Source organism: Paludisphaera sp. (assembly GCF_037189885.1).
GTDB lineage: Bacteria > Planctomycetota > Planctomycetia > Isosphaerales > Isosphaeraceae > Paludisphaera.
Window position 1 is genome coordinate 1 of record NZ_JBBCIR010000008.1, and the last position, 46,954, is coordinate 46,954.

General features: G+C 71.7%; 47 protein-coding genes and 1 tRNA gene. 19 read left to right on the top strand and 29 right to left on the bottom strand.

Translation table 11 applies throughout. The annotated features are described in order from the left end of the window. Positions 1 to 516: 516 nt before the first annotated feature. Positions 517 to 603: transfer RNA gene (locus WG209_RS03430), tRNA-Ser, on the bottom strand. 493 nt (positions 604 to 1,096) lie between these two features. Further along, positions 1,097 to 1,831 (bottom strand): class I SAM-dependent methyltransferase, encoded by a 735-nt coding sequence (locus tag WG209_RS03435; RefSeq protein ID WP_337173602.1) that lies wholly within the window; start codon positions 1,829 to 1,831, stop codon positions 1,097 to 1,099. 163 nt (positions 1,832 to 1,994) lie between these two features. On the opposite strand from WG209_RS03435, the gene WG209_RS03440 reads away from it, so the two are divergent. Continuing rightward, complete coding sequence (locus WG209_RS03440; protein WP_337173603.1) at positions 1,995 to 3,338, top strand: DUF1501 domain-containing protein; 1,344 nt, start codon at positions 1,995 to 1,997, stop codon at positions 3,336 to 3,338. Between the two features lie 3 nt (positions 3,339 to 3,341). Here WG209_RS03440 and WG209_RS03445 read toward each other — a convergent pair whose 3' ends face one another. After that, positions 3,342 to 4,412 (bottom strand): hypothetical protein, encoded by a 1,071-nt coding sequence (locus tag WG209_RS03445; protein WP_337173604.1) that lies wholly within the window; start codon positions 4,410 to 4,412, stop codon positions 3,342 to 3,344. A gap of 311 nt (positions 4,413 to 4,723) precedes the next feature. On the opposite strand from WG209_RS03445, the gene WG209_RS03450 reads away from it, so the two are divergent. From WG209_RS03450 to WG209_RS03485, 8 genes are all read left to right on the top strand, one after another. Further along, complete coding sequence (locus WG209_RS03450; protein WP_337173605.1) at positions 4,724 to 5,500, top strand: 2-phosphosulfolactate phosphatase; 777 nt, start codon at positions 4,724 to 4,726, stop codon at positions 5,498 to 5,500. A 93-nt stretch (positions 5,501 to 5,593) separates the two neighbouring features. After that, complete coding sequence (locus WG209_RS03455; RefSeq protein WP_337173606.1) at positions 5,594 to 7,117, top strand: glycine--tRNA ligase; 1,524 nt, start codon at positions 5,594 to 5,596, stop codon at positions 7,115 to 7,117. Between the two features lie 5 nt (positions 7,118 to 7,122). Next, positions 7,123 to 7,986, top strand: a complete 864-nt coding sequence (locus WG209_RS03460) for a sugar phosphate isomerase/epimerase (RefSeq protein WP_337173607.1) — start codon at positions 7,123 to 7,125, stop codon at positions 7,984 to 7,986. Positions 7,987 to 7,988: 2 nt separating this feature from the next. Beyond that, positions 7,989 to 8,528, top strand: a complete 540-nt coding sequence (locus tag WG209_RS03465) for a hypothetical protein (RefSeq protein ID WP_337173608.1) — start codon at positions 7,989 to 7,991, stop codon at positions 8,526 to 8,528. Between the two features lie 114 nt (positions 8,529 to 8,642). Next, on the top strand, positions 8,643 to 9,410 hold the full coding sequence (locus WG209_RS03470) for a creatininase family protein (RefSeq protein WP_337173609.1): 768 nt from the start codon (positions 8,643 to 8,645) through the stop codon (positions 9,408 to 9,410). Next, positions 9,407 to 10,693 carry an MFS transporter gene (locus tag WG209_RS03475; protein ID WP_337173610.1) on the top strand — a complete coding sequence of 429 codons (1,287 nt, stop codon included), beginning with the start codon at positions 9,407 to 9,409 and terminating at the stop codon, positions 10,691 to 10,693. The genes WG209_RS03470 and WG209_RS03475 overlap by 4 nt, the downstream gene beginning before the upstream one ends. Before the next feature lie 245 nt (positions 10,694 to 10,938). Then, positions 10,939 to 11,109, top strand: coding sequence for a hypothetical protein (locus tag WG209_RS03480; RefSeq protein ID WP_337173611.1), 171 nt, complete (start codon positions 10,939 to 10,941; stop codon positions 11,107 to 11,109). Next, a complete protein-coding gene (locus WG209_RS03485) occupies positions 11,102 to 12,949 on the top strand; it encodes a sulfatase-like hydrolase/transferase (RefSeq protein WP_337173612.1) in 1,848 nt (615 codons plus the stop codon). Before WG209_RS03480 ends, WG209_RS03485 begins: the two co-directional genes overlap by 8 nt. 135 nt (positions 12,950 to 13,084) lie before the next feature. Here WG209_RS03485 and WG209_RS03490 read toward each other — a convergent pair whose 3' ends face one another. The 7 genes from WG209_RS03490 to WG209_RS03520 all read right to left on the bottom strand — a co-directional run bounded on the left by WG209_RS03490 (position 13,085) and on the right by WG209_RS03520 (position 18,866). Beyond that, on the bottom strand, positions 13,085 to 13,897 hold the full coding sequence (locus tag WG209_RS03490; protein WP_337173613.1) for an endonuclease/exonuclease/phosphatase family protein: 813 nt from the start codon (positions 13,895 to 13,897) through the stop codon (positions 13,085 to 13,087). Positions 13,898 to 13,928: 31 nt separating this feature from the next. Next, positions 13,929 to 14,624 carry a hypothetical protein gene (locus WG209_RS03495; RefSeq protein WP_337173614.1) on the bottom strand — a complete coding sequence of 232 codons (696 nt, stop codon included), beginning with the start codon at positions 14,622 to 14,624 and terminating at the stop codon, positions 13,929 to 13,931. A 117-nt stretch (positions 14,625 to 14,741) separates the two neighbouring features. Next, complete coding sequence (locus tag WG209_RS03500) at positions 14,742 to 16,565, bottom strand: hypothetical protein (RefSeq protein WP_337173615.1); 1,824 nt, start codon at positions 16,563 to 16,565, stop codon at positions 14,742 to 14,744. A gap of 4 nt (positions 16,566 to 16,569) precedes the next feature. Continuing rightward, positions 16,570 to 17,286, bottom strand: coding sequence for a hypothetical protein (locus WG209_RS03505; protein ID WP_337173616.1), 717 nt, complete (start codon positions 17,284 to 17,286; stop codon positions 16,570 to 16,572). Between the two features lie 30 nt (positions 17,287 to 17,316). Beyond that, entirely contained in the window at positions 17,317 to 17,856 is a 540-nt protein-coding gene (locus tag WG209_RS03510) for a sigma-70 family RNA polymerase sigma factor (protein ID WP_337173617.1), read from the bottom strand. Positions 17,857 to 18,088: 232 nt separating this feature from the next. Beyond that, positions 18,089 to 18,484 (bottom strand): hypothetical protein, encoded by a 396-nt coding sequence (locus WG209_RS03515; protein WP_337173618.1) that lies wholly within the window; start codon positions 18,482 to 18,484, stop codon positions 18,089 to 18,091. A 175-nt stretch (positions 18,485 to 18,659) separates the two neighbouring features. After that, positions 18,660 to 18,866, bottom strand: a complete 207-nt coding sequence (locus WG209_RS03520; protein ID WP_337173619.1) for a hypothetical protein — start codon at positions 18,864 to 18,866, stop codon at positions 18,660 to 18,662. Between the two features lie 428 nt (positions 18,867 to 19,294). Here WG209_RS03520 and WG209_RS03525 point away from each other — a divergent pair, with 428 nt between their 5' ends. Further along, entirely contained in the window at positions 19,295 to 20,515 is a 1,221-nt protein-coding gene (locus tag WG209_RS03525) for a DEAD/DEAH box helicase (protein WP_337173620.1), read from the top strand. On the opposite strand, the gene WG209_RS03530 is transcribed toward WG209_RS03525, so the two are convergent. Genes WG209_RS03530 through purE form a run of 5 tightly spaced genes read right to left on the bottom strand, consistent with a single transcriptional unit; the run spans position 20,493 to position 26,294 of the window. Further along, the gene (locus WG209_RS03530; protein WP_337173621.1) at positions 20,493 to 21,806 is read right to left on the bottom strand and encodes a hypothetical protein; all 1,314 of its coding nucleotides are present in this window, start codon (positions 21,804 to 21,806) and stop codon (positions 20,493 to 20,495) included. The two genes, WG209_RS03525 and WG209_RS03530, sit on opposite strands and share 23 nt — an antisense overlap. 4 nt (positions 21,807 to 21,810) lie before the next feature. Continuing rightward, positions 21,811 to 23,577, bottom strand: coding sequence for a VWA domain-containing protein (locus tag WG209_RS03535; protein ID WP_337173622.1), 1,767 nt, complete (start codon positions 23,575 to 23,577; stop codon positions 21,811 to 21,813). 10 nt (positions 23,578 to 23,587) lie between these two features. Beyond that, positions 23,588 to 24,586 carry a VWA domain-containing protein gene (locus tag WG209_RS03540; protein ID WP_337173623.1) on the bottom strand — a complete coding sequence of 333 codons (999 nt, stop codon included), beginning with the start codon at positions 24,584 to 24,586 and terminating at the stop codon, positions 23,588 to 23,590. A 38-nt stretch (positions 24,587 to 24,624) separates the two neighbouring features. Beyond that, a complete protein-coding gene (locus tag WG209_RS03545) occupies positions 24,625 to 25,782 on the bottom strand; it encodes a 5-(carboxyamino)imidazole ribonucleotide synthase (RefSeq protein WP_337173624.1) in 1,158 nt (385 codons plus the stop codon). Beyond that, positions 25,779 to 26,294, bottom strand: coding sequence for a 5-(carboxyamino)imidazole ribonucleotide mutase (purE, locus tag WG209_RS03550; protein ID WP_337173625.1), 516 nt, complete (start codon positions 26,292 to 26,294; stop codon positions 25,779 to 25,781). The genes WG209_RS03545 and purE overlap by 4 nt, the downstream gene beginning before the upstream one ends. A gap of 659 nt (positions 26,295 to 26,953) precedes the next feature. On the opposite strand from purE, the gene WG209_RS03555 reads away from it, so the two are divergent. After that, complete coding sequence (locus tag WG209_RS03555) at positions 26,954 to 28,081, top strand: Gfo/Idh/MocA family oxidoreductase (protein ID WP_337173626.1); 1,128 nt, start codon at positions 26,954 to 26,956, stop codon at positions 28,079 to 28,081. A 290-nt stretch (positions 28,082 to 28,371) separates the two neighbouring features. Here the strand turns inward: WG209_RS03555 and WG209_RS03560 are convergent, their stop codons facing one another. Then, positions 28,372 to 28,632, bottom strand: a complete 261-nt coding sequence (locus tag WG209_RS03560; RefSeq protein WP_337173627.1) for a DUF2171 domain-containing protein — start codon at positions 28,630 to 28,632, stop codon at positions 28,372 to 28,374. A 183-nt stretch (positions 28,633 to 28,815) separates the two neighbouring features. Here WG209_RS03560 and WG209_RS03565 point away from each other — a divergent pair, with 183 nt between their 5' ends. The 3 genes from WG209_RS03565 (at position 28,816) to WG209_RS03575 (ending at position 30,890) form a co-directional block, all read left to right on the top strand. Beyond that, positions 28,816 to 29,880 carry a glycoside hydrolase family 130 protein gene (locus tag WG209_RS03565; RefSeq protein WP_337173628.1) on the top strand — a complete coding sequence of 355 codons (1,065 nt, stop codon included), beginning with the start codon at positions 28,816 to 28,818 and terminating at the stop codon, positions 29,878 to 29,880. A gap of 163 nt (positions 29,881 to 30,043) precedes the next feature. Continuing rightward, positions 30,044 to 30,361, top strand: coding sequence for a hypothetical protein (locus WG209_RS03570; protein WP_337173629.1), 318 nt, complete (start codon positions 30,044 to 30,046; stop codon positions 30,359 to 30,361). Between the two features lie 49 nt (positions 30,362 to 30,410). Further along, positions 30,411 to 30,890 (top strand): hypothetical protein, encoded by a 480-nt coding sequence (locus tag WG209_RS03575; RefSeq protein WP_337173630.1) that lies wholly within the window; start codon positions 30,411 to 30,413, stop codon positions 30,888 to 30,890. Positions 30,891 to 30,897: 7 nt separating this feature from the next. On the opposite strand, the gene WG209_RS03580 is transcribed toward WG209_RS03575, so the two are convergent. From WG209_RS03580 to WG209_RS03615, 8 genes are all read right to left on the bottom strand, one after another. Then, complete coding sequence (locus tag WG209_RS03580; RefSeq protein WP_337173631.1) at positions 30,898 to 31,443, bottom strand: GNAT family N-acetyltransferase; 546 nt, start codon at positions 31,441 to 31,443, stop codon at positions 30,898 to 30,900. Further along, on the bottom strand, positions 31,440 to 31,649 hold the full coding sequence (locus WG209_RS03585; RefSeq protein ID WP_337173632.1) for a hypothetical protein: 210 nt from the start codon (positions 31,647 to 31,649) through the stop codon (positions 31,440 to 31,442). The genes WG209_RS03580 and WG209_RS03585 overlap by 4 nt, the downstream gene beginning before the upstream one ends. A 66-nt stretch (positions 31,650 to 31,715) precedes the next feature. Then, positions 31,716 to 32,270 (bottom strand): hypothetical protein, encoded by a 555-nt coding sequence (locus WG209_RS03590; protein WP_337173633.1) that lies wholly within the window; start codon positions 32,268 to 32,270, stop codon positions 31,716 to 31,718. Positions 32,271 to 32,298: 28 nt separating this feature from the next. After that, positions 32,299 to 33,861, bottom strand: coding sequence for a glycoside hydrolase family 130 protein (locus WG209_RS03595; protein WP_337173634.1), 1,563 nt, complete (start codon positions 33,859 to 33,861; stop codon positions 32,299 to 32,301). Between the two features lie 75 nt (positions 33,862 to 33,936). Continuing rightward, positions 33,937 to 36,243, bottom strand: coding sequence for a glycosyltransferase family 4 protein (locus WG209_RS03600; RefSeq protein ID WP_337173635.1), 2,307 nt, complete (start codon positions 36,241 to 36,243; stop codon positions 33,937 to 33,939). Further along, positions 36,240 to 36,641: a hypothetical protein gene (locus WG209_RS03605; RefSeq protein WP_337173636.1), complete on the bottom strand. Its 402-nt coding sequence runs from the start codon at positions 36,639 to 36,641 to the stop codon at positions 36,240 to 36,242. The genes WG209_RS03600 and WG209_RS03605 overlap by 4 nt, the downstream gene beginning before the upstream one ends. 141 nt (positions 36,642 to 36,782) lie before the next feature. Next, entirely contained in the window at positions 36,783 to 37,586 is an 804-nt protein-coding gene (locus WG209_RS03610; RefSeq protein WP_337173637.1) for a Uma2 family endonuclease, read from the bottom strand. Between the two features lie 96 nt (positions 37,587 to 37,682). Beyond that, positions 37,683 to 38,687 carry an SGNH/GDSL hydrolase family protein gene (locus WG209_RS03615; protein WP_337173638.1) on the bottom strand — a complete coding sequence of 335 codons (1,005 nt, stop codon included), beginning with the start codon at positions 38,685 to 38,687 and terminating at the stop codon, positions 37,683 to 37,685. A gap of 221 nt (positions 38,688 to 38,908) precedes the next feature. Between WG209_RS03615 and WG209_RS03620 the strand changes: the two genes are divergently transcribed. After that, the gene (locus WG209_RS03620; protein ID WP_337173639.1) at positions 38,909 to 39,670 is read left to right on the top strand and encodes a radical SAM protein; all 762 of its coding nucleotides are present in this window, start codon (positions 38,909 to 38,911) and stop codon (positions 39,668 to 39,670) included. Between the two features lie 13 nt (positions 39,671 to 39,683). Here WG209_RS03620 and WG209_RS03625 read toward each other — a convergent pair whose 3' ends face one another. The 3 genes from WG209_RS03625 to WG209_RS03635 all read right to left on the bottom strand — a co-directional run bounded on the left by WG209_RS03625 (position 39,684) and on the right by WG209_RS03635 (position 42,640). Beyond that, a complete protein-coding gene (locus WG209_RS03625; RefSeq protein ID WP_337173640.1) occupies positions 39,684 to 39,923 on the bottom strand; it encodes a hypothetical protein in 240 nt (79 codons plus the stop codon). Positions 39,924 to 40,100: 177 nt separating this feature from the next. Next, entirely contained in the window at positions 40,101 to 41,138 is a 1,038-nt protein-coding gene (locus WG209_RS03630) for a tellurite resistance/C4-dicarboxylate transporter family protein (RefSeq protein ID WP_337173641.1), read from the bottom strand. Beyond that, positions 41,135 to 42,640, bottom strand: a complete 1,506-nt coding sequence (locus tag WG209_RS03635; protein ID WP_337173642.1) for an MFS transporter — start codon at positions 42,638 to 42,640, stop codon at positions 41,135 to 41,137. Before WG209_RS03635 ends, WG209_RS03630 begins: the two co-directional genes overlap by 4 nt. A 262-nt stretch (positions 42,641 to 42,902) precedes the next feature. On the opposite strand from WG209_RS03635, the gene WG209_RS03640 reads away from it, so the two are divergent. From WG209_RS03640 to WG209_RS03650, 3 genes are all read left to right on the top strand, one after another. Then, a complete protein-coding gene (locus tag WG209_RS03640; RefSeq protein ID WP_337173643.1) occupies positions 42,903 to 43,403 on the top strand; it encodes a fasciclin domain-containing protein in 501 nt (166 codons plus the stop codon). Positions 43,404 to 43,527: 124 nt separating this feature from the next. Further along, positions 43,528 to 44,085, top strand: coding sequence for a sigma-70 family RNA polymerase sigma factor (locus tag WG209_RS03645; protein ID WP_337173644.1), 558 nt, complete (start codon positions 43,528 to 43,530; stop codon positions 44,083 to 44,085). After that, a complete protein-coding gene (locus WG209_RS03650; RefSeq protein WP_337173645.1) occupies positions 44,082 to 44,894 on the top strand; it encodes an anti-sigma factor in 813 nt (270 codons plus the stop codon). The genes WG209_RS03645 and WG209_RS03650 overlap by 4 nt, the downstream gene beginning before the upstream one ends. A 7-nt stretch (positions 44,895 to 44,901) precedes the next feature. On the opposite strand, the gene WG209_RS03655 is transcribed toward WG209_RS03650, so the two are convergent. Both WG209_RS03655 and WG209_RS03660 read right to left on the bottom strand, forming a co-directional pair. Beyond that, positions 44,902 to 45,723: a TatD family hydrolase gene (locus WG209_RS03655; RefSeq protein ID WP_337173646.1), complete on the bottom strand. Its 822-nt coding sequence runs from the start codon at positions 45,721 to 45,723 to the stop codon at positions 44,902 to 44,904. Then, entirely contained in the window at positions 45,720 to 46,193 is a 474-nt protein-coding gene (locus WG209_RS03660) for a transcriptional repressor (protein ID WP_337173647.1), read from the bottom strand. Before WG209_RS03660 ends, WG209_RS03655 begins: the two co-directional genes overlap by 4 nt. 400 nt (positions 46,194 to 46,593) lie before the next feature. On the opposite strand from WG209_RS03660, the gene WG209_RS03665 reads away from it, so the two are divergent. Further along, positions 46,594 to 46,954: NusA N-terminal domain-containing protein (locus WG209_RS03665; protein ID WP_337173648.1), on the top strand; the 361-nt coding region annotated here is incomplete at its 3' end.

Below are 46,954 nucleotides of genomic sequence, written 5' to 3' on the forward strand. Positions count from 1 at the left end.
GCGGTGTCGGCCCAGGTCGAGCCGTGGGAGGAGGAGCGGAACCGGTCGAGGGTGCAGGTCAAGTGGAGCTTCCGGGTGGCCGACGCCCGCCGGAGGCTGGCTCACCTCTACCCACAACCTTCAAAGCGGTAGACCACTAGGCACCCGAGAGCCAGACAAACGCCTAGCCTAGTTTGATGTGCCGGAGTACAGGAATCGGACGCAGGCGGCGGAAGCCGTTTCGCGCGGCTCCGCCGGATCAGGAGCGGCGGGCATGCCGACCGGAGCCAATCCGCCTGGGATTGCGATACCCGTTAGAACTCTGGTGGCCGCTGTCGACCGATTTCGAGCCCTACCGGGGATGGGCACTGGAGTGGGATAAGGTAGAGGATTGAGCGAGCGGTGCCGCGTGCTCCCCGCTTATTCACCGCACTGGATTGAGCCAGCCGGTATAACCAGCCCGTCTAAGCCAATAAGTAAGCCCGGATCGCACAGCCGCGAGGCCGACGCAACTCCGGGCTGTGTTTGGCTCGCAAGCGGAGAGGGAGGGATTCGAACCCTCGGTACCGGTGAAGGTACACGGCATTTCCAGTGCCGCACAATCGACCACTCTGTCACCTCTCCCAAGGCGGTGGAGGAGATAGTGTAACGGCGGGGGCGAGGGGAGGCAATCCGGGTTTTTCGGGGGGCGTGGCTTTCGATTCTGGCGTCGGCCGGCGACCCCTGTCCGCGACGATTGGCCCCCCGCCTCGGGCCGGCGGGCGGGATCGCGAAAAATCATCGGAAACATGGAATCTCCCGCCCGTCGCCGCGGATCATGCGGGAGATCGATGATCGCGCTCCTTGGCATCCTGGAATTGGTACGGCGAGCGACGGGAGGCTTGCGCGGCGGGGAAGGCTCGCGAAGACGCGGCCGACCGAGGCTCGCCCGACGGCGCGGGGACGATGGCGGGAGCCGATCGAGAGGGCCGAAAAGCATTTCGAAAATGACGAACCAAGCCAAGTCGTTTCGGCGGCAATGTATTGCCGTGAATTGACTTGCGTGAAACCAGAGCGAAGCCTCGGCGCGCGAACGAAGCCAACTTCGCGGGCCTCCCGTGAGGTCGCGACCGGGGGGTTAACCGGCCTGGGGCTTGTGGCCGTGGACGCCGGTCGCACAGCCGAAGAACAGGCGGGAGGGCTCGACCTGGAGGCCGGCGCGGGAGAGGGAGTCGCCGAAGCGGCGGCAATCGCCGAAGGCCTCGGTGTAGACGCCCAGCATCCGGTAATGGATCGGGTCGCCGAGGAAAAGCCGGCCCAGGGGCGGGATGACCCGTTTCAGATAGAACATGTAGACCGGCCGCAGCAGGCGACCGGGCGGGACGGAGATTTCCACGAACGAGAACGCGCCGCCCGGTCGCAGCCAGCTCGCGACTCGCCGGGCGAGGAGTTCCTGCTGGTCGGGGTCGAAGGTCTTCAGGCCGAACGACGAGACGATCGCGTCGAACGAGCCGGGGGCCAGGTCGATCTCCAGGACGTCCTCCACCCGCAGCGTGACGGCGAACGGCCCGGAATCGCCGGCGCGGCGGGCCATCTCCGGCGACAGGTCGACGGCCACCACTTCGGCCGGGGGCGGGTCGAGCCCCGCCAGCGACCTCCAGAGTTCCCCCATGCCGGACATCAGATCCGCCACCCTCGCGGGCCGCTCCGACCGCGGCAGGGCCTCCACCGCCTGCCGACGCCAGCGCGCCGCGAAGCCGAACGACGTGACCAGGTTCATCGCCCCGTAGGTCTCGGCCATGCCGTCGAACAGCTTCCGGATCGACGCCGGGTCGTAGCGGGGGCGTTCCGATCGGCGCGGGACGGGGCTCATGGGCTTCCTCCGCGATCATCGTAGCATGAGGCGGCCTCGATCGGCCGAGATCGAAAGCCACGCGCCGTGGACGCCGAACTGTTGTTGAACAATTGGCGCGCGGCTAGGATGGTCGGCGTCCTCTTCACGATCGACGCCCTGCCGCGATTCGGGGGAAAGAGCCATGGCCGAGAATCCTTGCGTCGGGTCGATGCCGAGGCGGGCGTTCCTGCGGGCGGGATTGACGGGGTTCTCGGCGCTGGGGGTCTCGGACCTGTTCCGGCTCCAGGCCCAGGGGGCGGCCGCCGGAGGGGCGCGGGGGACGTCGATGATCGTCGTGTGGCTCTGGGGCGGCCCCAGCCACATGGAGACGTTCGACATGAAGCCCGACGCGCCGGAGGCGTATCGCGGCCTCTTCCGCCCCATCGCGACCAGCGTCCCCGGCCTGGAGATCTGCGAGAAGCTGCCGAGGCTCGCGGCCATCGCCGACAAGCTCGCGCTCGTCCGCTCGATCAGCCACGACAGCCCGGGGCACGTCAACAGCACCCACACGGTGCTGACCGGATACACCGGCGACCTGGTCGAGACCCCGCCGTTCGCCCCCAAGCACCCTTACGCCTTCCACGCGGCCAACCGCTTCCTGCCCGAGACCTCCGGGCTGCCGAAGTGGGTCGCCATGCCCAGCTTCCCCTATGAAGGGGGCGGCGGGCTGGGGAACTCCCACGGCCCGTACAGGGTGGGGGCCGACCCGAACTCGCCCGACTTCAAGGTCCCGGAGCTGGTGCTCGACGAGGCCAGGCGCGCCCGGTTGGGGGGCCGTAGCCGGCTGCTCGCGGGGTTCGACGCCATGCGGAGGTCGATCGACGAGGGGGCGACCCGCTCGTTCGACGACTTCCAGCGGCGGGCGCTCGACGTGCTGGCCGGCTCCGCCGCGCGCGACGCCTTCGACCTCTCCCGCGAGCCCGACGCCATCCGCGACCGCTACGGCCGCGACGTGGTCGGCCAGCGCTGCCTGCTGGCGAGGCGGCTGGTGGAGGCGGGCGTGCGGGTGGTGACGATCGACTTCCCCTGCGTCCCGGGCCAGAAGGCGTTCTCCTGGGACGACCACGCGAGCGTCTGGAACATCTTCGAACAGATGGAGATCCGCCTGCCGGTCCTCGACCGCGCCGTCTCCGCGCTGATCGAGGACGTATACGCCCGGGGCCTCGACCGGGAGACCCTCATCGTGGTGATGGGCGAGATGGGCCGGACGCCGAAGCTCTCCAACCACGAGGGCCAGCCCGGCCGCGAGCATTGGGGCAAGGCGATGTCCGTCCTCCTCTCCGGCGGCGGCATATCGATGGGCCAGGCGATCGGCTCGACCACCCCCCGCGGCGAGGAGCCCCGCGACCGCCCCCTCACCCCCAACGACCTCGTCGCCACCTGGTATCGCCACCTGGGGATCGACCACTCCCTGACCTACCTCGACACCTCCGGCCGCCCCATCGCCCTCCTCCCCCACGGCGAGCCGATCGCCGAGCTGATCTAACGGTCATTCCTCGGTCGCTTCCTCGTCATCCGCCCAGACGTCGTCAGCGTCGAGCAGATATTCGAGACGTCCGTCGTCCATGAGAAGGTCGTGAGGATCCACGGCGATGAGCGTCAACGGGCCTTCCAGCGAGAAGTTCCGCCGGCCGTTGATGGCGCAGTCGGCGGTGAACGACAGGAGGGGATGACCGATCAGGGCCGTGTATGTGTAGCGTGCGTACTCGGCCGTGAGCGGCGGGCGGTAATGGCCGCTGAAGTTGAGGTTGATCGTCGTGACGACGCCCTCCTCGTCCACGTAAATTTGGCCTGCCGCGCCAACTGGGCGACCCCCCGACAGCAGGTGGTGGCCGTGGCCGACGATGAGCCGGCCGTTCGGATCGACCACGAACGCCTTGCGGCCCGATGACAGGCGGCCGTCGGCGGGGCCATAGGCAGCCTTGAAGTCGCCGACCTCGAAGGTTTCGCGGTCGTCGAGGTCCAGCGCCTCCGCCAGTTGATCCTGCTTCATGGCATAGAGGCGAGGGGGGAGAGTCGGGACGTATCGGGCGAAGGCGACGGTGCGATCGTCGGGGAATGGGCCACCGCCATCGGTCCCCTGCCCCTCGGCCTCTAACCGTTTGTTGAACTCGGCGGCGTCCAAGACGGGCACGCCGTCCGGCCCGACGTCGAATCGCTCCAGCTTGGTCCGGCTGAACTCGAAGATGGCGTGGGGGCTTACATCGAACGCCTGGTGTTTCTGGAAGGCGTCGATGACGAAACGGACCAATGGATGCGTCGGGCCGTCTGCCCACAGGGGGTAATCGACGCTCCGGCACTGGATATTGCCAACCTTGCCGACACGCGTGATCCAGAAGAAGCCCGCGGCGGCGACCGGCTCTTGCAGTACCATCGCCGCGTGCGAACTGACCAAGCCGCGCACCACGCGGAATCGTCCCCGGTTATCGAGGACGAAGGCGTAGCCGCCGGCTTCCAGGGGGAGTTGCTCGGGATAGGGCTGGAAAACCGAGGTCGCCCCGTCCCGCGCCTTCTTGACGCGCCGATTCCACTGGTACAACCGGCGCGGGGGCGACGACAAAGCGAAGACCTTCCCGAAGTCGGCGGGGCCTTGAAGGCTTATGCTCATGGGACTCGCCGTGTCCTGCGGAGTATTAGGATCGATCTTCGCGGGCGACCGGCGCGGCAGTGTTACAAACATACCCCCCCGGCCAGGCGCGTCCAGGGGCCATGGAGTCAAATTCCGCGGCCTTGCTTCATCGGTAGTGTGCCGATCGATCGGCGCGGCCATCGGCGGGGGCTCCCCAGGGAGGGCGGGGTGTGCCATAATCGCGGGTGGAATCCGGGGGCCGGTCGAAACGGCCGCGTGCCGGGGCGGGAAGGAGTGTCGGGATGGTGTCGGTGCATTTGCTGCCGTCGTTGATGCCCGCGGGGGCGCTGCGGGGGGGCGTGGCGGTCGTGATCGACGTCCTGCGCGCCACCACGACGATCGTCCACGCGCTGGCCCACGGCTGCTCCGCCGTGATGCCGTGCGGGGAGATCGACGAGGCCCGCCAGATCGCCGGCCGACTGCCGCGCGGCTCCGCGATCCTCGGCGGCGAGCGCCAGGGGGAGCCGATCCCGGGGTTCGACCTGGGGAACTCGCCGGGCGACTACACGGCCGACGCCTGCCGCGGCAAGACGCTGGTGATGACCACCACCAACGGCACCCGCGCCCTGCTCGCCAGCCTTGAGGCGGAGGTCGTCCTGGTGGGGGCGTTCGTCAACCTCGCGGCGACCGTCCAGCGGCTCATCCACGAGGAGCGGCCGATCCACCTCGTCTGCGCCGGGACCGACGGCCGGATCAGCTACGAGGATTCGCTGCTGGCCGGGGCGTTCGCCAGCCGGTTCGTCGACCTGGAGCACCGGCTGGCCAACGACGAGGCCGAGATCGTCCGCAACATGTGGGAGCGGATCCAGGAGATCGTCTGGTCGCGCGAGGACTACGGCACCCCCCCCGGCGAGGAGCCCCCGCTGATCCGCTACCTGAAACGGGGCCGGGGCGGGCGTCGGGTGACGGAGTTGGGCCTGCACGCCGACATCGCCGCCGCCGCGACCATCAACCGGCCCGACTGCCACGTGGTCGTCGAACTGGCCCGCGACCCGTTGAGGCTGCTGGTTTCGAAGTGAACGGTCCGGACGGCATCGCGCCCCCTGATACGGCCGGGCGTCGAGATCCCGGGGCCTGGGCCCCATCGAATCGATAGGGAAGAGAGAGCGACGATGGAACTGGAAATGGACAAGCTGGTCTCCCTCTGCAAGCGACGAGGGTTCGTCTTCCCTTCGAGCGAGGTCTACGGCGGCATCAACGGCTTCTGGGACTACGGCCCGCTGGGCGTGGAGCTGAAGCGGAACATCAAGGACGCCTGGTGGCGCGACAACGTCCAGATGCGCGACGACATGGTCGGCCTGGACTGCTCCATCATCATGAACCCGCGGATCTGGGAGGCGTCGGGCCACCTCGGCGGCTTCAGCGACCCGATGGTCGACTGCCGCGCGACCAAGGAGCGCTACCGGGCCGACCAGATGTTCGTCTTCGCCTACCTGTTCCCCGCCACCAACTCCAAGGGCGAGCCGACGGAGGCCTGGCTCGCCGGCCTCGGGGGGGCGCCCGAGGAGGCGGCCGAGGCCGTGGAGAAGCGGGCCGCCAAGCTCGCCAGGAAGTTCGGCAAACCGGTCGACCCGCCGGTGGTGACCCCCTACCTCGACATCGCTCCCGACGACCGCGTCAAGGTGATCGGCCCCAGCACCGACGAGGCCGGAACGCTCACCGAGCCTCGCTCGTTCAACCTGATGTTCAAGACCTACGTCGGGGCGCTGGAGTCGGAGTCGAACGTGGCGTACCTGCGGCCGGAGACGGCGCAGGGGATCTTCGCCAACTTCAAGAACGTGGTCGACACGGCGCGGGTGAAGCTGCCCTTCGGCATCGCGCAGATCGGCAAGAGCTTCCGCAACGAGATCAACCCGCGGAACTTCACGTTCCGCTCGCGCGAGTTCGAGCAGATGGAGATCGAGTTCTTCTGCCGCCCCGAGGAGGCGAAGGACTGGTACAAGTACTGGCGCGACTCCCGCTTCGCCTGGTACACCGCGCTGGGGCTTCGGTCGGACCGGCTGCGGCTGCGCGACCACGGCGCGGACGAGTTGTCGTTCTACTCGCAGGCCACGGCCGACATCGAGTATGCCTTCCCCTTCGGCGTCAGCGAGCTGGAGGGGATCGCCCACCGCGGCGACTACGACCTGAGCCAGCACATGAAGTTCAGCGGCAAGGACCTGACCTACTTCGACGAGGAGAAGAAGGAGCGGTTCACGCCCCACGTGGTGGAGCCCTCCGCCGGCGCCGACCGCGCCACGCTGGCGTTCCTGTGCGAGGCGTACACCGAGGACGAGGTCGGCGGCGACGTCCGCACGGTCCTGAAGTTCCACCCCCGGCTCGCCCCGGTCAAGGCGGCCGTCTTCCCGCTGGTGAAGCGCGACGGCATGCCCGAGAAGGCCGAGGCGATCTATCGGGATCTGAAGAAGAGCCACAACGTCGCCTACGACGAGAAGGGGGCCGTCGGCCGCCGGTATCGCCGCCAGGACGAGGCCGGGACGCCCTTCTGCATCACGGTCGACAGCCAGACCATGACCGACGACACCGTGACGTTCCGCGACCGCGACAGCTGCCGCCAGTGGCGCGTGCCGGCCGCCGGCGCGGTCCAGGCGCTTCGGGATCTGCTCGAAGGCAAGCCCGTCCCCTCGGCCGAGTGAAGCCCATGAAGCCCTGCATCAGCCAGGCCACGACCATGAACGCCGCGCTGCGGGCCGACCTGCGGGCCTACGGCCGCGGCGGCTGGTCGCTGGTGGAGTTGTGGTTGACGAAGGTGGAGGAGTACCTCCGTGAGAACACCGTCGCCGACCTCCGCGGCGTGCTCGAGAAGCACGGCCTGACCGCCGCCGCCGCCGCCGGCCAGGGGGGCCTGCTCCTCTCCCGCGGCGCCGAGCGCCAGGCCCACTGGGACCTCTTCCGCCGCCGGCTGGCCCTGCTGAAGGAGTTGGGGACGCCGGTGATGGTCGTCGCGGTCGACTTCCACCGCGCCCCGACGGCCGAGGACTACCCGCTGGCCGCCGCCTCGCTCGCCGAGGCCGGCGCGCTGGCCGGCGAGCACGGCGTGAAAATCGCCCTGGAATTCCAGGGCGGCGCGAGCTTCTGCGCCAGCCTGGACACCACGCTCGCCCTGATCGCCCAGTGCGGCTCGCCGCACGTCGGCGTCTGCCTGGACCTGTTCCACTACTACACCGGGCCCAGCAAGTTCGAGGACCTCGGGTACCTGAACAAGGACAACCTGGCCTGGGTGCAGATCTGCGACCTGGCCGGGACCCCCCGCGAGCTGGCCGGCGACTCCGACCGGATCCTGCCCGGCGAGGGGGACTTCCAGATCGCGCCGATCATCGATCACCTGGGCTCGATCGGCTATGACGGGCCGGTCTCGCTCGAGGTGCTCAACCCGTCGCTCTGGGCCGCGCCGGTGGAGCGCGTCGCGGATTTCGGGCACCAGGCGACCGTGCGCGCCCTGGGCCGCTGGCGCGAGCCCGAGGCCGAGGACGTCGGGGGGCCTCCGGGCCCCGGGGGGCGTTGAGCGTGTCGAGCGTGGCGACGATCCGGCCCGCCGCGGCCGTCTTCCGGGAGGAGCAATACTTCGACTGGAGGGTGTACGCGCTGATCGCCGCGCTGGAATGCCTCTGCGGCCTTGCCATGCTCTGCTGGACCCACCGCGCCGACTTGCCCGACCTGGCCTCGCACGCGACGTCGCCCCGGTTCGCCGCCGGGGTGGGCCTCGGCCTGGGGGTGCCGTTCCTCCTGATCGTCTCCGTGCTGCACATGACCACCGAGGCCGCCGGCGACGTGGCGACGGTCTGGTACGGCTGGATCCCGATCTACCGCCGGACGATCGCCCTGGCCGACGTGAAGCGTTGCGAGGTCGTCCGCTACCGCCCCATCGTCGACCACGGCGGCTGGGGCGTCCGCCGCCTCGCCGACGGCGAGCGCGCCTTCACCGCGCGCGGCGACCGCGGGGTCCGCGTCATCCTCGCCGACGGCACCCGCCTCCTCATCGGCTCCCAGCGCCCCGAGGACCTCGCCGCCGTCCTCTCCCGCTCCGACCGCCCGGACGTCGGCTGATACGCCCGCCGGCGCTCGACGCTTTGCTCGCGCCGGCCGCTCGACTACACTGGTCGCCGTGCCGCCGCGCGCGGGCGGGGGACGAGGCGAGTCATCGGGCGAGGGGGCCCCGCGATGCGGTTGCAGGACCTGAAGTGGACCGAGGTCGAGGCGCTGTCGAAGGACACGCCGATCGTCGCGCCGATCGCGGCGGTGGAGCAGCACGGGCACCACCTCCCCGTCTTCACCGACAGCATGCTGCTGGGCGAGGTCGCCCGCCGCGCCGAGGAGGCGATGGGGGGTCGCGTGGCCTGGGCCCCCCTGCTCTGGCTCGGCAATTCGCACCACCACATGGACTTCCCCGGGACCATCTCGGCCGAGCCCCGCGCGTATCTCGACGTCCTCAACGGCCTGATCGACAACTTCATCGCCCACGGGTTCCGGCGGATCGTCTTCCTCAACGGCCACGGCGGGAACATCGTGCCCTCCAGCCAGGCCGTCTTCGAGGCCCGCCAGCGGTACCGCGACCGCAAGGATCTGCTCCTCCTCTCGGCGACCTACTGGGCGACCGGACCCCAGCCGCCCGACCTGGGGCCGGACTTCGTCCAGGACCACATGGAACACGCCTGCGAGTGGGAGACGTCCATGATCCTCCGCCTCGCGCCCCATCTCGTCGGGCCGATCGAGTCGCTGGAGGCCGTCCCCGGGGGGAGCGCCTTCGCCCCCGCGTCGCACGGCTGGACGACCAAGGACCGGAGCGAGCCGGGGCACATCGGCGACCCCGGCCGCGCGACCGCGGAGAAGGGGGAGCGGCTGTTCCGGCACTTCACCGGCGAGGTCGTCGCGTTCCTGGAGAAGGTCGTGGCCTGGGACGGCCGCTCGTGGAACGGGGGCCTGGCATGAGCGCCACGGCACCGGACCAACTCGCGATCGCCGAGGCCCCCGGGCGCGTTTCCTGGCGCATCTGGGCGGCCTGCGTGCTCATGCTCCTGGCGACGGCCCTGAACTACATGGACCGCCAGGCGCTCGCGCAGCAGGCCAGCGACGTCCAGGCCGAGCTGAAGCTCACCAACGAGCACTACGGCAACCTCGAATTCTGGTTCGGGATCGCGTTCGCCGTCGGCGGCGTCGGCACCGGGTTCCTCGTCGACTGGTTCAGCCTGCGGTGGCTGTACCCGGCGATCCTCCTGGGCTGGTCGACGGTCGGGTTCCTGACCGGCGGCGCGAATTCTTATAATGAATTGCTGATATACCGCATCTTGCTCGGCTTCTTCGAGGCGGGCCAGTGGCCCTGCGCGCTGGCGGCGTCGCAGCGGCTGCTGTCGCGCGGGAACCGGGCGCTGGGGAACAGCATCCTGCAGAGCGGCGCGTCGCTGGGGGCGATCATCACGCCGCTGGTGGTGCTGGCGCTGAACAGCGGCGGGATCGGCGGCTGGCGGACGCCGTTCCGCGTGATCGGGGCGCTGGGGGCGGTGTGGGTGGTCGCCTGGCTGATCATGATCCGCCCCCGCGACCTGGACGCGCCCGAGTCGCCCGCCGAGCCCGGCAAGGCCGGCGACGTGGAGACGGTCGACCGGGCGACGACGATCCGGCGGATCGCGGCGCTGATCGTGGTCGTGATCGCGATCAACCTGTGCTGGCAGTACTTCCGGGCGTGGATGCCGAAGATGCTGGAGAAGGAGCACGGCTACGGCAAGGCGGCCGTGCAGTGGTTCTCCTCGGCGTACTACGTCGCCGCGGGAGTGGGTTGCCTGGCCGCGGGCGTGCTGTCGCGCCGGCTGGCGGATCGGGGCTGGACCGTCCACGGGGCGCGGATGGCGACCTTCGCCGCGTGCGTCGGGCTGACGTCGTTGAGCCTGGCCGCGGCGTACCTGCCCGCCTCCCCCCTGCTGCTGGTGCTGCTCCTGGCGATCGGCTTCGGCTCGCTGGGACAGTTCCCGACCTACTACGCCTTCACCCAGGAGATCTCCACGCGCTGGATGGGCCGCGTCACCGGCCTGTTCAGCTTCGCCGCCTGGGTCGTCACGGGGGCGGCGCATCCCCTGATCGGACGATGGATCGACCGCACCGGCTCGTACGCGCTGCCCAACGCGCTGGCCGGGCTGGCCCCGGCCGTCGCGCTCGTCGCGCTGCTCGTGCTCTGGAACGCCGGGGACCGCCGCCGGGGCCCGGCGCGGGCGTCGTGAACCGACGCCCGCGGCAATCCCGGCTCCCCGAGATAATGCGGGGACCGCGCGCGCCGGGATGACGCTCTATATCGACGAAGGCTCCGCGTGGCCGCCCGTCATAGGCCCAGCTTGCCGCCCCCGCCCGACGCTCGCGCGGGGCTCGGTCCGATCTTCGCGCTCCATCATGAAGCGGGCTTCATGCCGGGCGGTCGCGCGTGCGCATGGACCACCGTATGTTCATATCATGACAAGGGGTGTCATGCATGAATCCGCCGTTCGCCTACTTCGGCCCCGAAGTCCAGATGCCGCTGGCGTCTCTGTTGGCCTCCATGGTGGGGCTGTTGATGATCGTAGGCACCGCGCCGGCGAGGGTGGCCCGGAGGCTGTGGGATCGCGTGGCGGCGATCGCCCCGCGACTAGGCTCGCGTGATTGAGGCCGATCGCGGCGGCGAGCCGCGCTGGCGGGCGTTCCGCGTCGCGCTGGGGATCGGCCTGGCCGCCGGGCTCGTGGAGATGCTCCTGCTGGTTGCCCGGGTCTGGCTGCGGGAGGGGGGCTTCTTCCTGCGCAGCCGGCATTTCGTCTGGATGACGCCGGCGTCGGTGACGGCGATCCTGGCGGCGCTCGGGGTCGTCGGCGGTTTGGTCGCGCGGGCCGGCGGTCGCGCGCGGCGGCTGGTGCTGGGGGGCTACGTCTTCACGGCGGTCCTGGGCTGGTTCCTGCTGGCGCGCGGGCTGGAGGCGGTCGCCTGCGGGTTGATCGCGCTCGGGTTCGCGTGGCGGGCCGGCCCCTGGCTGGATGCTCGTCGCGCCGAGCTGGGGGGATGGGTCGATCGGGGCCTGCCGGCCCTCGGCGTCGTCATGGCGTGCCTCGTCGCGGCGTGCTTCCTCCGCGACGCCCGCGAGGCCGCCTGGCGGCGCGGGAGCCCCTCGCCCCCGGCCGACGCGCGCAACGTCATGCTGATCGTGCTGGACACCGTGCGGGCGGACCGCCTGAGCCTATACGGCCACGATCGCGACACCACGCCGTACCTGAGGGGGCTCGCGGCGGAGTCCACGGTCTTCGACCAGGCGCGCGCGCCTTCGACATGGACGCTCCCGTCGCATGCGACGATGTTCACGGGGCGATGGGCGGGCGAGCTGGGCGTGGAGCGCCGGGGGTGGCTGGACGACGCCGCCCCGACGCTCGCCGAGCGGCTCCGCGACGACGGGTTCGACACCGCCGGGTTCGTCGCCAATCCCTTCTTCTGCGGCCGCGAGTCGGGCCTGGGGCGCGGGTTCCAGGTATACGCCGATTATCCGATTACGCCCGGCGAGGTCTTCCGGTCTTCGGCGCTGGGGTGGCTCCTGTCCCGGACGTGGCTGAAGCTGGCCGCGGCGGTCACGGCCCGGAAGGTGACGGGCGGTATGCGTGACGTCGACCTGGACTTCTCGCGCAAGGACGCCGCGAGCGTCGGTCGCGAGATGCTGGCCTGGCTCGACCGCCGTGGCGATCGGCCGTTCTTCGCCTTCCTCAACCTCTTCGACGCCCACGATCCGTACATCCCGCCCCCGGGCTTCCCGACCCGCTTCACCGACGAATCGCCCTCGGACACGCCCCGCCTGCTGCGCGACTGGCAGCGCGTGGACAAGACGAAGCTCACCCCGCGGGACGCCCGCCGCGCCCGCGACGCCTACGACGACTGCCTCGTCGCGCTGGACGCCCAGGTCGGGGAGATCATCCAGGCGCTGCGATCGCGCGGCGTCCTGGACCGGACGATCCTGATCATCACGTCCGACCACGGCGAGCAATTCGGCGAGCGCGGCGAGTTCGGTCACGGCCTGAGCCTGTTCGACGAGGAGGCGCGCGTCCCGCTCCTGATCCGCGCCCCCGGCCTGGCGCCCGCCGGCCGCGTCGTCACGATGGCGGCGAGCCCGCGCGACCTCGCCGCGACGGCCCTCGAACTCTCCGGCGCGACGGCCCCGCCGCTCCCCGGCCGGTCGCTGGCGCGCCTGTGGGCCGACCACCCCGAGCCGTCCTCGCCCGTCTTCTCCGAGCTGCGCGGGCGCGTCGACGAGCGTTACGCCCGGCGCGACCTCGACGGAGACCTCCCCGGCTCGTGGAAGTCGATCGTCGTGGACGGCTGGTCGTACATCAGGCGCGGCGACGGCCGCGAAACGCTGTACGAGCTGGCCTCCGACCCGCGCCAGGAAGTCGACCGTCGCGACGACCCCGACGCCGCCGCGGCGCTCGACTCATGCCGCCGTGGGATGGAAAGCGTCCTCGACGGCCGCTGAGGCGGGGCCCCGTTCGCTCGATGGACGAGACGTTCAACACGGCGAACCATGCTGGTCGCGGGCTGGGTTCCCCTGGAGTGGGTCGAGCCCCCGCTCACGCGAGCCGAGGCTGAGGCCGGAGCTGGGTCTCGACCCTCAACCCAGGGCGTGGCGACGATCCCCGTCGGAATCCGGCGCGGGCTCCAGGTGGAAGTCGACGACCAGGGGGAGGTGGTCGGAGGCGTCGCGGGCGAGGCGGGAGCGGGCGATGCGGGCCTGGCGGATGGCGATCGGGCCGCGGGCGTAGGCCTTGTCGAGCGCGGTCATGGGGAGGTAGGCGGGGAACGAGCGGAATCGCGAGAGCGGGGCCGTGACCTGGCGGAACCCCTCGACGCCCAGGGCTCCCTTGCGGCCCAAAGTATTGCGCCAGTCGTTGAAGTCGCCGACGATCAGCGTGGGGAGGTCGCGGCCCTCGCGGAACAGGGCGTGCCGCAGCAGGTGCTCGGCCTGCCAGTGCCGCTCCCTCTCGTTCAGGCCCAGGTGCCAGTGGATCAGGTGCAGCGGCCCTTCCGGAGTCTGGACGACGCACAACTGCGCCCCGCGCGGCTTGCGACGCTCCTGACGGATCGAAATCTGGTGTTGCGAGATCAGCGGCCAGCGCGAGAGCAGGAGGTTGCCGTACCCGCCCGTCTCCGTCCCCGTGACGATCTCCGTCCCCACCCCCGCCCGGGCCCTTGCCCTGGCCTTGGCCTTGACGTTGAGCTGATACAGATGGGCGGCGGGTCGGAAGACCTCGATGAACCGGGTGGGCTGGTCGTCGTGGCGGGTCCGCTTGACTCCGCTGTCCACCTCCTGGAGGCAGATCAGGTCCGGGTTCTCGCGCTCGACGACCTCGATGGCCCGTTCGAGCCGGTAGCGGCGGTCACGCCCGCCGATCCCCTTGTGGATATTGTAGCTGAGGAGGCGCATGAGGCTTCCTGGTGGGCTCCTTCGGGGCCGGTTACGTCCGGCCGGAGGGCTGGGGGTCCGAGTCGGCGTCCTCGTGCTCGGGCTCGCCGGGGTCGTCCGAGGGGGAGCGGCGCTCGATGTAGCCGCGCAGGCTGCCCGGATCGGCGACGGCCTCGTGCGCCCAGCCGTCGTCGCCTTCGCGGCGGACGGGTCGGTCGAGCGATTCGTCGGCCTCGAACGTGGTGGGCGGCGGCGACCATCGCGCCCGGCGGACGGCCTGGAAGATGGTGTAGTGGGTGTACGCCCGATATACGAACCAGAAGGCGATGACGTTCGGTCCCGGCAGGATCCAGAGGACCAGGCCGGTGATTGGGGCGAGGAAGCCGTCGACCGCCAGCCAGAACCCGTGCGAGCCGGCCCGCGCCCGCAGGTAGCGCCGCCACGCGGCGCGGGCCCCGCGCTCGGGGACCGAGGCGGGGTGGCGGATGACGATCGCGTCGGCCGTCGCGAGCTTGACGAGCAGCGGTTCGTCGGGCCTGCACATGGTGTGCAGGCGGTCCCAGACGCTCCGGCTCCAGCGGGCGGCCCACCCCTCGGCGTCCTTCCAGCGGGCCTCGATCTCGTCCCACTTGCGGGAGAGCCGCCCGAGCGTGCCGGAGGGTCGTTCGGCCTCCGTCACGCGGACCTCGGCCGGGTCGGCGTAGAAGAATGGCCGGCCGCGCTCCGGCTTGAGGTAGAGGATCTTCACGGCGAGACGGGCCCTTCTGCGAGGCGTCGGGGTCCCATCCCGTGATCCTTGCTCATGGGACCCCCGAAGCCTCCAGGATATCCCGGACGCGCCCCCGGCGCGAAGACGCGCGCGGGATCAGGGGGCCGGGGCGGCCGCCTCCGGCTCGGGCTGGGGTCGGGCGGTCAGGCCGATCCTGTGCTCGAGGACGCTGGTCGCGTCGTCGAAACGGGCGGCGAGGTACGCGGCGTCGAACAGTCGGGCGGCGGCCAGCAGCCGGTCCAGGTCGCGGGCCGCGTCCTCCGGCTTCCGCCCGTCGCGCCGCGCGACGGCGGCGGCCAGGCGGTCCTTGTGACGCTCGGCCAGCGCCCCGAGGGCCGGCAGGTCGGCGGCGAAGAAGGAGTCGCAGTCCGGATAGGCGGCGGCCTGGATCGCCCGGAACCGCTCGCCCGCGTTGGGCTTCGCGCCGGCGTGGAGATACTCGGCGACGGAATCGGCCGAGGACCCCACGGCCAGCCGGCGGCCCTGGCGGTCGATCGCGAAGGCGAACGGATAGGGGACGTCCAGCGCGGTGACGCCGTCCCTCGTCGCGACCTGGGCCGTCGCCGGCACCCGCTTCTGGTCCAGCGCGAGGGCCGCGAGCGTCGCGCGCAGGGCGTTCTCGATCGCCTCGGCCGCGACGCCGGCGGGGCCGTCCTGGTTGATCTCGACCGCCGCCACGACGGGCAGGGGGAAGTTCCCCGGGCTCGGGGCGGAGGCGGCCGGCGCGTCGAGGTAGATCACGGCCCGCGGGCCCAGGGCCGGGAGGATTTCCCCCCGCAGGCTACGGCCCAGCAGCAGGGCGTCGGCGATCGTCTCCAGCTTGGCGGCCCGGGGGCGGTCCTCCTTCGGGATCAGCGCGACGAACGAGCGATACACGGCCGGGGCGTCGATCCGGAACGAGGCCGCGGCGACGGCCGTCTCGGGCAGCGCCATCATCCGAGGGCCGGGGCCGCCGGATCGCCCGCCGGTGGGATGGACCGGCGTGAAGGCCACCCCCCCCGGCCGCTTCAGGGCGTCGGGCTTGAACGCCTGGAGGAGACGGACCTGGAGCTTCACGCCGTCGAAGTCGAGCGCCGCGCCGATCTGGTTCAGGTCGCCGAGCCGGTCCCGGATCGCCTTGGCGGCCACACGCCCCCCCGCGTCCGTCGGGGGGGGAAGGTCCTCGACCGCGCGGCGGAGGACCTCGGCCGAGATGAACGCGCGCGCCAGCGGCCGGCCCGAGAGGGCGGCGGCGACCTCCGAGAAGCCGTCGGCCTCGACGAACGACGGCCCGCGGCCCGCGCCCGACTTGCGGTCGATCAGCTCCAGGACGGCCTCCTCCGAGTTCGACAGGGCGAAGACGCCGTCGGGGAACAGGGCGTAGACCTCGGAGGGGCGCCCGGAGCCCTCGGGGTATCGCCGGGTGGAGTAGCCGACGTCGCCCCGCTTCGCCTCGACGATCTCCGCGACCTCGCCGTTCTGCTTCTGCGCGGCGTTGACCTGGTCCATCAGCCGTCGGAGCAGCTCGGGCTTGCGGGCCTTCAGGGCCAGCAGCCCGCGCGGCTGCGACGCGACGCCGGCCGGCCCCCGCGACGGGAGGACGGCCAGGACGACCGCGTCGCCGAGGATCTCGTCGCGGATCTCGCCGTGCGAGGTCTGGAGGAGGCCCAGGACGTGGTCCCGCGCCCGGACGAAGTCGCGGACGCCGGGCGACTCGAGCCAGCCCCGGAACGCCGGCATGGCCTGGATCCGCCCCGCCAGGTCGGAGCCGACGACGTCCGCCCACCGGCCGCGAAGGTCGTCGGCGGCCAGCACCGCGCCGGCGTCCGCCGGCAGGAGCTTCAGCAGGGCGTCCGTCGGGGCCTCCTCGGCCCGCGAGGCGGGCGCGAGGCCCAGGCACGCGCAGGCGACGGCCAGCATGGCGAGAGGTCTTGCGGGCATTTCGTCAGATCCCCCGGGAGGAAGCGTTGGTGGCGTTCTTGTCGAGCGAAGGCGAGCGGAGGAAGCCGAAGGCCTGGCGGGCGGCGTCGGAGAGCGGCCTGGCCCCGGCGGCGGCGTAGCCCCCCACGCGGGCCGCCAGGCCGGGGGCGTCTGGCTCGGCGTCCTCGGCGGGGGCGGCGTCGCCGAAGGGGGCTTCCTCCGCGTCCGTGGCGATCAGCATCGCCAGGCCGAGCCGCGCGGCCGGCTCCGACGCGGACAATGCCAGCCGGAGCGACGCCTCGCGGGCGTCGGCCATGGCCGTGTTCAGCGAGACGAGCCGGGGCGGCTCGGGCCGGGGCTCCTCGCGGGCCGGCGGCCGGAGGACGACCGCCGCCATCGCCGCCGTCGCGGCCAGGGCCGAGGCCCACGCCAGCGGCCGGGCCCGCCGTCGTCTCGGGGACGCGGGCTCGGGCCGGGGCGCGGCCCGGACGATCCGGTCGACGACCGTCGACGAGGCCCTGGGCGCGGGCCTGGGTCGGGCGGACCAGGCCCGCATCGCGTCGCGCAGCGTTTCGAACTGGCGGTGGCGGGCGAGGCACGGCGGGCAGGCCGCGGCGTGCTCCATGAGCAGGGCCTCGCGGGCCATCCGCGTCGCCGTCGCCTCCGGGCCGTCGTCGCGACGCGGCCCCGACTCGGCGTCCAGCAGCCGGTTCCAGATCTGGTCGAAGTCGCGGCAGTTCATGGTTCGGGTCCCGATCGACTCCGCCCCGTGTCAGCGGTGGATCCCTCGGGCGGCGAGGGAGGCGGCCATCTCGCCGCGGGCGCGGTGGAGCCACGTCTTGATCGTCCCCACGGGGCGGCCCAGCGCGGCGGCGATCTCCTCGTGGGAGAGCCCTTGCTCGTGGAAGAGGGCGAACACCGCGCGGTACTCCGGCCGGAGCCGGGCCAGCGCCAGCTCCAGCTCGCCGGCCAGGTCGTCGGGGTCGCGCGGGCCGGCGCGGTCGTCGGCCCGCTCGGCGGCCAGCGACGGGTCGGCCGCGGGCGGGCGTCGTGCCCGGAGGGCCAGGGCGGTGCGGCAGCGGTTGGCGGCGATCTCCAGGAGCCAGGGGCGGATCGGCCGGCTCGCGTCGAAGCCGAGGATCCCCCGCAGCGCCCGGATGAACGTCTCCTGCGCGGCGTCCTCGGCGTCGTGCCGGTGGCCGAGCATCCGGAAGCAGAGGCCGAAGACCACGCCCTGGAACCGCGAAATCAGCTCGCGGGGGGCCTGGGGGTCGCCGGCCCGGATCGCCTCGACCAGCAGACGGTCGTCCATCGTCGCCATGCCCGCCCGGTGCGCGCCGCCCGTCCTCTTCGTGCTCGCCGACCACGCGCCGGTCGAGGGGTGTTACCCGGGGACGGGCCGCCTCGTTTCAGCGATTCGCCCGAATCGGGCCGATCTTGGCCCCGGCGCGGGGACGCCGACGGCGGCGACCCGACCCTCGCGGGGCCTCGTCGCCGCCGTCGGCGTCCTCGGTCGGGCGGCCTGGGAGCCGGCGGGGGATCGATCAGGAGCCGACGACCGCCTCGGCCCCGTCGAGGTCCAGCAGCGCCGCCAGCTCCTCGGCCGAGAGATCCCGGAAGGCGCGGCCCTGCCGCTCCAGGCCGTCTTCCAGCCGAACGGCGATGTGGTGCAGCTCCGGGAGGTCCACCCGGAAGGCCAGCTCGGCGAGGGCCGCCGGGTCGAGGTCGCCGAGCTCGCTCTGCATCTCCTCCAGCTCCAGCTCCATCCGGGCGACGGCCTCGCGCATCTCCGCGTGGGTCTCCGGCGAGCCGCCGACGACCAGGCACTGGGCGCTTCGCGTCACACGCTTTTGGTCGTCGTCGCCGCCGTCGAACCCGAAGCCGATGATGGCGGCGCGGAGGCGGCGGGCGGGCGGCGTCGAGGTCGGGGTCGTGATCATCGCGGAGGGGGCCTTTCACGAGGGGCTGCCGGCGCCGGGCGGGTGTCGAACGGGGGGCGTATCCCTGGACCGACGTCGGCCGGATTGGTCAGGGTTCTTATCGGCTCCCCCGCGCCGCGCGTACAGGGGCGCGGCGTGGAATCCGGCCCCCCCCCGGATGCGACCGGCAACCGTCTCACGACCCGCCCAGGCATTCCTTCGCGACGTTGCGGGCCACGCGGTAGGCGATTTTGATGGTCAGGCCCCGCCCCTCGATCTGGTCCTCGGTGAACGGCCGCCCCTCGCTCCGGTGGAGCCCGGCCAGGGCGATCGTCAGCGGGAGCAGATCCAGGAACTGGCGGTACTTCTGCTGGAGATCGGAAGACTGGGCGTCGTCGGCCACGTCGGGCCTCCTTTCGCTTCGCGGGGGTGGGGGTCGTCGGGCCGCGACGGGGGCGGACCGGCTCCGGCGGGGGCGCCGACGGTCGCGCCCCCGGGCGTCGATTGTCCATCGCCGGCGACGCCCGAGGCAAGCGCCCGCCGGCGATTCGCGGCCCGGATCGAACAGTTCGGCCCCCGGGCTCGTCTCCCCTTTGACGGCCGCGTCGGCATCTGGTACGTTCGACCATGAAGAATTGAAGGAAAGTGGAACGCGGGCCGGACATCTCGGCGCGCCGACCGTCCCGCCCTCATCTCCCCCGCCCAGCGCCTCGTCTCGCCTCCGAATTTCGGACCGCCCCCGGGGCCGGGTCGCACCCGCCCCGCGGCGGGAGCCCAAAGCCCGGAGGGCGACGGCGCGCCAAGGCCGCGCATCATTTTTCGGAGGACCGTTTGATTCGCCCAGTTAAGGAAGAACCCGCCGGGGGCTTCCGCACGATGGGCCTGAGCCGAAGCATGCTCAGGGCCCTGGACGCCGCCCGGTACCACACCCCCTCCCCGATCCAGGCCGCGTTCATCCCCGCGGCGCTCGACGGGCTCGACGTGCTGGGCCAGGCCAAGACCGGCACCGGCAAGACCGCCGCCTTCGGCATCCCGCTCATCGAGATGCTGGAGGCCCGCGGCAAGGGGCCCCAGGCGATCATCCTGGCCCCCACCCGCGAGCTGACGCAGCAGATCGTCGTCGAGCTGAAGAAGCTGTGCGCCAACCGCGCCGACGTCGACGTCTGCGGGCTGTACGGCGGCGAGCCGATCGACCGCCAGATCCGGGCCCTGGCCCGCGGCGTCGACATCGTCGTCGGCACCCCCGGCCGCGTGCTCGACCACATCGAGCGCCACACGCTGTACCTCGGGGACATCTTCCACCTCGTGCTCGACGAGGCCGACCGGATGCTCGACATCGGGTTCCGGCCCGACATCGAGCGCGTCATGAAGAAGCTCCCCGTCCCCCGCCAGACGCTGCTCCTCTCCGCGACCATCAGCCCGGAGATCCGCACGCTCTCGCACCGCTACATGCACGAGCCCGTCGAGATGAACCTCTCGACCGACGAGCCCTCGGTGGAGACGATCAAGCAGTACTACATCTCGGTCAACCACGACCGCAAGATGGAGCTGCTCGTCCACCTGCTGAGGCGCGACAAGCCCCGCCAGTGCATCGTCTTCACCCGCACCAAGCGCGGCGCCGACCGGCTGGCCGAGCGGCTGCGGCGGACGATCCCCGGCGTCGCGGCGATCCACGGCGACCTCGCCCAGACGGCCCGCGACCGCGTCATGGCCGGCTTCCGCGCCGGCACCATCCCCATCCTCGTCGCCACCGACGTCGTCGGCCGCGGCATCGACGTCGCCGGCATCAGCCACGTCGTCAACTACGACATCCCCGACGACCCGGAGAACTACGTCCACCGCATCGGCCGCACCGGCCGCATGGGCAAGGACGGCGTCGCCTACCTCTTCGTCGGCCCGGACCAGGGCGACCCCCTGACCGAGATCGAGACCCTCATCAACAAGGTCATCCCGGCCCACGGGGTCGAGGGATTCGAGGTGGTCCGCCCGTCGGCCGCCGCCCCGAAGGCCCGAGAGCTGTTCAACACCGTCACCAACCGCTCCTTCCGCTGACCCACCACCATCGGCCGCCGGATCGCCCGAGGGCTCCAAGCAGCTCTTGGGCGTCGAGCTTGAGGCGGTCCCCTTCGCTCGGTCCGCCGCCCGTCCCTCGGGCGGCGAACAGGACCTGATCGCACCGCGCGGCCATCCTCGCCGCGCGATCGCCCAGGCCGTCCGACCCGCTCGCGGTCGCGACCGACTCACGCGCCTCCTCCGGCGTCAGCGCCCCCGGAGGCCGCCCCGCCCCCAGCCGCGCGTACTCCACCAGCGAGTCGAGGACCGCCCGCGCCGTCGCCTCGTGGGATTCGTCGAGGCCGTCCAGTCGGCGCGCCGCGTCCCGCGCGAAGCGCCTCGCCGCGTGGCGGCGTCCGGGGAACCGCCGGCGGAGCCACCGGGCGATCCGCCGCCGGGCCAGCAGCGGCCCGCCGATCGCCAGGGCGGCCGCCGCCATGATGATCCCGACGATGAGCCTCGCGCGCCACGGGCCGGGGGTCGGCGGTCGGTAGTCCAACTCGCCCGCGTCGTAGGCCGGGGCGTCGACGACCTCGAACGGGACGCCGTTCGCCGCGCGGGTGAAGTAGCGGCCCGAGCGCGGGTCGTGGGAGGCGATCGCGACGGGGGGGAGGACGACCGCGCCGGCCTTCATCGGCCGGATCGTGTAGACGAACGCCCGCGACGGCGGCTCGTCGACCACTTCGTCGGGCCGCTCCGCGACGCGCGCGTCGATGGGGAGGCCGCGGAGCCGGTCGAGGGCCGGCCGGGTCGTCATCCCCCACGCGCCGGGGCCCTCGACGCGGATTCGATAGGTCGCCTCCTGACCGACGCGGACCCGAGCCGGCTCGACCTCGGCCGTCGCGGTGAACGGGCCAACCCCGCCGAGGAAGCCGGGGGGCCGGCCCGCGAGCGGGGGAATCTCGACGGTCAGCCGCAACGGCGCGCTCCCGCCCGAGCGGCCGTCGATCTCGGCGACGATCGGCGGGACGACGATCGTGCCGGGGGATTCGGCGACCAGACGGAGCCGAAAGGTGAAGACGTTCTCGCTGGCCGTCGCGCCGCCGATCGCGCTCATGCCGGTCGGCCGGAAGGTCTCCTCCGCGACCCACATCCGGGCCCCCCGGAGCTTCGGCAGGTCCAACTTCGGCCTCCTGTCGCGCGCCGGGACGTCCACGAATATGTCGATGCCCTGCCCCGCCAGGATCCTGCCCGACGGTCCCCTTGCGCGGACCGTCAGGTCTCGCGCATGGGTCAGCGAGGGGACGAGGAGCAGCAAGAAGGCGGCGAGGACGAAGCGCGCGCCCCGCATGGGCTCACCAGTCCTTTCCGTCACCGCGTGGGGATTCCGGCGGCGGCTGGTCGGGGAGGCGTCGGCGGCGGGCGTCGCGGATCTGGTCGAGGGCGGCGTCGAGGCGATCGTCGGGGGAGGCGCCGGGGGGGGCCGGCGCGTCGCCGCCGGCTCCGCCGGACTGCCGGGGACTGGGCCGATCGGTCGGCTCCCCCTCGCCGGGCGAGTCGGGCGGGCGGCCGTCGGGGCCGTCGCCGGGGGCGTCCTCGGGGGTGGCGTCGCCCCGGCTTTTGGTGCCGTCGGGTCGATCCTCGTCGCCGCCCGAGTCGTCCGGCTCGTCCCGCTCGGCCGTCGCGGCCTGGAGCCGTTCCAGGACGAACCGGCGGTTCTCGGCGGCGTCGGCGCGGACGGCGTCCGGGCCCTCGCCGCGCGCGGTGGAGGCCAGGCAAGCGTCGTAAGAGCGGACGGCGCCCGGGAGGTCGCCGAGGCCGACGGCCGCGTTCCCGATCGCGAAGTCGATCTTCGCCCGCAGCGCCGGGCCGGCGTGTTCGCGCGCCTCCTGGTATCTCGCGACGGCCTCGGCGTGGCGGCCGAGCTGGTAGAGCGCCGCGCCGGCGTCGTAGGCCGGGACGGCCCGGTCGGGGGCGAGCGCGGCGGCCGTCTCGAAGGCCCGGAGCGCCTCCTCGAAGCGGCCGTCGGCATACGCGGCGCAGCCGCGCGCGACGGCTTGCGCGGCGGTCTCGGGGGCGTCGTCGGCGGCGACCTGCGCGAGCGCCAGCGCCAGGCACGCGGCCCCCGCGACGGCGCGCGGGAGGCGCCGGGGCCGACGGGCCCTGTCGCCGGGGCGGCTCGCGAGGATCAGGACGCCGATCGCGCCGGCCAGGAACGCCGGGAACCGCTCCGGCCGACCCGAGCCGCGCGCCTCGCGACGCTTCGCGCGGGCCACCGGCTCGATGCGCTCGCGGTAGAGCAGCCCCAGGTCGGTCGTCGCCAGGCCGAGCCTGAGCATCGCCCCCCCGCTCCGCTCCGCGATCGTCGCCAAAGCCTCGTCGCTCCGCCTCGACACCACGGGCTCGCCGCGATAGGTCAGCGGCTCGTCGGGGTCGGGCGATGGGACGCGGGCCCCCTCGTTCACGTCCCCCAGCGCGATCGCGTGGACGATCACGCCCCGGGCGACGGCCTTCTCCAGCGCCCGTTCCCAGCGGCCCTCATGGTCCTCGCCGTCGGAGAAGACGACGACGGTCCGGCCCGCGTTGGGCTCGCGCGGGTCGAAGGCGTCGACGGCCGCGTCGAGCGCCGCGCCCAGGTCGGTGCCGCCGGGGCGAATCTCGCCGGGGCGGAGCCGTTCCATCGCGTCGACCGCCGCGCCGAGGTTCTCCGTCAGGGGGCATCGCAACGCGCCTCGCCCGGCGAACGCCACGACGGCCGCGCGGTTCGCCGGCTCCCTCGCCAGCTCGTCGACGAGGGTCCTGGCGGTCTCGACGGCCAGCCCCAGGCGGCTGGGCGCGGCGTCTTCCGCGGCCATGCTCCGGCTGACGTCGAACGCCAGCACCACGTCCTGCCCCGGCCCGATCGCGTCGGCGGGCTCCCGGCCGATCCTCGGCCGCGACAACGCCAGCACGATGAGCGTCCAGGCGATCAGCACGGCGACCGAGCGGTCTCCCGGCGGCCGCCCCCACTGGCCGAGCGCCCGCCAGCCGCGCCCGCGCAGCCCCGCCGAGCGCCACGCCCAGAGGGCCAGCGGCGGCAGCGCCAGGAGCAGCCAGAGGGTCCGGGGGTTCTCCAGGTCCATCGGGGCCTCGTCAGGGGATTCGTCGAAGCCGCCCGCAGGTCAGCAGGCGGTCGAGGGCGATCAGGCCCACGGCCGCGGCGGCCCAGGGGGCGAAGCGCTCGTCGTATCGGGTGCGGATCTCCTCGCGGATCTCCGTCTTCTCCAGGGCGTCGATCGCGCGGAAGACGCCGTCCAGGGCGTCGACGTCGGTGGCCCGGAACGACCGGCCGCCGGTCGCGTCGGCCATGCCTCGCAGCAACTCCACGTCCGGGCCCTGGCGCTCGGCGACCGCCGGGCGGCCGGACTCGTCGACGCCGTGGACGACGCCCCCCTCGCGGCCGATGGCGATCGTGTGCAGCGTCACGCCGAGGTCCCTCGCCAGCTCCGCGGCGCGGGCGGGGTCGAGCGGGTTGGGCACGGCAGGAGAGTTGTTGCCGTCGGTCAAGAGGATGATCACCTTCCGGGACGACGTGGACCGACGGAGGGCCTCCAGAGACCAGGCGACGGCGTCGCCGATGTTGGTCCCGTCGTCCCCCGGCCGGGCGGGACGGACGGCGTCGGCGGCCTCGATCAGCGAGCGATGGTCGAGCGTCGGCGGCCAGGCGAGGTCGGGGTAATTCGCGAATGTCACCAGGCCGACCTGGTCGTCGGGGCGGCCGGCGACGAACCGGGCGAAGGTCTCCCGCGCCGCCTCCAGCCGGCTCGCGCGCCGGAGGCCTCCGTCGGCCGGGAAGTCGGCCGTGTTCATGCTGGAGCTTTGATCCATCGCCACGACGATCGCGACCCCTCGCGTCGCGATCCGGACCGTCCCGCCGACCGTCTGGGGCCGGGCCAGGGCCACCGCCAGCGCCACGATCGCCGCCGCTTGCAGAGCCGCCGGCAGCCACGTCGCCCATGCCCACGGCGACCACCCACCGCCCTGGAAGCCGTCGAGCCCCGGCCACGCCACCCGCCCTCGCAGGCGATGCCGGATCAGCGGCAGCGCCGCGAACGCGGCCAGGACGAGCCAGATGGGTTGGGCCAGACGCATGACGAGGGCTCGATGGGGAAGTGGGGGGACGGTCTCGTCTAATCCCTTTCGGTCAGCCTCCGCTTCGCCGCCAGCACCCGGGCCAACGCCCCCTCGGGGGTCTCGTCGAGGGCCGTCAGGTGGCCCATCTTGCGGCCGACCTTCGGGGTGTGCTTGCCGTAGAGGTGGAGCTTCACGGCGGGGTCTTCGAGCGCCCGCTCCCAGCGGGGCTCGCCGCCCGACCAGACGTCGCCCAGCAGGTTGACCATGGCGGCGGGGCGGACCAGGTCGCACGAGCCGAGCGGCAGGCCGCAGAGGGCGCGGACCTGCTGGTCGAACTGGCTGGCGTGGGCCGACTCGATCGTGAGGTGGCCGGAGTTGTGCGGGCGGGGGGCGATCTCGTTGACGAGCAGCCGTCCGTCGGCGGTGAGGAAGAACTCGACGCAGAGGACGCCGACGGAGTCCAGCGCCTGCGCCACGGCCAGCGCCGCCTCGCGCGCCTCCAGCGCCACGATCGGCCCGACGGGCGCCGGCGCGGTCGAGGTCGCCAGGATGTGGCGCTCGTGGTGGTTCAGGGCGATCGGGAACGCGCCGGCGCGGCCGTCGGCGCCCCGCGCGACCACGACCGACGCCTCGGCGGCGAACTCCACCCAGCCCTCGGCCACGCACGCGACCCGCCCCAGGCTCGCCCAGGCGTCGGCGGCCTCGGCTTCGTCCTTGACGAGCACCTGGCCCTTGCCGTCGTAGCCGGAGCTGGCCGTCTTGAGGATCAGGGGCGAGCCCAGGTCGCGGACGGCCGTCGCCAGCTCGTCGGCCGTGCGGACGGGGCACCAGGGGGCGTGGGGGATGCCGTGGCGGGCGAGGAACCGCTTCTCCCGCAGCCGGTTCTGGCTCGTCCAGAGCGTCCGCCAGCCGGGCCGGACGATCCGACGCTTCGCCAGCCACCGCAGCGCCGGGGCCGAGACGTTCTCGAACTCCACCGTCACCGCGTCGGCCTTCTCGGCCAGCTGGCGGAGGGCCGAGAGGTCGTCGTGCCGGCCGACGACCGTCCAGTCGGCGACCTGCGCCGCGGGGGTCTCGGTCGTGGCGCTGAGCACCCCGGCGCGATAGCCCATCGCCTGCGCCGCCTGGATGAACATCCGGCCGAGCTGGCCGCTGCCGACGACCGCCACCGAGGCCGGGGGGTACAACACTCCGTCGCGCGATCCCGCGGTCATCGGGGCGATTCTCCCACGGCGTCGGTCTGGGCGGCCCGGAACGCGGCGAGCGCCTCGCGGATCGCCAGGTGCTTGCGGCCTAGGATCGCCGCCGCCAGCAGCGCCGCGTTCGCCGCGCCGGCCGCGCCGATGGCCAGCGTGCCGACGGGGATCCCCCGGGGCATCTGGACGATCGACAGCAGCGAGTCCACCCCCTTGAGCGTCCGGCTCTCCACCGGCACGCCCAGCACGGGGAGGATGGTGATGGCCGCCAACATCCCCGGCAGGTGGGCCGCGCCCCCCGCCCCGGCGATGATCAACTCCAGGCCCCTGCCCTCGGCCTCGCGGCCGTAGGCGAACAGCCGATCCGGCGTCCGGTGCGCCGAGACCACCCGGGTCTCGTGCGGGATCCCCAGCTCGTCCAGGAGTTCGGAAGCGTGTCGCATCGTCTCCCAGTCGGACTTGCTCCCCATCACCACGCCGACGAGGGGGGGGGCCGTTTCGGTTGCGTCTGCGTCTGGAGGGTTGTTCATCGGTTCACGGCAAGATTCGAGGATGGGGGAGCCGGCGCGACGTCGCGCACCCTGGATCATCGGCCGGGAGGCCGACGCGGCTCCAGGACGGCGACGCCTGGGCCTTTCATTATCCGACGCCACGGCCCCCCTGCCCAGCCTTTCGGCGGCCCTGGGGGGGATTCGACTCGGCGAAGTCGAGGGCGTGGGTTCCCCCGCGGTTGGCTTCGTTCGCGCGCCGCGTCTTGGGGTCGGTTTCACGCAACGCATTGCTGCGTTGTCGATTGCGGCGAAATTGACTTGGCTTCGTTCGTCGATTTCGAACACGTTTTCTCGTCCCACGCGAGTCGTCCGCCTGGGATCGTGGTACGACGGCGATGGATGATGCCGTCCCCTCTCCTGGCGGGAGTGGAGGTGGCATGGCGACTCCACCTCGCCTGGCATCGAGGAGCCTCTCGCCGCTTAAACCGCGTCCGGAATGTCAAGGAGCGCAATCATCGATCTCCCCCATGATCCGCGGAGGACGATCGGGGATTTCATGTTTTCGACATTTCTCTCGGATCCTCGCCGGGGTCGAGGGTCATGGCCATCCCCATCCCGGTCGGGCGAATTGACCGGCCCGCGAGATGCGGGGATGATCGGGCCTGGTCGGGACTTCGTCGGGACAGGGGGCATCGTCAATGTCGGGACAAGCGGAAGTGCGGGTCGGGATCGTGGGCCTGGGCGGGTTCGGGCTGTACGCGCTCCAGCAGTACTCGCAGGTGCCGGGCGTCCGGCCCGTGGCGCTGGCGGGGACGGCGCGGCAGGCCTCGATCGCGGCGGCGAAGCGGTTCGGGATCCCGGACGTGGAGGCGGTCGACTCGCTCCTCGGGCGCGACGACGTGGACCTGGTCTACATCGCCACGCCGCCGTTCCTGCACCACGAGCAGGCGCTCAAGGCGCTCCGCTCCGGCAAGCACGTCCTCTGCGAGAAGCCGCTGGCGATGACCGTCGAGCAGGCCGACGAGATGATCGCCGAGGCCAAATCGCGCGACCTGCTGATGGTCGCCAACCTCATGCAGCGGTACAACCCGGTCTTCGACGCCGTCTCGAAGCTGGTCGCCGACCGCGTGCTCGGCGAGCCGATCCACGCCTTCTTCGAGAACTACGCCTCCGACGAGAACCTCGGCCCCGACCACTGGTTCTGGGACCGCGACAAGAGCGGCGGCATCTTCATCGAGCACGGCGTCCACTTCTTCGACATGTTCGCCGGCTGGCTCGGCCGGGGCGAGGTCGTCGCCGCCCAGCGCGGGATCCGACCAGGAAGCTCGCCTCCCATCGAGGAGCAGGTCCAGTGCGCGGTCCGCTACAAGGACGACGTGCTGGTGAACTTCTACCACGGCTTCCACCAGGCGGGGCGGATGGACCGGCAGGAGCTGCGCATCGTCTTCGAACGCGGCGACGTCACCCTGTTCGGCTGGATCCCGACCGTCGTGAAGGTCAACGCGATCGCCGACGAGGCCCAGACCAAGGCGCTATGCGACCTGTTCCCCGGCGCTCGGCTCGACTGCACCATGTCCTACGCGCCGAAGGACCGGAAGTGCGCCGCGCGGCACAAGGATCTGGACGTCTACCAGAGCCTGGAACTGACCTGGGGCGAGGGCGTGGTGAAGTCGCACCGCTACGGCGAGTTGCTCCGCCTGATGATGGCCGATCAGGTCGCCTGGATCCGAGACCGCGCCCACCCCCGCAAGGTCACCGAGGCGAACGGCCGCGACTCCCTGGTGCTGGCGTGCGCCGCCGACCGGCTGGCGCAAGCGTCTGCGTAGGCTTCAGGCCATCGGCCCCGGGGGCTGCGAAGGAGGTCCCGAGGGCCCTGGCGTGCCCGGGGCCGGCTCGGGATGCGCCGGGAACGGCGACCGCGGCGGCGAGGGCTCGGGGGTCTGGGGGAACTCCGGGGGCGGGGGCGGAGGCGGCTTGGGCTGATCGGGGGTTGGGATGGCGTCGGGGGTCGGTTGATCGGGCATCGTGGTTCTCCGGAGGTCGGCGTCCTGGCGTGGAAATGGAGCGGGCCTCCCTCGCGATGGGGAGGCCCGCTCGTGTGTTGCGCGGGACCGGGTCAGGCCGGCTGCCACTGTTCCTGAGCCTGCTTATGGTTCAGGTTCAGGTGGACGTGCTCGTCGACCCTGTCGACCCAGGAGATGGGGATGCGGTGGTGCTGGCCGTCGGGGCTCTCGCGCTTGGTGAGCCGGATGGTGTCGCCCTCGACGTGGTCGACGATGCCGACCTTGTTGCCGCAGGACCCAAGGACGTCCATGTGCTCGCGGATATTGGCGGCGGCATTCCCGGTCGAGGAGGTCGCGCTCTGGTCGGGCGTCATCTTGCTCTCCGATGTTTGAGATCGGGCTCCATCTATCGATCATCCCGCCGTCTCGCGGGTGGGCTTTACTCGGGATGAATCGCAACGCGCGTGCCGATAACGCGGCGTTTCGCGGCTGTTCCGGGGCCCGGCCGTCGGGGTAGACTGGGCGGATCGCGGACCCCTCGACCGACGGAGCGACCCATGATCCTGCCCAGGCTGTTCGAAAAGCTGCTGCTGACCCCCGCCGACGTGAAGCCCTCGCGCGACGATTTCGAGGTCGTCGGCGCGTTCAACCCGGGGGTGATCCGCGCGGGCGACGAGGTGGTCATGCTGGTTCGCGTGGCCGAGCGCCCGCGCGAGGTCCGGCCCGGGTTCACCCCCCTGCCCCGCTGGGACGCCGAGGCCGGGCTGACGGTCGACTGGACCCCGGACGACGAGCTGCGCCCCATCGACCCCCGCGTCGTCGAGCGCAAGGCCGACGGGCTGGTCCGGCTAACGTTCACGTCGCACTTGCAGGTCGTCCGCCTGGGCGACGGCCGATCCGTCCGCGCGATCGACCCGGTCCGCTTCGTCCCCGAGGGGCCGATGGAGGAGTTCGGCGTCGAGGACCCTCGGATCACGGAGCTAGATGGGCGATACTATTTCACCTATGTCTCCGTGTCGCGCCACGGTGCCTGCACGTCGCTGGCGTCGACGGTGGATTTCCGCTCGTTCGAGCGGCACGGCGTGATCTTCTGCGCGGAGAACAAGGACGTGGTCCTGTTCCCGGAGAAGGTCGGCGGCGAGTACGCGGCGATCCACCGGCCGAACCCGGCGACGCCGTTCAACCGCCCCGAGATGTGGACCGCGACCTCCCCCGACCTTCGCAACTGGGGCCGTCACGCCTGCCTGCACGGCGGCGAGGGCTCCTGGGAGACGGGCCGCGTCGGCGCCGGGACGCCCCCGGTGCGCGTGCCCGACGGCTGGCTCGAAATCTATCACGGCAACCGCCGGCCGTCGAAGCCCGGCGAGGTCGGCGCCTACTCCACCGGCGCCCTGCTGCTGGCCCCCGACGACCCCTCGCGCGTCCTGGCCCGGACCCCCGATTCCATCTTCGAGCCCACCACCGAATTCGAGCGCCGCGGCTTCGTCCCCGACGTCGTCTTCGTCACCGGCATCGTCGACTCCCCCGCCGGCTACCTCGTCTACTACGGCGCCGCCGACAGCTCCTCGGCCGTCGTGGAGTTCTCGCGGGATGATTTGCTGGGCGCGCTGGAGGCGGTGTGACGGCGAGGGACGATGCCGGCCCATGCGACGCGATGGTTCGGCCCCGCGCCGCTGTTCCGGGCCCCTCGCGCCAGGAGGAGGGACGATGAGGCCGCCGAGATGTACCCCATACCCACCGGCCACGCGCTATGAGCGCGTCGTCACGCGGTCGCTCCGATACGACATGGAAGATTTGATCCTCGAAGCGCAGGGGCCGGGCTACTCGTTCGCCCGCGTCGTATTCCGCGGGGTGGCGGGATTCCGCGTCCTGGACGAGCGTGATCTGACCGAGTTCTGGGACGACTATCACCAGGGCAACGGGTGGCTGTATGAAGTGCATGAAGGCGGCTGGCTGGAATTGGAGGTCGGGCGCGGCCGATTCTTCCGCGAGTTCTACGAGGGCTTGCGCGAGTATCTCGTGGTCTGCGACCAGTGCGTCAGCGTGCTGAGCACGGAGCCGCCCGAGATCATCGACGTGGGCGCCGACCCCGAGGGGGCTTAGGAGTTCTCGCGCGACGGCTTGCCGGGGGCGCTGGAGGCGGTGTGAGACGATGGCGGATATCGGCCAATTCCTCCGCGTCCTGGGGCTGGTCGGGCTGCCGATCTTCGCGGTCGCGGTGCTCTCCATCTGGAAGCCGGTCCCGTCGGGCGGCGAGGTTCGGCCGAGCCTCTCCGTCCGCGTCCTGGGCACGGTCGCGACGACCCTACTCTGCTTGCTCACGGTCGTCGGGCTGCCTTTCCTGCCTTATCTCCTCTGGAGGATCTGGCGCGAGCCTCGCAAGGAAGCGAAGCCGCTCGTCGACCGCGTCGGCTGGACGGTCTTCGGCGCGGGGATCGCGCTGATGGCCGCGATGACGGTCTACGCCGCGGCCCAGGAGGGCGACGGATCCTGGCGGCCGTTCGCCACGATCCGGCTCCATTCCTGGATCTTCCTGGGCTTCGCGGCGCTCGCCCTGGCCGGCCCGCTGGGGGCATTCCTGCTGAGCCGGCGCGTGGCGAAGAAGCCGCCGGCCGACGACCCGCTCGCCTGACGCGATGTCACCAGACCTCGTCGGGGCGCCAGTCGACCTGGAGGCCGGCGGCGAGGTCCAGGGCGGCCGGCGTCCGCGGGAGGCGGTGGATCATGACGACCTCGTCGGGGGTCGGGACGACCCGGCCCCCCTCGCGGTAGGAGAGCGGGCCGCGCCAGGGCTCCCACCCGAGGCGGGCGTAGAAGCCGGGATCGGACGGGGCGAGGGCCGCGACGTCGAAGTCGGCGAGCAGCGCGGGGAGCTTGCGGAGGATGCGACTCGCCAGCCCCCGCGACCGATGCCGCGGGGCCGTCGCGACCGCCTCGATGTAGGCGGAGCGGAGGGGGGCCGGCAGGCCGTCGACGCGCAGCTCGCGCGTCACCCAGGCGGCATGGGAGACGATGGCGCCGTCGACCCGCGCGAGGACGTGCACGGCGTCGGGCAGCCCGTCCAGGTACGGGGCGAAGGGCTCCCCGTAGGCCTCCGAGCAGAGGGCGACGATCGATTCGCGGAGCGACGCGCTCGCGGCGAGCGAGGGGACCACCTCGATGACCGCGCGATCCGCGGCCATCATGGCCGGCCGTTGGCTTCCGCCCGACCGACGAGGTTCAACCCCTCGCCCATGAGCCGATTGGCCTCGTCGCGCTCGGCGTCGGTCTGGTTCTCGGCCAGCCAGAGCGCGAGGATCTCGCCGAGCGTCAGCTCGTTGCCCGCGTCAGCGAGCTTGACGTCGAGGAAGGCGCGGAAGGCGGCCGGGTCGTCGTGGCGGTCGGTCGGCATGGTGCCCCCCTATTCGCTGTCCAGCCAAACATAGCAGGGGGCCCGGTCAATTGCGAGTGGCATGGGTCAGCCGAATTCCTCCATGAAGTCGTCGGCGACGTGGGGCGGGTTGAGGCGTTGGACGGAGTCCTCGATGATCCCGTCGACGCCGAAGTCGGAGATCCAGACGGCGAGGAACGGCGCGGGGTCGCCGAGGGCGGCGGCGTCGCGGGCCGCCGCCAGGCCGCTTACGATGGCGTCGAGCAACGCGTCGGCGTGGGCGACCTCGAATTCGTCCATCGCGAAGACGCCTTCGGGCCTGGAGTGCAGCGACCGGAACCGCTCGTTCAGGCTGCTTATGATGGCGTCGGCGGCGGGGAACGCGCCCTCTTCCCAGTGCCCCCATTCGTCGACGCGGTAGCGGTGGTAGCGAGAGGCCGGGTCGCCGCCGGGCGCGGGGACGTCCGCGATGGCGACGAGCCCCCCGAGATCGTAATACTCGCCCGGGTTGACGGCGTAACCCCGGATATCCAGGCCGCGGGCGCGGAGGGAGGCGACGTGGCCGCGGGCCCCCTCGGCGACGGCGGCGGTCAGCTCGGTCCTCGGCTCGGCGAGCCAGGCTCGGAGGGCGGCTTCGTCCATCTCGGGCGCCTTTCGCGGGCCGGCCGCGTCAGACCATCGCCTTGAGGATGTCGTCCACGGGGATGGTGGCGAAGGTGCTGGCGTAGTCGGACATGGCGTAGGGGATGATGAGGGTGCCGTCGAGGACCGCGCCGCCGCAGGAGTAGACGACGTTGGGGACGTAGCCCTCGCGCTCGTTGGCGTTGGGCTCCAGCAGGGGCTCCTCCAGGCGGCCGATGAGGCGGGACGGGTCGTCCTTGTCGAGCAGGAACGCGCCCATGGCGTAGCGGCGCATGGGGCCGACGCCGTGGGTGAGGACGAGCCAGCCGGCGTCGGTCTCGATGGGGGAGCCGCAGTTGCCGAGCTGGACGAACTCCCAGGAGTAGGTCGGCTTGGCGATGGGGATCTTGGTGTACCAGAAGTGGAGCATGTCCGAGTACATCAGGAAGATGTTCTCGTTGTCCTGGCGGGAGAGCATGCAGTACAGGTTGTTGACCTTGCGCGGGAAGAGCGCCAGGCCCTTGTTGCGGACCTCGGGGCCGTTGAGGGTGCTGATCTTGAAGGTGAGGAAGTCCTTGGTCTCCAGGATCTGGGGGAGGACGACCTTGCCGTCGAAGGCGGTGTAGGTGGCGTAATAGGTGGTGGAGCCGTCGTCCTCGCGGAACTCGACGAAGCGGGCGTCCTCGATGCCGTTGGTCTCGGTGGGGGAGTAGGGGAAGATGATCCGCTCGGAGACGTTCAGGTCGGGGCTGAACGCCACGTCGTAGTTGGACCTGGCGAGCATCCGCATGCCCTGGGCCAGCGGCTCCAGCTCGTGATGGCGGGGGCGGGCCCTCTGGAGGGCCTGCTCGATGGCCGCCTCCAGCTCCTCGAAGCCGAACTGCTCGCGCAGGGTGTCCAGGACCTGCTCGGCGAACGACCCGTTGAGCCGCAGCTCGGCCAGCTTGCGGAGGAACAGGAACTTGTCGTACTGGACGTCGGGGACGGCCTCGGGGGCGGTGACGTAGCGGGTGGGCTCGTCGAGGTGGATGCGGCAGGAGGGGTCGACCATGCCGCTCCGGAAGGAGATCGACGAGATGTGCCCCTCGCCGGTGGCCCGGAGGCTGAGGATGAACCGCTTCCAGCCCTCGGGGACGCCGGACTGGTCGGGGGCCCAGACCATCGACGGGTTGAACAGGGCGGCGGACTCCAGGGCGTATTCCTGGGTGAAGTACGCGCCGATGAGCAGCCGCCGGGCCTCGCTGACGGGGTGGTCCGTCAGCATGAGCCGCCGGACGTCGGCGAAGCGCAGCAGGAAGAAGTCGCGGATCTTCTGGTGCCGGTCGCGGAACTCCCGCATGACCTCGTCGAGCCGGACGTGGACCTCCTCCTCGGGGAGGGCGCAGACGCGGCCGATGATGCGCTCCACGCGGCGGTCGTCGGCCGGCTGGAACGGGCGGATCACGACGCGGCTGTTGTTGGGCCGCAGGACGATCCGGGTGCGATTGACGCGGAGCTGGACGGCTCCGGTCGGGGCGCCCTCGGCCGTGGAGGCCGCGTCCCCGTCCGGGCCCGACGAGGAGCGAGACGCCCCCGCCGCGTCGGCGGGGGCCTGGTTGGCGGCGACATCCATGTGAGATTTCCTGGTCGGGTGGGGTTCGGCCGCCCGGTCGGGCGACGGGACGTGGTCGGGGGGGGCCGCGCCTGGTCAGGTCGTCGATTGCATGTGGCGCTGGTGCGACAGCACGCTCTCGACGAGTTTCAGCTCGGCCAGCGAGAGGAGGAAGGCCAGGGTCGACTCGGCGCCCTGGTTCTGGTTGATCCGGTCTTCCTCCAGGCCGTCGCGGCAGCCGCCGGTGGCGGCGTCGTAGAGCTCCAGGCCGAGGTCGTTGCCGCCGAGGAACCACTCGAAGGCGCGCCGGGCCTCGACGAGCCACGCCGTGTCCTCGGTGGCATGATAGGCCTCCAGGCAGGCGGACACCATCGCCTGGGCCTCCACCGGCTGCTGGTCGAACTGGGCGCGGACGCCCCCGCGGACGTAGAAGCCGTGGCAGCCGATCGGCCGGAAGCAGCCCGAGGGCGCCTTGTGGTGCCCGACCAGCCAGGAGAGGGTCTCCAGGCCCACGCGGAGCGCCTCGGGGGGGCCGCCGTCGCGGGCGGCGGCGATCAGGCCCTGGGAGAGCCGGGCGTTGTCGTAGGCCAGGCGGTCCTCGAACCAGTCCCAGTCCTCGGCCGCGACGGCCTCGTGCAGGGCCAGCAGCCTCTGGGTCAGCAGGTCGCGCGCCTGGCTCGCCGGCCGGGCGCCGGCCAGGCGGCGGAGGTACTGGCCGATCCCCAGCAGGCCGAACGCCCAGGCCCGCGGCGAGGTCGTCTCCAGCAGCGCGGGGAGGGCCTTGTCGAAGAGGTCGGAGGCCCAGAACTGCATCCCGGGGCGGGTGGAGTGGTGGACCATCGTCCCCAGGACCCAGATCGCGCGGCCGTGGCTGTCGTCCGACCCGACCTCCTCGAGCCAGCCGCGGTCGAATCCCATGAAGTTGCGGAACCGGCCGCGCTCGGGGTTGAAGGCGTGGTTCAGGAACGCCGCGTAGGTCGACGCCAGCCGGTCCGTCCGGTGGGTGGCCTGGCCCAGCCGCTCCAGCATGGTCGTGAACAGCAGGGCGCGGGCGTTGTCGTCGGTGCAGTAGCCCTCGGCGAGGTTGGGGATCGTGAACGTGGCGTGCTGGATGATCCCGGCCGAGTCGCTGAGCCGGTCGAGGTGGTCGAGCCGCCAGCCCGGCAGGTCGAGCGGCTGCTCGGCCAGGGTGCGCACCGCCAGCGGCCTCACCGGCACGTCGAGCCGGCTCCGTCGCGCCTGCTGGAACGACTCCACGAACTGGTGGGCGACCCGCCCCCAGACCATCTCGCGGCCCATCAGGTAGGCGCGCTTGCGCATCGCGTGGCGGCGGGATTCGTCCCGCAGCAGCTCGCGCATGGCGTCGGCCAGCGCGGCGGAGTCGCCGAACGGCACCAGGACGCCGCGGCCGTCGGCCAGCAGCTCCTCGGCGTGCCAGTAGGGCGTGGAGACCACCGACTTGCCGCAGCCGAAGGCGTACGCCAGCGTCCCGGAGGTGATCTGCGCCGGGTTCAGGTAGGGCGTGACGTAGACGTCGGCCACGCCGATGAACTCGATCAGCTCGGGCAGGTCGACGAACCGGTTGTAAAAGCTGACGTTCTCGCGGATCCCCAGCCGCTTCGCCAGCCGCTCCAGGCCGATCCGGTAGCGCTCCCCCTGTTCCCGCACGAGGTTCGGGTGGGTCGCCCCCAGGACGATGTAGACGAAGTTGGGGAACTCCTCCAGGATCGAGGGCATCGCCTCCAGCATGTTCTCGACGCCCTTGTTCGGCGAGAGCAGGCCGAACGTCAGGGCGACGAGCTTCCCCTCCACGCCGAACTGGTCCTTGTAGAACGCCGGGTCGACGAACGGCATGTCGGGGATGCCGTGGGCGATCAGGTCGATCTTGGACTCGGGCGCCTTCCAGACGTCCATCAGGAACGAGCGGGCTCGCTCCGACATCACGATGACGCGGGCGGAGAGGTCCAGGATCTCCCCCATCACCCGGCGCTGGTCGGCGTTGGGCTCCTTCAGCACGGTGTGCAGGGTGGTGACGATGGGCATGCGCAGGTTGCGCAGGAGCCGCAGGACGTGGCTCCCGGCCGGGCCGCCGAAGATGCCGTACTCGTGCTGGAGGCAGACGACGTCGGCGTTGCTGAAGTTGATGAAGTCGGCGGCGCGGAGGTAGGAGTCGAGCTCCTTCTCCTCGATCTCGAAGCGGACCTCCGGCGGGTAATCGTAGCCCTCGGGGAGGTCGTTGACGGGCACGACGAAGCAGTCGGCCGCGGGGAACTGCGTGGCGACGGACGTGCAGAGGTCGTGCGTGTAGGTGGCGATGCCGCACTTGCGGGGGAGGTAGTCGCCGATGAAGGCGATCCTCCGAACGTCGCTGGTCCGGTTGATATCGACGGGCGCGGCCTTCAACGTCTCATTCCCATCATGCCAAGGACGGACCCTCGCGAGGGGACGCAACGGCCCCCGACGTGGAGGGTCGGGGAGGTGTAGCGGCCGACGCGGGCGGTCGGGTAATAGTTCCGGGGCGTCACCCGCGGCCGGGGCGGCTCGGGCGGCGTCGCGATCGGCGAGCTGCGATAGGCGGCGACCGGCCTCGACGTGTACGGCGCCAGCGGGTCGGCCGTCGGCCGGGGGGCCGTCGCGCGCCGGGGGGCCGCGGCCCGTCTACCCGGCGCCGGGCCGTCGGCCGACGCGCTCGTCGTCCTCCCGAAATGCGACGCGGGCGCCGACTGCTGGGCCCGCGCGTCGAGGCCGGAGGGGCACAGGGCCACGATCGCGGCCACGCCGAGGAATCTCGCGACGTTCATGGCGACCACTCCGACCCGGTGAATTCTTCTGGCGATTCGCGTCGGCCGGGTGGCATTCTATCTCGAATCGCCGCCTTCCGCCAGGCTTGGCGCCCGGCGCCCGGCGCCCGGCCCGTGGGCGGTCGGCCCGGCCGTCGGGGATCAGCCCGGGTCGATGCCCCGCTCGCGCAGCAACGCCTCCAGCCATTCGGCCCGGGCCCGCGCCTCGCGGGCGTCGGCCTCGGCCTGGGCGCGGCGGGAGCGGTCCTCGCGGGCGTCGGCCTCGGCCTGCTCGCGGCGTCGGCGCTCGATCTCGGCGATCCGGCGGGCCAACTTCCGGTCGCGGATGATGTCCTGAACGTGCTGGAAGGGCTCGCCGTCGGGGCCGCGGAGGATCAGGGCGTCCTCCTCCGGCGGGGTCTCGAAAGTGACTCCGAGCCGGGGGCTGGTCCAGCCGTCGGTGGAGGCGATCGGCTCCAGGCCGCTCGGGCCCCGGAGCCAGCCGTCGAGCCGGCCCGATGGGTCTTCCGGGAAGTAGTAGTAATACTCCTCGACGCCGCGCCCGTCGTAGGTCTCCAGCTTGCGCCTCATCCTCGCGGCGGTGTTGCTGGGGGAGTGGATCTCGAAGACGACCTGGGGCGCGTGGCCTTCGATCCACTCCTTGTAGGAATGCCGGGGGGCCTTGGGCCGCCCGAGGGCGACGAACACGTCCGGGGCGATGCAGCGCCTGGGATCCTCGGGGTCGAAATACCAGAGGAGGTCGCAGGCGATCAGCGCGTCGGGGCGATCGGCTAGGAGGGCTTCGAGGCCCTCGGCGATCGTCACCATCCACTTGTACTGCGTCTGGTTGTCGGCCATCGGCTCGCCGTCGCTGTCCGGAAACCTCGGGTCGTAGGCGTCCCAGAACGGCGGGTCGGCCAGATGGACGGCCCCCGGGGGGGCCGCGTCGCGGTCGGCGGTGCTCATGGCGGGCTCCCGGGCGGCGATCCGCTTGGAAACGTCTCCTCGACCATTCCTAGCACGCCCGCCCGGCCGCCGCCAGGGGAGTTCACGACGCCGCGTTCAGGCCGCGCGACGGCGGGCCGCGGCGACGATCCCGAGGCCGCCGATCGCCGCCAGGACGATGGACGAGGGCTCGGGCACGACCGCCCGGAAGGCCGCCTCGGCGATCAGCCGATGGACGGCCGTGGTGGGATGGACGTCGTCCCAGTACAGGTAGTGGTCCGGGTTCGGATCGCCGCCCATCGAGATCGCGACCGCGGCCTGGTCGGTCAGATTGGTCAGCCCGAAGGCCGAGGGGTTCGCGAGGATCGCTTCGAACGTCGTGTTCGCGTCGCTGTACGTCACCCGGGCGTCGGCGCGGGTGGCCCGGAACTCGGCCATGGCCCCGGCCAGCACGGCGTTGAAGGTCGCGGCGATCTGGTTGAGGCCATCCTTGACGGCCCGCGGCTGATTCGCCACGGCCGGGATGCCCCCGAGGTACGGCACTCCGCCGATGAGGAAGTGTCGGCCCCCCAGGTCGTACAGGGATTGCGCCGCGGTGATCACGTTCCCCACCGCCGCCTGGATGCCCGCGAGGTCCGAGATCCCGCCGTGCAGGATGTCGTTGGCCCCGGCCCAGATGGAGATGAGTTTGTTGGAGTCCATCGAGCCGCCGCCCAGCGAGCCCTCGAACGACTGGACCTGCGTCAGCAGGTTCGCGATCGGCATCCCCCCCAGCTCGACCGGGGTGGAGTACCCGGCGCCGCTCTGGGCGTAGGCGTGGGCGTAGTTCGAGCCCCCCAGGAGGCTGGCCTTCGGCGCCTCCAGCCCGAGGGACTCCGCCAGGTAGTCGACCCACACCTTACCGTTGGTGAACTTGCCTTCGGAGTAGACGTGATAGGGGAACGGGGCCCCGGCCGCCGTCACCATCGCGGCGACGTTGCCGCCGTCGGAGAGGCTGTCGCCGAAGACCACCAGCCCCGAGTAGCCCCCGGCCCTGGCCTCCGCCCCGATCGTCGCGGCCGTCGCCAGGCAGGCGGCCCAGGCGACCCGCCGGAACAGCCCGCCGCGTCTCGCTTCATCCATGGTCATCCTCGTCGTCGTGGATTCCGCTCCGGCGACGTCCCCGCGCCGGGCCGCGCGCGTCCTTCGCTGCGAGGGAGCCAGCATGCGGCGAGGCAGATTAATCGATTGCAAAGGATTTTCAAGATGATTTTTGAAATCCGTGGGTTTGCCGCGTCGGGGGAGCGTCGACCCGGGCCGATGTTGGTCTGGGCGGGGGGAGGCGCCCGGGGATACGATGGGATATGACGCCCCTCGAATCCTCCCCGGCCGATCCCGCCATGCACGACCTCGCCGCCCATGATCCCAGCGCCGCTTCGAACGCCCTCGCCCGCCGGCTCCGCCCGCTGGAGGGGAAGGCGCCCGGGACGCTGATGGTCCACGAGGTCTACCGGAGCATCCAGGGGGAGAGCACCTTCGCCGGCCTCCCCTGCGTCTTCGTCCGGCTCACCGCCTGCCACCTGCGCTGCGCGTACTGCGACACCCCCCACGCGTTCCAGCAGGGGAGGCCGATGTCGCTCGACGCCGTGCTCGACGAGGTCGAGAAGCTCGGCGGCCGGCTCGTGGAGCTGACCGGAGGGGAGCCGCTCCTGCAGGAGGAGGCCTATCCCCTGATGTCGACGCTGGCCGATCGCGGCTGGACCGTGCTGCTGGAGACCAGCGGCGGCGTCCCGACCGACAGGGTCGATCCCCGCGTCCATGTCATCCTGGACGTGAAGACGCCGGCCTCGGGCGAGGTTGACGCCAACGTCTGGTCGAACCTCGACCGGCTCGGCCCCCGCGACGAGGTCAAGTTCGTCCTGGGCGATCGCGCCGACTTCGACTGGGCCGTCGAGTTGATCCGCCGTCGCGGCCTGGCCCAGCGCGGGCCCGTCCTGATGAGCGCCGTCTTCGGCCGCGTCGACCCGACCGACCTGGCCGGCTGGATCCTGGAGACCGGCCTGCCGATCCGCCTCCAGGTGCAACTGCACAAGATCCTGTGGGATCCGAAGGCCCGGGGCGTCTGACGCCGACCGGGCGTCACCAGCCGAAGGTCGACCGCATGCCGATGAAGTGCTGGACCAGCAGCAGGACGACGACGTAGGCCGCCACGCGCAGGAGCATCGCCGAGAAGTTGCCGGCGATGCGCAGGACGTCCTGCCCCGAGGAGACGCGATCGACGCCGCTGCGGGCGGCGATGAACGCCCCGGCCAGGAACAGGACCATGATCGGCGTCGTGACCGCGGCCGCGGCGACGATGTGTCGGATGTCGATCTCCATATTCGACCTCGCTCCCCCGCGCGGAGGCGCGGCGACTCCCGCGTCAGGTGCTGTCTCGACGGCGCGCGGCCCATTGAACGCGAAACGCCGCCGGCCGTCGACCCCAAGAACCGAAAGAATTGTTCGAGGCAGTGCAATCGCCGTGCCGAATCGGCGACGGGGCGACCGTTCCCCCCGTCAGCCCGGGGCGCGGAAAAGTCGGGCGAGCGACCGCAGCATCCCCACGAAGGTCAGCGCCCAGGCCGCCATCGCCGCCAGGATGAAGGCGCGCGGGATCGGCAGGAGGAAATCCAGGCGCATCGCGCGCGACATCTCCAGGGTCGCCGAGGTGTACATCCCCAGGGGGAACACCGCGCCCCAGTAGAGCGGGTCGTAGGCCATCGGGAACCGCTTGTATCCGTGCCTCCAGACGGCCAGGATCACCAGCATCGGGATCCACCAGGTCCCCGTCGACCAGTAGAAGATGGTGAAGCCCTTCAGGAACGGCAGCAGCGAGTCCAGGAACCACGCGTCCGGGGCGTTCTCGATCAGCCGCGCGCCGACCAGCGTGGAGATGGCCATCGCCCCCATGTTGATCCAGTACGGCGGCGATAGATCGCCCGGCGACATCGGCAGGAACGTATAGCGATAGAAGATCAGCGAGATCATCCAGATATACAGCATCCCCCCGCATAGCCACATCGACAGCGCCAGGAAATTCAGGTGCAATCGATGCGGCTGCCCGAGATGCTGCGCCAGCAGCGCGCTCAAGGTCGCGACGGATTGCGTGGCCACCACCGCCAGGAGCCAGCCCCCGGTGATCCCTTTTTCAAGCGGGGGCTTCTCCGGCTTGACCGTCAGCGCCGTGAAGATGGTGTAGGTGAGCGCGACCCACAGCGCGACGCCGACCCCCCACAGGATCAGCGCCGACTCGTAGGCGCCGGCCACGAGGATCAACTGCCCGCCGAGGACGCACGTCCCCGCGACCGACGTGAAGAAGCCCGGCGCCGTGTTGTGCCCGGTCATGTCGGCCCAGACCGCGTCCGGGTGCCGCGCGACCCGCCAGATCGTCAACGCGCACAGGACCGCGTATTGCGCCACGTTGAGCGCGAGGAAGCCGATCGCCGCCCGGTGGTACCCGGTCTGCTCGCAGGCGACGCCGACGATGCCGGTCGCCATCACCAGCGCGAAATAGGAGGGCGACAGGCGGCGGATCGACTCCGCCGCGCGGCTCATGCCGAGTCCCCCGCCGGCGGGGTCGGCCCCGGCTCAAGCGTCGTCGGCATCTTGTGGACGACGACGTGCATCCAGATCAGGCAGGCGGCGCCGAACAGGAACAGCAGCACCCAGCACGTCGTCCACAGGCCGGTCGCGTCCAGCAGCAGGCCGAAGACGATCGGCAGCACGAACCCGCCCAGCCCCCCCAGCACGCCGACCAGCCCCCCCACCACGCCGATCTCGCGCGGGAAGTATGCCGGGATGAGCGTGTAGACCCCGGCCATGCCGAAGCCCATGGCGATCGCCAGCAGGAACACGAAGGTCGTGAAGACCCAGCGGTTGGCCTGGAAGAAGACGCGCGTCGTCCCCTGGGCCAGCAGTTCGCCCTTCTTGACGGCCTGCCCCTCCGCGACGACCGGCTCCTGCCATTGCGCGGTGGTCGGCAAGATGAGGTGCCGGTCCACCGTGAAGTCGAGCAGCCTGGCCGGGTCCTTCTCGTTCAGGGGGAGCCTGGCCCCGTTGGACAGCTCGATCTCGGTCGCCGAGACCCGCGTCACCGTGGCGTCCGCCCCCGCCACGACCCCCTGCCCCGGCGTGTGGATCACCATCGCCGCCGGGAACAGCAGCAGGCTGAAGACCATGCTCGTCGCCAGCGACCAGTATACCACCCGCCGCGCCCCGATCTTGTCGGACAGCCATCCCCCCAGCGCCCGGAAGCCCGACGAGGAGAGGCTGTAGATCGCGGCCAGGGGCCCCGCCACCACGATCGAGAGCGTGTAGACGTTGACGTAATACGGGATCAGCCATTGCGACAGCGCGATGAATCCGCCGAAGAAGAACGCATAATACATCCCGAAGCGCCACACGCGGAGATGGCGCAACGGCGTTAGCCGCGCCGCCAATCCCCCGGCGGCGGGCGCGGCGCGGCGGTCCTCGGTCGTGAGCCAGAACAGGACCGCCGTGGCCACCAGGAGCCCGGCGTACAGCTTCGGCAGCGTCCGCCAGCCCTCCAGGTCGGTCGCGGTGAGCTGGCGCAGCAGCAGCGGCGCGAACATCGAGGTCGCCGCCGCCCCCACGTTGCCCATGCCGAAGATCCCCAGCGCCGTGCCCACCCGGTCCTTGCCGAACCAGACTGACGTGTACGCCACGCCCGCCGCGAACGCCGCCCCCGCGACCCCGAACCCCAGCCCCGCCAGCACGAAGTCCATGTACCGGTTCGCGTGCGAGACCAGGTACATCGGCGCGGCCGAGACCAGCATCAAGGCGCAGAACACGACTCGCCCGCCGAAGCGATCGCACAGCACCCCGACCGGCAGCCTCATCAGCGAGCCCGTCAGCACCGGGACGGCGATCAGCACGCCGATCTGGCTGCGGCTCCAGTCGAACAGGCCCCTGTCGGCGAAGAACGTCACCAGCGGCCCGTTCAGCATCCACGCCGCGAAACAGGCCGCGAACGCGAACGTGTTGACCGCCAGGATCCGCCACGCCGTCTTCCCCGGGTTCGCGTGATTGCCGCTCATTGGGTGACGCAAGCTCTCGACGAGGTAGGGGCGTCGCATCGGGACGGCCGGCGGTCGGCGCGAGTCCATGCTTCGATCGATTCCCCGGCGGCCTGAATCTGGACCTGTTGGTCGAGAATAAACGGTCGGGGCTGAAATACAAGTCGGGACCGAATTCGAATCCGATCCGCGGGCCCGGGCGAATTCAAGCACGTGGGCCGCGACGCCGGCCCGCTCGACTCCGACACCATCCCGAATCGGCTCCCCAACCAGGAGATGGCCCATGTCCTCGATCGCGAAGTGGTTCCTGCCCGCCGGCCTCGCCGCCGTCGTTGCCCTCCTCGCCCCCGCGTCGTTCGCCCGCGGCGACGACGATAAGTCCGATATCGTCGACACCGCCGTCGCGGCCGGCTCCTTCAAGACGCTGGCCACCGCCCTCAAGGCGGCCGACCTGGTCGACACGCTCAAGGGGGACGGCCCCTTCACCGTCTTCGCCCCGACCGACGACGCCTTCGAGAAGCTGCCCGCCGGCACGCTCGACGCGCTGCTGAAGGACAAGGCCAAGCTCAAGGCCGTGCTCCTCTATCACGTCGTGAAGGGAGAAGTGAAGGCGGCCGACGTGGTGAAGCTGAAGTCGGCCAAGACCGTGGGGGGCGAGTCGGTCGAGGTCGACGCCACCGACGGCGTGAAGATCAACGACGCGAAGGTCGTGAAGGCCGACATCGAGTGCTCCAACGGCGTGATCCACGTGATCGACGCCGTCCTGGTGCCCGACGCGAAGTGACCACGGCCTGACCAAGGCCCCCGCCCGGCCCCTCCGGTCGCCGCCCGAGCCCTCGGGGACGCCGGAGGTCGAGCCGGGCGGGGTGTTGTCCGGCCATCCTCGGATGGGCTACAATCCGGCCCGGATGTCAAACTCACTCCTCCGCCGGGTCTCGGCGGGAGATCAAGCCGCGGTCGAGGAGGTGCTGGACCGCTACGGCGGCCTGGTCTGGTCGCTCGCGCGCAAGCTGCTGGGTGACGACGACGCCGAAGACGGGGTCCAGGAGGCTTTCATCGACGTCTGGCTCGCGGCCGGGCGGTTCGACGAGAGCCTCTCCTCCGAAGCCGGGTTCATCGTCATGATCGCACGCAGGAAATTGATCGACCGGGCGCGAAAGCGCGGGCGGTCGCCGAGGACGTCGAGCCTCGTCCCCGACCTCGCCTCCTCGGAGACGGGCCAGGCCGAGCGGCTGGAACGCGACGACGAAGTCGCCATGGTGACGTCCGCCTTCCGATCGCTCCGCCCGGAGCAGCAGGCCGTGATCCGGCTCGCGGTGTACGACGGGATGTCCCACTCCGAGATCGCCGAGGCCACCGGCCGGCCGCTGGGGTCGGTGAAGACGCTGGTCCGTCGGGGGCTCATGCAGATTCGGGAGGCCCTCGGATCGGCCTCCGGCCTGGACGGCCGGGGGGGGGCGGGATGAACGACGGCCTGTCCCCGGACGATCGCGACCGCCTGGACGGGCTCCTCGCCGAGGGCGCGGCCTTCGGGCTGTCCCCCGACGAGGCGGCCGAGATCGAACGGCTCTCGGCCGGGCGCGGCGACGTCGATATCGAGGAGTTCGAACGACTCGCGGCCGCCCTGTACGTCGGCCTCGGGGCCGGCGCCGGGGAGAAGCTCCCGGACCACCTGAGGCGGATCTGCGCCGACCAGGGGCGGGATTTGCTGGCCTCCGGGCCCGGCCCCGCCCCCGCGCCCGTCCGACCTCCCGTCGTCGCCCCCCCCCGCCGATGGGCGGGCCCGCCGGCCTGGCTGGGGTGGGTGGCCGCGGCCGCCTGCCTGCTCCTCGCCGTCGCGACCTGGTCGCGGCCTGTCGACGTGAGCCCCGCCGTCGAGCTGGAGCGTCTGCGAGAGGAGGTCCTCACCGCCGGCGACGCCCTCACGGTCCCGCTCAAGGGGGTCGGCCCCGGAGAGGGGTCGAGCGGCGATCTCGTCTGGAGCAATCGGCGGCAGCGGGGATTCATGCGGCTCCGCGGCGTCGCCGCGAACGACCCGAGCCAGAGGCAGTACCAGCTCTGGATCTTCGACCGCGCCCAGGACGAACGCTACCCGATCGACGGCGGCGTCTTCGACATCAACGCCCCGGGCGAGGCGGTCGTCCCGATCCACGCGCCCATCAGGGTGCGAGAGCCTTATCTCTTCGCCGTGACGGTGGAGAAGCCCGGCGGCGTGGTCGTCTCCGACCGCGACCCGATCATCCTGCTGGGCGATCCCGCCGCGCCCGCCACCTGACGAGGCGTCAGCCCTCGGGCAGCCGGAATAGCTCGCGCGCGTTGGCGGCCAGGGCCCGGGCGAGTTCGCCCTCGGGGACGCCGCGGACCTCCGCCAGCTTGCGCGCCGTCCAGGCGACGTTCGCCGGCTCGTTGGTCCGGCCCCGGCGGGGGTCCGGCGCGAGGTAGGGGCTGTCGGTCTCCACCAGGAGCCGGTCGATCGGGACGGCCGCCGCCGCCTCGCGGAGCGCGTCCAGCGACTTGTTGCCGAAGGTCAGCATCCCGGCGAACGAGACGTGCAGGCCCAGCTCCAGGAACGCCTCGGCCTGGTCGCGGTTCCCGGTGAACGAGTGCAGCACGCCGCGCGTGGGGGGCTCGAACTCGCGGAGCGCGGCGACGACGTCGGCCTCGCAGTCGCGGCAGTGGATCACGACCGGGAGGTCGCGCTCGCGGGCCAGCGCCAGGTGTCGCCGGAACCATTCCTGTTGGAGCGGGAACGGGACGCGGTCCCAGTAGCGGTCGAGGCCCGTCTCGCCGATCGCGACCACCTTCGGCGCGGAGGCCAGCTCGACGATCCGCCGCCAATCGTCCTCGGTGGCGTCGAGCAGGCCGTTGGGCTGATACCCCACGGCCGCGTACACCTCGGGATGCTCGGCGGCGATCGCGACGACCTCGGCCGAGTCCTCCGCCGTGATCCCGATCGCCACGACCTTCTCCACCCCCGACGCCCGCGCGCGGGCGAGGACCGCGGGCAGGTCGCGACGCAGGCGGTCGTCCTGGAGATGGGCGTGGGTGTCGACGAGCGGGCCCAGGTTCGGGGGGGGGCCGGGGTCGGGGCGCCTGGCGCTCACGATTCGCGCCCGCCTTCGCCGTCGGCGTCGCGATAGCCCAGCAGCTCCAGGCGATAGCCCGTCACCCGGAACCCGCGACTCCGCAGCTCGTCGGCCAGCGCCGGGTCGAGCCGCTCGATCAGGCCGGGGTCGTACTCGGTCGGCAGGTCGTGGATCGCCCCGGTGCGCAGGCAGCGGAAGTGATAATGGCGGTCGCCGCGCGCGTCGTAGCGCGTCGGCCCCGCGGCGGCCTCGGGCTTGAGCCGGTCGACGACCCCGACGGCCGTCAGCGCCTCGAGCGCCTTGTAGACGGTCGCCAGGCTGATCCTGGGCAATTTGGGGCGCACCGCCTGGAAGACCTCCTCGGCCGTGGGGTGGTCGTCCATGGCCGCGAGCTGTTCGTAGACCGCCAGCCGCTGGGGCGTCGACCGCAGGCCGGCCGCCTCCAGGGCGTCGCTCAGGGCGTCGAGGTCGAGGCGCGTCGAATTCATCGGGATCCCGCGACGATCGGATGGGTAGGGGCGTCCTCCGCGGGCCCGCCCCCGGGGCCCCCGCCATTGTCGGGACGCTTGACAGAACTGTCAACATCCGGATAGGATGGGTCCAGGGCCGGGGTCATCGGTTGACGGGTGGATTAGGCCCCGACCCCCGGGGTCGATCCCGCCCAGCGCGTGCCCGCCAGACCGCCTCGCGCGGCCGGCGACGCGGAGGACGACCCGAAGGCGCTGCCTGCTCGACGGTGTCGCGACGACGACGCGGGCCCCCCCCAAAACCTTACCGGGGGCGGCTCGGCCTCGTCGGAGACCGGCCTTTCCCGGCCGGCCGCCGCATCCGCCCCGCGCGCGTCGAGACCGCCCGGAATAGCCGGAATGCACGCCTCGGAGGGTAGGAATGAGCGTCGATTTGGTCCGGATCGTCGATAGCATCCACCGCGACAAGAACATCTCGAAAGAGATCTTGTTCGAGGGGATCCAGTCGGCGCTCGCCACCGCGGCGCGGAAGCACTACCCCGAGGCGGCCGACATCGAGGTCGTCATCGACCGGGACACCGGGACGATCGCGGCCACCAAGGACGGCGAGCGGATGGACCCCGCCGAGCTGGGCCGGATCTCCGCCCAGACGGCCAAGCAGGTGATCATCCAGAAGATCCGCGAGGCCGAGCGCGACAGCCTCTTCGACGAGTTCGAGGACCAGCGCGGCGACCTGATGACCGGCACCGTTCAGCGCTTCGAAGGGGGCGCGGTCATCGTCA

Bases quoted from the DNA above. Each gene is read 5' to 3' on its own strand.
- WG209_RS03435 (WP_337173602.1), bottom strand. From the start codon at position 1,831: ATGAGCCCCGTCCCGCGCCGATCGGAACGCCCCCGCTACGACCCGGCG.
- WG209_RS03440 (WP_337173603.1), top strand. From the start codon at position 1,995: ATGGCCGAGAATCCTTGCGTCGGGTCGATGCCGAGGCGGGCGTTCCTG.
- WG209_RS03450 (WP_337173605.1), top strand. From the start codon at position 4,724: ATGGTGTCGGTGCATTTGCTGCCGTCGTTGATGCCCGCGGGGGCGCTG.
- WG209_RS03455 (WP_337173606.1), top strand. From the start codon at position 5,594: ATGGAACTGGAAATGGACAAGCTGGTCTCCCTCTGCAAGCGACGAGGG.
- WG209_RS03460 (WP_337173607.1), top strand. From the start codon at position 7,123: ATGAAGCCCTGCATCAGCCAGGCCACGACCATGAACGCCGCGCTGCGG.
- WG209_RS03470 (WP_337173609.1), top strand. From the start codon at position 8,643: ATGCGGTTGCAGGACCTGAAGTGGACCGAGGTCGAGGCGCTGTCGAAG.
- WG209_RS03475 (WP_337173610.1), top strand. From the start codon at position 9,407: ATGAGCGCCACGGCACCGGACCAACTCGCGATCGCCGAGGCCCCCGGG.
- WG209_RS03480 (WP_337173611.1), top strand. From the start codon at position 10,939: ATGAATCCGCCGTTCGCCTACTTCGGCCCCGAAGTCCAGATGCCGCTG.
- WG209_RS03490 (WP_337173613.1), bottom strand. From the start codon at position 13,897: ATGCGCCTCCTCAGCTACAATATCCACAAGGGGATCGGCGGGCGTGAC.
- WG209_RS03500 (WP_337173615.1), bottom strand. From the start codon at position 16,565: ATGCCCGCAAGACCTCTCGCCATGCTGGCCGTCGCCTGCGCGTGCCTG.
- WG209_RS03505 (WP_337173616.1), bottom strand. From the start codon at position 17,286: ATGAACTGCCGCGACTTCGACCAGATCTGGAACCGGCTGCTGGACGCC.
- WG209_RS03510 (WP_337173617.1), bottom strand. From the start codon at position 17,856: ATGGACGACCGTCTGCTGGTCGAGGCGATCCGGGCCGGCGACCCCCAG.
- WG209_RS03515 (WP_337173618.1), bottom strand. From the start codon at position 18,484: ATGATCACGACCCCGACCTCGACGCCGCCCGCCCGCCGCCTCCGCGCC.
- WG209_RS03530 (WP_337173621.1), bottom strand. From the start codon at position 21,806: ATGCGGGGCGCGCGCTTCGTCCTCGCCGCCTTCTTGCTGCTCCTCGTC.
- WG209_RS03535 (WP_337173622.1), bottom strand. From the start codon at position 23,577: ATGGACCTGGAGAACCCCCGGACCCTCTGGCTGCTCCTGGCGCTGCCG.
- WG209_RS03540 (WP_337173623.1), bottom strand. From the start codon at position 24,586: ATGCGTCTGGCCCAACCCATCTGGCTCGTCCTGGCCGCGTTCGCGGCG.
- WG209_RS03545 (WP_337173624.1), bottom strand. From the start codon at position 25,782: ATGACCGCGGGATCGCGCGACGGAGTGTTGTACCCCCCGGCCTCGGTG.
- purE (WP_337173625.1), bottom strand. From the start codon at position 26,294: ATGAACAACCCTCCAGACGCAGACGCAACCGAAACGGCCCCCCCCCTC.
- WG209_RS03555 (WP_337173626.1), top strand. From the start codon at position 26,954: ATGTCGGGACAAGCGGAAGTGCGGGTCGGGATCGTGGGCCTGGGCGGG.
- WG209_RS03560 (WP_337173627.1), bottom strand. From the start codon at position 28,632: ATGACGCCCGACCAGAGCGCGACCTCCTCGACCGGGAATGCCGCCGCC.
- WG209_RS03565 (WP_337173628.1), top strand. From the start codon at position 28,816: ATGATCCTGCCCAGGCTGTTCGAAAAGCTGCTGCTGACCCCCGCCGAC.
- WG209_RS03570 (WP_337173629.1), top strand. From the start codon at position 30,044: ATGGAAGATTTGATCCTCGAAGCGCAGGGGCCGGGCTACTCGTTCGCC.
- WG209_RS03575 (WP_337173630.1), top strand. From the start codon at position 30,411: ATGGCGGATATCGGCCAATTCCTCCGCGTCCTGGGGCTGGTCGGGCTG.
- WG209_RS03580 (WP_337173631.1), bottom strand. From the start codon at position 31,443: ATGATGGCCGCGGATCGCGCGGTCATCGAGGTGGTCCCCTCGCTCGCC.
- WG209_RS03585 (WP_337173632.1), bottom strand. From the start codon at position 31,649: ATGCCGACCGACCGCCACGACGACCCGGCCGCCTTCCGCGCCTTCCTC.
- WG209_RS03590 (WP_337173633.1), bottom strand. From the start codon at position 32,270: ATGGACGAAGCCGCCCTCCGAGCCTGGCTCGCCGAGCCGAGGACCGAG.
- WG209_RS03595 (WP_337173634.1), bottom strand. From the start codon at position 33,861: ATGGATGTCGCCGCCAACCAGGCCCCCGCCGACGCGGCGGGGGCGTCT.
- WG209_RS03605 (WP_337173636.1), bottom strand. From the start codon at position 36,641: ATGAACGTCGCGAGATTCCTCGGCGTGGCCGCGATCGTGGCCCTGTGC.
- WG209_RS03610 (WP_337173637.1), bottom strand. From the start codon at position 37,586: ATGAGCACCGCCGACCGCGACGCGGCCCCCCCGGGGGCCGTCCATCTG.
- WG209_RS03615 (WP_337173638.1), bottom strand. From the start codon at position 38,687: ATGGATGAAGCGAGACGCGGCGGGCTGTTCCGGCGGGTCGCCTGGGCC.
- WG209_RS03620 (WP_337173639.1), top strand. From the start codon at position 38,909: ATGACGCCCCTCGAATCCTCCCCGGCCGATCCCGCCATGCACGACCTC.
- WG209_RS03625 (WP_337173640.1), bottom strand. From the start codon at position 39,923: ATGGAGATCGACATCCGACACATCGTCGCCGCGGCCGCGGTCACGACG.
- WG209_RS03630 (WP_337173641.1), bottom strand. From the start codon at position 41,138: ATGAGCCGCGCGGCGGAGTCGATCCGCCGCCTGTCGCCCTCCTATTTC.
- WG209_RS03635 (WP_337173642.1), bottom strand. From the start codon at position 42,640: ATGAGCGGCAATCACGCGAACCCGGGGAAGACGGCGTGGCGGATCCTG.
- WG209_RS03640 (WP_337173643.1), top strand. From the start codon at position 42,903: ATGTCCTCGATCGCGAAGTGGTTCCTGCCCGCCGGCCTCGCCGCCGTC.
- WG209_RS03645 (WP_337173644.1), top strand. From the start codon at position 43,528: ATGTCAAACTCACTCCTCCGCCGGGTCTCGGCGGGAGATCAAGCCGCG.
- WG209_RS03650 (WP_337173645.1), top strand. From the start codon at position 44,082: ATGAACGACGGCCTGTCCCCGGACGATCGCGACCGCCTGGACGGGCTC.
- WG209_RS03660 (WP_337173647.1), bottom strand. From the start codon at position 46,193: ATGAATTCGACGCGCCTCGACCTCGACGCCCTGAGCGACGCCCTGGAG.